Annotated in this window: 50 protein-coding genes, 1 other RNA gene and 1 riboswitch (2 of these 52 cut by a window edge); of the genes, 12 read left to right on the top strand and 39 right to left on the bottom strand. The window is 27.1% G+C overall.

Features of this window, described 5'->3' with window-relative positions:
* The 3 genes in view from H8923_RS03900 to H8923_RS03890 are tightly spaced (at most 42 nt apart) and all read right to left on the bottom strand, a layout consistent with a single transcriptional unit that may run on beyond the window.
* On the bottom strand, positions 1–637 hold the 5' end (the start) of the coding sequence (locus tag H8923_RS03900; protein WP_243139866.1) for an ABC transporter ATP-binding protein. The gene continues 1184 nt to the left of window position 1, outside the view; the window shows 637 of its 1821 coding nt (coding positions 1–637); the start codon lies at positions 635–637; its stop codon lies beyond the left edge, outside the window.
* Positions 630–2360, bottom strand: a complete 1731-nt coding sequence (locus H8923_RS03895) for an ABC transporter ATP-binding protein (protein ID WP_153923828.1) — start codon at positions 2358–2360, stop codon at positions 630–632. Before H8923_RS03895 ends, H8923_RS03900 begins: the two co-directional genes overlap by 8 nt.
* 42 nt (positions 2361–2402) lie before the next feature.
* Positions 2403–2867, bottom strand: a complete 465-nt coding sequence (locus tag H8923_RS03890) for a MarR family winged helix-turn-helix transcriptional regulator (protein ID WP_172976673.1) — start codon at positions 2865–2867, stop codon at positions 2403–2405.
* A 268-nt stretch (positions 2868–3135) separates the two neighbouring features.
* Between H8923_RS03890 and H8923_RS03885 the strand changes: the two genes are divergently transcribed.
* The 4 genes from H8923_RS03885 (at position 3136) to H8923_RS03870 (ending at position 5403) form a co-directional block, all read left to right on the top strand.
* Entirely contained in the window at positions 3136–3798 is a 663-nt protein-coding gene (locus H8923_RS03885) for a hypothetical protein (RefSeq protein ID WP_153923826.1), read from the top strand.
* Positions 3782–4687, top strand: coding sequence for a DUF4097 family beta strand repeat-containing protein (locus H8923_RS03880; protein ID WP_153923824.1), 906 nt, complete (start codon positions 3782–3784; stop codon positions 4685–4687). Before H8923_RS03885 ends, H8923_RS03880 begins: the two co-directional genes overlap by 17 nt.
* A 254-nt stretch (positions 4688–4941) precedes the next feature.
* Complete coding sequence (locus H8923_RS17460; RefSeq protein WP_263457697.1) at positions 4942–5070, top strand: hypothetical protein; 129 nt, start codon at positions 4942–4944, stop codon at positions 5068–5070.
* A gap of 15 nt (positions 5071–5085) precedes the next feature.
* Complete coding sequence (locus tag H8923_RS03870; RefSeq protein WP_153923820.1) at positions 5086–5403, top strand: iron-sulfur cluster assembly accessory protein; 318 nt, start codon at positions 5086–5088, stop codon at positions 5401–5403.
* A 131-nt stretch (positions 5404–5534) separates the two neighbouring features.
* On the opposite strand, the gene H8923_RS03865 is transcribed toward H8923_RS03870, so the two are convergent.
* Positions 5535–6524, bottom strand: a complete 990-nt coding sequence (locus tag H8923_RS03865; protein ID WP_317982810.1) for a BMP family lipoprotein — start codon at positions 6522–6524, stop codon at positions 5535–5537.
* A 142-nt stretch (positions 6525–6666) separates the two neighbouring features.
* Here H8923_RS03865 and yeiL point away from each other — a divergent pair, with 142 nt between their 5' ends.
* Positions 6667–7350 (top strand): transcriptional regulator YeiL, encoded by a 684-nt coding sequence (gene yeiL / locus H8923_RS03860; RefSeq protein WP_153923818.1) that lies wholly within the window; start codon positions 6667–6669, stop codon positions 7348–7350.
* Between the two features lie 67 nt (positions 7351–7417).
* On the opposite strand, the gene ptsP is transcribed toward yeiL, so the two are convergent.
* The 7 genes from ptsP to H8923_RS03825 form a co-directional block, all read right to left on the bottom strand.
* Positions 7418–9133 carry a phosphoenolpyruvate--protein phosphotransferase gene (ptsP, locus tag H8923_RS03855; protein WP_456300154.1) on the bottom strand — a complete coding sequence of 572 codons (1716 nt, stop codon included), beginning with the start codon at positions 9131–9133 and terminating at the stop codon, positions 7418–7420.
* A 233-nt stretch (positions 9134–9366) separates the two neighbouring features.
* Positions 9367–9627, bottom strand: coding sequence for an HPr family phosphocarrier protein (locus H8923_RS03850; protein ID WP_153923814.1), 261 nt, complete (start codon positions 9625–9627; stop codon positions 9367–9369).
* 73 nt (positions 9628–9700) lie between these two features.
* The gene (locus H8923_RS03845) at positions 9701–10918 is read right to left on the bottom strand and encodes a patatin-like phospholipase family protein (RefSeq protein WP_153923812.1); all 1218 of its coding nucleotides are present in this window, start codon (positions 10916–10918) and stop codon (positions 9701–9703) included.
* Between the two features lie 158 nt (positions 10919–11076).
* Positions 11077–11421 carry a hypothetical protein gene (locus H8923_RS03840; protein ID WP_153923809.1) on the bottom strand — a complete coding sequence of 115 codons (345 nt, stop codon included), beginning with the start codon at positions 11419–11421 and terminating at the stop codon, positions 11077–11079.
* A gap of 70 nt (positions 11422–11491) precedes the next feature.
* Positions 11492–13264, bottom strand: coding sequence for an Eco57I restriction-modification methylase domain-containing protein (locus H8923_RS03835; protein WP_153923807.1), 1773 nt, complete (start codon positions 13262–13264; stop codon positions 11492–11494).
* Between the two features lie 57 nt (positions 13265–13321).
* Positions 13322–14233, bottom strand: a complete 912-nt coding sequence (locus tag H8923_RS03830; protein ID WP_153923805.1) for a patatin-like phospholipase family protein — start codon at positions 14231–14233, stop codon at positions 13322–13324.
* A gap of 153 nt (positions 14234–14386) precedes the next feature.
* Complete coding sequence (locus H8923_RS03825) at positions 14387–15241, bottom strand: N-acetylmuramoyl-L-alanine amidase (protein WP_153923803.1); 855 nt, start codon at positions 15239–15241, stop codon at positions 14387–14389.
* Positions 15242–15482: 241 nt separating this feature from the next.
* Between H8923_RS03825 and H8923_RS03820 the strand changes: the two genes are divergently transcribed.
* From H8923_RS03820 to H8923_RS03810, 3 genes are all read left to right on the top strand, one after another.
* Positions 15483–15965, top strand: a complete 483-nt coding sequence (locus tag H8923_RS03820) for a DUF4358 domain-containing protein (protein ID WP_153923801.1) — start codon at positions 15483–15485, stop codon at positions 15963–15965.
* Positions 15966–16132: 167 nt separating this feature from the next.
* Positions 16133–17359 carry an MBOAT family O-acyltransferase gene (locus H8923_RS03815; protein ID WP_317982809.1) on the top strand — a complete coding sequence of 409 codons (1227 nt, stop codon included), beginning with the start codon at positions 16133–16135 and terminating at the stop codon, positions 17357–17359.
* 15 nt (positions 17360–17374) lie between these two features.
* Entirely contained in the window at positions 17375–18496 is a 1122-nt protein-coding gene (locus H8923_RS03810) for a DHHW family protein (protein ID WP_153923797.1), read from the top strand.
* A 194-nt stretch (positions 18497–18690) separates the two neighbouring features.
* On the opposite strand, the gene H8923_RS03805 is transcribed toward H8923_RS03810, so the two are convergent.
* Positions 18691–19212 (bottom strand): amidase domain-containing protein, encoded by a 522-nt coding sequence (locus tag H8923_RS03805; RefSeq protein ID WP_187127838.1) that lies wholly within the window; start codon positions 19210–19212, stop codon positions 18691–18693.
* Between the two features lie 38 nt (positions 19213–19250).
* Positions 19251–19895, bottom strand: a complete 645-nt coding sequence (locus tag H8923_RS03800; protein WP_172976672.1) for a DUF3298 and DUF4163 domain-containing protein — start codon at positions 19893–19895, stop codon at positions 19251–19253.
* Between the two features lie 281 nt (positions 19896–20176).
* Here H8923_RS03800 and H8923_RS03795 point away from each other — a divergent pair, with 281 nt between their 5' ends.
* Entirely contained in the window at positions 20177–21181 is a 1005-nt protein-coding gene (locus H8923_RS03795) for an LCP family protein (RefSeq protein WP_153923791.1), read from the top strand.
* A gap of 102 nt (positions 21182–21283) precedes the next feature.
* On the opposite strand, the gene H8923_RS03790 is transcribed toward H8923_RS03795, so the two are convergent.
* The 11 genes from H8923_RS03790 to H8923_RS03740 all read right to left on the bottom strand — a co-directional run bounded on the left by H8923_RS03790 (position 21284) and on the right by H8923_RS03740 (position 38011).
* A complete protein-coding gene (locus H8923_RS03790; RefSeq protein ID WP_153923789.1) occupies positions 21284–22453 on the bottom strand; it encodes a C40 family peptidase in 1170 nt (389 codons plus the stop codon).
* Between the two features lie 178 nt (positions 22454–22631).
* The gene (locus H8923_RS03785; protein WP_243139865.1) at positions 22632–23270 is read right to left on the bottom strand and encodes a sugar transferase; all 639 of its coding nucleotides are present in this window, start codon (positions 23268–23270) and stop codon (positions 22632–22634) included.
* A gap of 301 nt (positions 23271–23571) precedes the next feature.
* Positions 23572–24711 (bottom strand): ABC transporter ATP-binding protein, encoded by a 1140-nt coding sequence (locus tag H8923_RS03780; protein ID WP_153923787.1) that lies wholly within the window; start codon positions 24709–24711, stop codon positions 23572–23574.
* A gap of 12 nt (positions 24712–24723) precedes the next feature.
* Positions 24724–25521: an ABC transporter permease gene (locus H8923_RS03775; protein WP_153923785.1), complete on the bottom strand. Its 798-nt coding sequence runs from the start codon at positions 25519–25521 to the stop codon at positions 24724–24726.
* 432 nt (positions 25522–25953) lie between these two features.
* On the bottom strand, positions 25954–26961 hold the full coding sequence (locus H8923_RS03770) for an NAD(P)H-dependent glycerol-3-phosphate dehydrogenase (RefSeq protein WP_153923783.1): 1008 nt from the start codon (positions 26959–26961) through the stop codon (positions 25954–25956).
* 165 nt (positions 26962–27126) lie between these two features.
* Complete coding sequence (gene tagD / locus H8923_RS03765) at positions 27127–27534, bottom strand: glycerol-3-phosphate cytidylyltransferase (protein WP_153923781.1); 408 nt, start codon at positions 27532–27534, stop codon at positions 27127–27129.
* A 32-nt stretch (positions 27535–27566) separates the two neighbouring features.
* Complete coding sequence (locus tag H8923_RS03760) at positions 27567–28793, bottom strand: CDP-glycerol glycerophosphotransferase family protein (RefSeq protein ID WP_153923779.1); 1227 nt, start codon at positions 28791–28793, stop codon at positions 27567–27569.
* A 247-nt stretch (positions 28794–29040) separates the two neighbouring features.
* Positions 29041–30153 (bottom strand): glycosyltransferase family 4 protein, encoded by a 1113-nt coding sequence (locus H8923_RS17600; RefSeq protein WP_207707747.1) that lies wholly within the window; start codon positions 30151–30153, stop codon positions 29041–29043.
* 62 nt (positions 30154–30215) lie between these two features.
* Positions 30216–33032, bottom strand: a complete 2817-nt coding sequence (locus tag H8923_RS17595; protein WP_172976671.1) for a CDP-glycerol glycerophosphotransferase family protein — start codon at positions 33030–33032, stop codon at positions 30216–30218.
* Between the two features lie 78 nt (positions 33033–33110).
* Complete coding sequence (locus tag H8923_RS03745) at positions 33111–34220, bottom strand: CDP-glycerol glycerophosphotransferase family protein (RefSeq protein ID WP_172976670.1); 1110 nt, start codon at positions 34218–34220, stop codon at positions 33111–33113.
* 275 nt (positions 34221–34495) lie between these two features.
* On the bottom strand, positions 34496–38011 hold the full coding sequence (locus H8923_RS03740) for a glucosaminidase domain-containing protein (RefSeq protein ID WP_153923771.1): 3516 nt from the start codon (positions 38009–38011) through the stop codon (positions 34496–34498).
* Between the two features lie 305 nt (positions 38012–38316).
* On the opposite strand from H8923_RS03740, the gene hdhA reads away from it, so the two are divergent.
* Entirely contained in the window at positions 38317–39102 is a 786-nt protein-coding gene (gene hdhA / locus H8923_RS03735) for a 7alpha-hydroxysteroid dehydrogenase (protein ID WP_153923769.1), read from the top strand.
* A gap of 114 nt (positions 39103–39216) precedes the next feature.
* Here hdhA and H8923_RS03730 read toward each other — a convergent pair whose 3' ends face one another.
* The 6 genes from H8923_RS03730 to H8923_RS03705 all read right to left on the bottom strand — a co-directional run bounded on the left by H8923_RS03730 (position 39217) and on the right by H8923_RS03705 (position 44521).
* Positions 39217–39654, bottom strand: coding sequence for a COG2426 family protein (locus H8923_RS03730; protein WP_153923767.1), 438 nt, complete (start codon positions 39652–39654; stop codon positions 39217–39219).
* A gap of 76 nt (positions 39655–39730) precedes the next feature.
* Positions 39731–40765 (bottom strand): UDP-glucose 4-epimerase GalE, encoded by a 1035-nt coding sequence (galE, locus tag H8923_RS03725; protein WP_153923765.1) that lies wholly within the window; start codon positions 40763–40765, stop codon positions 39731–39733.
* 103 nt (positions 40766–40868) lie between these two features.
* The gene (gene galU / locus H8923_RS03720) at positions 40869–41744 is read right to left on the bottom strand and encodes a UTP--glucose-1-phosphate uridylyltransferase GalU (RefSeq protein WP_153923763.1); all 876 of its coding nucleotides are present in this window, start codon (positions 41742–41744) and stop codon (positions 40869–40871) included.
* A gap of 215 nt (positions 41745–41959) precedes the next feature.
* An RNA gene (rnpB, locus tag H8923_RS03715) (RNase P RNA component class A) lies at positions 41960–42302 on the bottom strand.
* Positions 42303–42416: 114 nt separating this feature from the next.
* Positions 42417–43016: a response regulator transcription factor gene (locus tag H8923_RS03710; protein ID WP_153923761.1), complete on the bottom strand. Its 600-nt coding sequence runs from the start codon at positions 43014–43016 to the stop codon at positions 42417–42419.
* Positions 43017–43235: 219 nt separating this feature from the next.
* A riboswitch (cyclic di-GMP riboswitch) is annotated at positions 43236–43320 on the bottom strand.
* A gap of 292 nt (positions 43321–43612) precedes the next feature.
* The gene (locus H8923_RS03705; protein WP_153923759.1) at positions 43613–44521 is read right to left on the bottom strand and encodes an LCP family protein; all 909 of its coding nucleotides are present in this window, start codon (positions 44519–44521) and stop codon (positions 43613–43615) included.
* Between the two features lie 177 nt (positions 44522–44698).
* Between H8923_RS03705 and H8923_RS03700 the strand changes: the two genes are divergently transcribed.
* Positions 44699–45595: a metallophosphoesterase gene (locus H8923_RS03700; protein WP_153923757.1), complete on the top strand. Its 897-nt coding sequence runs from the start codon at positions 44699–44701 to the stop codon at positions 45593–45595.
* Between the two features lie 62 nt (positions 45596–45657).
* Here H8923_RS03700 and H8923_RS03695 read toward each other — a convergent pair whose 3' ends face one another.
* The 3 genes from H8923_RS03695 to H8923_RS03685 form a co-directional block, all read right to left on the bottom strand.
* The gene (locus tag H8923_RS03695; RefSeq protein WP_153923755.1) at positions 45658–46431 is read right to left on the bottom strand and encodes an N-acetylmuramoyl-L-alanine amidase; all 774 of its coding nucleotides are present in this window, start codon (positions 46429–46431) and stop codon (positions 45658–45660) included.
* 260 nt (positions 46432–46691) lie between these two features.
* Complete coding sequence (locus H8923_RS03690) at positions 46692–47240, bottom strand: LemA family protein (RefSeq protein ID WP_153923753.1); 549 nt, start codon at positions 47238–47240, stop codon at positions 46692–46694.
* 27 nt (positions 47241–47267) lie between these two features.
* Positions 47268–49682 carry a DUF2207 family protein gene (locus H8923_RS03685; protein ID WP_153923751.1) on the bottom strand — a complete coding sequence of 805 codons (2415 nt, stop codon included), beginning with the start codon at positions 49680–49682 and terminating at the stop codon, positions 47268–47270.
* A 209-nt stretch (positions 49683–49891) separates the two neighbouring features.
* On the opposite strand from H8923_RS03685, the gene H8923_RS03680 reads away from it, so the two are divergent.
* Positions 49892–50368, top strand: a complete 477-nt coding sequence (locus H8923_RS03680) for a serine O-acetyltransferase (RefSeq protein WP_153923749.1) — start codon at positions 49892–49894, stop codon at positions 50366–50368.
* 88 nt (positions 50369–50456) lie between these two features.
* Here H8923_RS03680 and H8923_RS03675 read toward each other — a convergent pair whose 3' ends face one another.
* The 6 genes from H8923_RS03675 to H8923_RS03650 form a co-directional block, all read right to left on the bottom strand.
* On the bottom strand, positions 50457–51542 hold the full coding sequence (locus tag H8923_RS03675; RefSeq protein WP_153923747.1) for a right-handed parallel beta-helix repeat-containing protein: 1086 nt from the start codon (positions 51540–51542) through the stop codon (positions 50457–50459).
* 227 nt (positions 51543–51769) lie between these two features.
* On the bottom strand, positions 51770–52834 hold the full coding sequence (locus H8923_RS03670; RefSeq protein WP_153923745.1) for a glycosyltransferase family 2 protein: 1065 nt from the start codon (positions 52832–52834) through the stop codon (positions 51770–51772).
* Between the two features lie 86 nt (positions 52835–52920).
* Entirely contained in the window at positions 52921–53904 is a 984-nt protein-coding gene (locus H8923_RS03665; RefSeq protein WP_153923743.1) for a glycosyltransferase, read from the bottom strand.
* Positions 53905–53943: 39 nt separating this feature from the next.
* Positions 53944–55929 carry an HAD-IA family hydrolase gene (locus H8923_RS03660; protein ID WP_153923741.1) on the bottom strand — a complete coding sequence of 662 codons (1986 nt, stop codon included), beginning with the start codon at positions 55927–55929 and terminating at the stop codon, positions 53944–53946.
* Positions 55922–57481: an oligosaccharide flippase family protein gene (locus H8923_RS03655; RefSeq protein ID WP_153923739.1), complete on the bottom strand. Its 1560-nt coding sequence runs from the start codon at positions 57479–57481 to the stop codon at positions 55922–55924. Before H8923_RS03655 ends, H8923_RS03660 begins: the two co-directional genes overlap by 8 nt.
* A gap of 46 nt (positions 57482–57527) precedes the next feature.
* On the bottom strand, positions 57528–57671 hold the final stretch of the coding sequence (locus H8923_RS03650) for a polysaccharide deacetylase family protein (RefSeq protein WP_153923737.1). The gene runs 870 nt beyond the window's last position; 144 of the gene's 1014 nt are visible here — the last part of the coding sequence; its start codon lies beyond the right edge, outside the window; its stop codon occupies positions 57528–57530.

Genomic DNA, 57671 nt, shown 5'->3' with positions numbered 1-57671 from the left:
ATAAAGGCTGAGTATATTTCATTATAGTTCTTGTTCCCATTATAGTTATTGGAATTGTTAATAATCCTATTATTGTTAATTGTGGACTTAACATAAGCATTGCTATAAGCATTCCTATTATATTAATCACACCTGAAATTAATTGGGTAATACTTTGTGATAATGTCATATTTATATTATCTATATCATTTGTAAGCCTACTCATTAAATCTCCACTTGAGTGAGTATCATAGTACTTTAATGGCAAGTGTTGCATTTTTTCATATAAGTCTTTTCTTATATCTGATGAAGTTTTTTGAGCTATACCAACCATTAATCTATTTTGTACAAAAGTAGATGCTGTAGCAGCTAGATACATAGCTATAAGTATTATACAAATTTTGTATAAACCACTCATATTACCAGTTGCTATATAATTATCTACTATATCCCCATTTAACTTCGTTCCAAATATGCTTACTAAAGTTGTTATTACGCAGAATACAAAAATTAAAATTAAAGATGCTTTTTTGCTGCCAATATACTTTAATAATCGATTTATTGTTTCTTTGGGATTATTTAATTTTTCATTGCTCTTTACCATGTGCATTCCAGGACCTCTGCCTGGTCTATCTAAAGAAATTGATTTACTAGACAACTTTAAGCACCTCCTCTCCTAATTGCGAAACTGCTATACTTCTATAAATTTCGTTTCTTTTTAGCAATTCATCATGCTTACCTATATCCGATATTTTTCCATCGTCCATTACTATGATCTTATCTGCATCCATTACTCCAGAAATTCTTTGAGCTATAACTAAAACAGTTGATTCCTTCATTCTATTTTTAATAGAATTTTGAAGCTTAGCTTCTGTTGCCATATCTAAAGCACTTGAAGAATCATCCATAATAAATATTTTTGGATTTCTTATTAAAGTTCTTGCAATTGAAAGACGTTGTTTTTGTCCTCCTGATAAATTCTTACCTCTTTGCTCTACTTCACTTTGATATTTACCATCTTTACTCATTATAAACTCATATGCCTGTGCATCTATAGCACTACTATTTATATCTTCTTCATTTGCGTTTGCATTTCCAAATTTCAAGTTACTTTCTATAGTTCCTCCAAATAATATATTCTCCTGAAGCACTATACCTATATTTTCTCTTAGCTGTCTTATACTTATATCCTTTATATTCACTCCACCAATTAAGATTTCACCTTCAGTTGCATCGTATAATCTTGGAATTAAGTTAACAAAAGAACTTTTACCACAACCTGTAGAACCTATTATTCCTATAGTTTCTCCTTGCTTAGCTTTAAAAGATATTCCCTCTAATACATTCTCACTATGCTCATTATATCTAAAATAAACCTCTTTAAATTCAATATCAAAATTATTTACTTCTACAGTTTCTTCTTTATCTTTTATACTAGTTTCTGTTTTAAAAACATCATTAATTCTATTGGCAGAAGCCTTTGCTCTTGAAAAAGTAAGCATTATATTTATTACCATAACTACTGATCCCATTATTTGAAGTAAATAATTTATAAATGCCATTATCTTACCAATTTCTAAGTCACCTACATTAACCATATTTCCACCAAACCATAGCACTGCAACTACAGTTAAATTCATTATAAGTGTAGCAATTGGCCATAATATTAAGTTCATATTTTGTGATGCTATACTTTCATTTGTTAAATTATCATTAGCTTCATTAAACCTTTCACCCTGTGTGCTTTCTATAGCAAAAGCTTTAATTACCTTCACACCTAAAATACTTTCACGCATTACAGTATTTATGTTATCTATTTTTTCTTGAACTGATGTAAATAAAGGCAATGACTTTTTAATTATAAACATAATAGAAACTAAGATTATAGGTAATGCTATTAAGAAAATACTCGCTAGCTTTGGACTTAATATTGTTGCCATTATAAGTCCACCTATTGCTGTAAGCGGTGCTCTTACCATCATTCTAAGAGCCATATTCATCATCATTTGTAATTGAGTTACATCATTTGTAAGTCTTGTTATTAAAGATGATGTTTTTAATTTATCTAACTCTAAAAATGATAGGGTTTGAATTTTTTCAAATAATCCTTCTCTTACTCCTTCTCCTAATTTCATTGATGCTACAGCTGCAAAAAAAGAACATGCAGATCCTGCAACTAATCCTATGATTGCTGCAATTACCATTTTTATTCCAGCGCTAAGTACATAATTTAAATCACCATTGGCTACACCAACATCTATTATACTTGATAAAAGAGTCGGCTGTAGTAGGTCCATAGCAACTTCTAAGCACATTGTAATAGGTGCTAAAATTGCACAAATAATTGCTGATCCTTTTAAATATTTTAATAATTTTATCAATCTCAATCTCTCCTTATATAATTTCTTTCATTAATATAAAAACTACTTTTCATTACACTTATATTTATCTCTTTTTTTAGCTAAATTATCGTACAATCTATTTAGTATATTAATAGCTTCAGATTTTTCTTCTTCTGTAAATCCTTCAAAACAAATCTCATCTAATTCTAAGAACACTCTTTCAACTTCTTTTTGTGCTTTTATTCCTTTTTCAGTTAAAAATACATTTAAAATACGTTTATCCTTTGGATTTCTTTCTCTATAAATAAGCTCTTCCTTTTCCATTCCAGCTAATATACTTGTAGCTGTCGCAGGCTCTATCTTACAAGATCTAGCTAATTCTCTTTGACTACATCCAGGGTTATTCACTAGAAAATCTAAAAGTCTTGGTTTTCCTTCCGTTAAATTAACTTGTTTAAACTTATGTCCAGCCATTTTCCTATGAGCTTTATTCAATCTCATTAAAGATCCATGTAATGTATTAATTCTTATATGTTTTTTTATCATTTATTTATCTCCATTTAATTATAATCATTAGGCATCTAATCATTAGACTTCTAATGATTATTATATTATCATACAATACATTTTCTGTAAACAAACTGCATATATTATTTTTTCTAAAATTTTTTTATATTTTAAATTATAAAAATGATAAAAATAAAATTTTTTTACATTTCTCACTGTAATAAATTGACATACACAATATATTAAAATATTATTCTATTATAGATAAGTGTTCGAGTACTAAAATTAAAATATTGGAGAGATTTATATGAATAATAAAATTGAAGAATATATTAATAACTTATTCCTAAGATCACCAATGTCAACTCACACAAAATATGCAAAACAAAAACTTTTAACCAATGCTTTTAAAATTTACAATGATTTACTTCAATCTAATCTTAATGAAAATGAAGCCTATGAAAAAACCATATCTCATATTAATGATACTTATGACATTATAAATCTTTACTCTCAAGCGAATGATGAAAATTCAGATGTTAGAAAAAAGTCAGCAGTAATAACAGCTTTTTCCGTTATGCTGTATATTTTATGCCCAGTGCCAATTATTATCCTTGAAAGTATGGGAAGTTCTATGGAAATTGTCGGCCTTGTAATGCTATTCTTTATGGTTGGGATTGCCACTGCACTTTTGATTTACAATAGTATGTCAAAACCAAAGAACCTATATTATGACTCTTATAATACTTTTTCTGATTCCCAAGGAGAATATAGTAAATATTGTGACCTAAGAAAATCTATCTCATCTATAGTGTGGGCACTAATAGTTGCCTTGTACTTTTTTATAAGTTTTACATGCATGAATTGGGCTTATTCATGGATTATATTCTTAATTGGAGCTGCAATAGAACAAATAATAAAAGCTTATTTTGATTATAAAGAGGAGAAAGAATATGAGAAAAAGATATAATATTTTTAGAATTGTATTTTGGTCTACAGTGAGTCTATGCTTAACCTTTGTCTTAACCTATTTATCTAAATCTGAGAAGGAAATTTTCAACTTTATCGGATTTAACTATGTTAGATCTGATGAGAGTCTTAATATAACTGCTGAGAAAACTATAGATTTAAATAATATAAATGACATAAACTTTAACCTTGATGTAGATGATATCACTTTTATGGATAGTTCCGATGAAAAAATTAAAATAGTTGAAAAATGCAATAAGGAACTATCTGAAAATGAAAGACTTCAAATTAAGCATCAAAATAATAAAATAGATATTTATAGAAATTCGAAACTTAATATAAATCGTCTTGACAAATCATTTAGAAGAGAACTAATCGTTTATTTACCAAAATCTTATAATAAAAATATAAATGTTAAATTATCAGTAGGAGACCTTGACTTTACATCAGACTTAAATTTAAACACTCTTAAAATTTATTTAACTACAGGTGATATTGATATAGATAATAATATAAAATGTAAATCTTTTATACTTGAAGGAAACACTGGTGATGCTAGTATTAACAGCTTATCATCAAATGAATATGGTATAAGCTTTAATACAGGTAATATAGAAATTTCTAGCTTATCTGGTAAAGGATATATAAATACTACTACTGGTGACTTAAGATGTAATATTTTTGACATTACTGGTAATTCAGATTTTTCTTCTAGCGTAGGAGATATCACTTTAAATCTAAAAAAAGAACCTAATTTTAAAATAAATGCTTCTTGCGATATAGGAGATATTAAAACAGATTTCAAAGAAAATAGTATAAGAGAAAGTTTTTCTAATGAGTTAAATATAGATTGTGGCTGCGGAGATATTAAAATAAATAAAAATTATTAAATAGATAAGCCCTATTCTAGGAATAATACTTATGAACATAAAATTTATAGAAAGGGTTTGATAAAATGAAAGTAACTTTAGATCAAAAAGCTATTCTTACTTTAAAAGATATTTTAAAAGATAAAGATCAAGAAAATACTAAAGTAAGAATTTATTTTGCAGGTATTGGTTGAGGCGGACCATCCTTTGGACTTGCTCTGGATGAGCAAAAAAATGATGATAAAACTTATACAGTTGAGGGTATAAACTTTGTTATGAGTGAACAAGACTATAATCAGTATGGAGATATAGCTATCAAAGATACTGGATTTGGATTTAAAGTTGCACCAGAGAATAGCGGTGATGATAGTTGTGGTGGGGGCTGCTCTGGTTGCGGACATTAAGAAAGGATTAAATAAATGATTGCAATAGACGAAAAATCTCTTTTAGCTTTTAAAGATAAAATTAATCAAGATAGTAATAAGCCAAGTAATATTAGAATTTACTTCTCTGGCGTAGGTTGTGACGGACCTAACTTTGACGTTACTCTAGATGAAATTAAAAGTGATGATTTAATTTATAAAATAGATGATTTAACATTATTGCTAAGTCAATATGAATATATGCAATATGGAGATATGAAAATAAACTCTATTGAAGACAACTTGAAGATAACCCCTGAAAGTTTAGAATTAAGTCTTTGTTGTAAAAGAGGTTGTCCTGATTGTCCCTATTAATATGTAAAAAGGATGGATTCAAAACTGAGCCCATCCTTTTTATCGTATAAAAGAGGGAACCTTTTATAACGATTAGAATTTAGGTATTTATGAAACTTAAAGTAAAATTTAACTTTCTAAGTTGAAAGTGTTTATTTACTAGGAACTTCTATTTCTTTATTTATTATTTGATTTATTTTTTTATTTACATAATCTATTATATCTTGAGAAACATTTTTATCAGTACTTGGTGCTAATCCTATACTATTATCTTCTAATCCATATCTTAGAGTTGTTCCTCCAGCATAATTTCCTTCTATCATTGCTTTTACAGTGTTATATACACCCTCATTAACTTTTTTCATAGCTGATGTTAATACATTTTCTGGAGCTAAAGCATTTTGATCTCTGTCTACCCCTATAGCATAAAGATTTTTCTCTTTTGCCATTTCAATGACACCTACACCTGAGTCACCTGCTGCTGCAAAAATTATATCAGCACCTTGACTATACATTTGTTGAGCTATTGACTTTCCTTTGGCTGCATCAACAAATGAGTTAACATATTGAACTTGAACTTTTGCATTTGGGTTAGCTTCTTCTACACCAGCCTTATAACCAGCTTCAAATCTTTTTATAACTTCATTATCCATACCACCAACAAATCCTACTTTATTAGTAGTTGTTTTTTTACCAGCTACTAACCCAACAACATATCCAGCTTGCTCTTCTGTAAATGTTATACAAACAACATTTTCAGGAGTTTCTTCACCATAATCAACATCTACTATAGCAAATTTTTGATCTGGATAATTTTTAGCAGCTTCTAAAATAGCACCCTGTAAAGGGAATCCTGTACCGATTATTAAATCAGCTCCTCCATCAACAGCAGTCTCTATATTAGTCGAGTACTCTGCTTCTTGGTTTGATTCTATATAATTTACATCTATATTAAAATCTTTTTTTATTTGTTCTAATCCTTCCCAAGAAGATTGATTAAAACTTTGATCGTTTATTCCGCCTACACTACTTATCATTGTTACTTTTAATGAATTGTTTTCGCTGTCATCTGAGCTAGAACAACCCACTAATACTAACATCGAAAGCATTAATATAGTTCCTAAGTATAATATTTTTTTCACTATTATTATTCCTCCATTTAAAAACAATTTACTTTTCTTATGCTTTGTTATAATATCAGATAGTATCTACGACATAATATGACATTTGTCATATTTTCTATTTTTTTTCAAAAATACTTTATTTTTATAGGAGATAAATAAAATGATTAAAATAAATGATAAGGATAAATTAAATTATTATATAAATAAATATAAAATAGATGAAATTTTTAACTCTGATATGAGTTCATATATGGAGTTACATTACTTTAAAAAGAATGAACATATCTGTTCATCTGAAGAAGAATTAAAATATTTATATTTTTTTCTAGATGGAAAAGCTAAAGTTTATATAGCAGCTCCAAATGGTAAATCTTTATTAATAAGATTCTACACACCAATACAAATAATCGGTGATACTGAAATATTAAATAATACAACTATTGATTGTAACATACAAGCTGTAGAGGACTGCACCTGCCTAGCTATACCTAGAAATATAATAGAAAAAATAGCCTTAAAAGATGTACATTTTTTATCATATGTATGTAAGCAATTAGCATTTAAACTTTCAAGTGCTTCACTATCTAGTTCGATGAATATGCTCTATCCTCTAGAAAATCGACTTGCACGCTACATATTAGAAACGTATAGTACAAACGATTCCCAAGGTGAAAATTCAGAAAGCTTGACTCATATTTCAGAATTATTAGGAACTAGCTATAGACATCTTCTAAGAGTATTAGATAAATTTTGTAGTGAAAATATAATAAAGAAATCAAATAAAACAATAGTTATTCTAGATACACAAAAACTAGAAGATCTAGCTGGAGATTTATATCAATAAATAGTATAAAAAATCTCAGACTACCACAAGATATCTTGCTACTAATCTGAGATTTTTTTATTATATCTTATAAATTAAAAGTTTTCTCTACATGAGCTTTTATTTCTTTTGCAGTTCCCATAGATAATACCTCATTAGCAAAGTTTTGCATATCTTCATAACTTACAGAAGTTATTAACTTTCTAGCTGGAAGTATTGATATAGGAGACATAGAGAATTCATCAAGTCCAAATCCAAGAAGTATTGGTATCATTCTTTGATCCCCTGCAGATTCTCCACACATTCCTACCCATTTTCCTTCTTTATGAGCATTATCTATAACTGTTTTTATTAATCTAAGTACTGCAGGATTGAATTGGTTATAAAGATGGCTTATCTTTTGATTCATTCTATCAACTGCGCAAGTATATTGTATTAAGTCATTTGTTCCTATTGAAAAGAAATCAACATGCTTAGCTAATATATCTGATATAACAGCAGCAGATGGTATTTCTATCATCATACCTACTTCTACATCATTAGCAAATGCTACTCCTTCAGCATTTAATTCATCTTTAACTTCAGCAACTACTTCTTTAGCTGCTAATAGTTCTTCTAAAGATGATATCATAGGGAACATTATTCTTAATTTACCATGAACACTAGCTCTATATAAAGCTCTTAGTTGAGTTTTAAATATGTCTTTTCTATCTAAACATATTCTTATAGCTCTATATCCTAAGAATGGGTTCATTTCAGATTCCATTTCAAAGTATGGTAATTCTTTATCTCCACCTATATCTAACGTTCTTATTACTATAGGCTTGTTATCCATGCCTTCTAATACTGCTTTGTATGCTTCATATTGCTCTTCTTCAGTTGGGAATGCATCTTCTTTATCCATGTATAAGAACTCTGTTCTATAAAGACCAACACCTTCAGCGTCATTTTTTATAAGTCCTTCTACATCTTTTGGACTACCTATATTTCCAGCTAACTCTACATGTCTTCCATCAAGAGTTACAGAAGGTTGTCCTTTTAATAAATCTAGTGATTTTCTATATTCTTCAAATTCATTTTTTAGCTTAGTATACTTATTCATAGTTTCTTCATCTGGATTTAATATTACTTCCCCTGTATCTCCATTGAATACTATGTAGTCCCCATCTTTAGCCTTAGTAGTTATGTCAGTAAGACCGACTACTGCAGCTATTTCTAATGTTCTTGCCATTATAGCTGTATGAGAAGTTCTTCCCCCTATATCAGTTAGGAAACCTAAAACTTTACTTTTATTCATAGTAGCTGTATCTGATGGAGTTAAGTCATGAGCAACTAAAACAACTTCTTCTTCCAATGCTGCTAAATCAACTATCTTAGCACCTAATAAATGTCTTATTATTCTATTAGTTACATCTTTTATATCTGCAGCTCTTTCTCTCATATACTCATTATCCATAGATTCAAACATACCTACAAACATATCTCTAATTTCTTTTAAAGCAAAATCAGCATTAACTTCTTCGTCTCTTATTTTAGCTTTAGCTGAATCAATTAATTCTGGATCTTCTAAAACTAATAAATGAGCTTCAAATATTTCTGCTTCATGTTCACCTAACTCAATTAAAGCCTTTTCCTTAACCTTAGTTAATTCTTCTTTTGATATTTCAACAGCTCTTTCAAGCTTTGTAACTTCTTCATCGATATTAGTAATACTTCTTTTTTCTATCTCCAATTCACTGTGTTCTACTACTAAAACTTTTCCTATAGCAACCCCTGGAGATGCCCCTATTCCTTTAAACATTATGATATTTCCTCCTAATTAAGTTAAGTTCTATACCAATCTTAAAAATATATTTATATTCTCTAACTCTAAAAAATTATTGAATTAGAATAACCAGATTTATATTATCCTAGGCGCGAAAGGGTGATAAATAAATTTTACTTACTTTTGCAGTATTTCTTCAGCTGCTAACAATAAAACTTATTTATCACCCCGAACACCCGGGAAACAAACTCCCTATTCTAATTTAATAATTATTATTCTCCAAATCCACTTTCTATTAATTCAACTAAAGTGTTTACTGCAGTTTCTTCATCTTCACCTTTAGCAGATATAGTTAATTCATCACCTTTAGCTAATCCTAAACTCATTATTCCCATTATAGATTTAGCATTTACAGTTTTTCCTTTAGCTATAACTTCTACTGTAGCTTTGAATTCAGCAGCCTTCTTAACAAACATTCCTGCTGGTCTAGCATGTAACCCACTTGCATTTTTTATACTTACTAATCTTTCCATCTTTTGAACCTCCAAAATAATTTATTATTAAAGTATGTTATTTACTTTATTAGCTTATTTATATTATATATAATTAACCTTGGTTTTTAAAATCACTTATAATTTGATTAGTTAAAACCTTAGGTAATTTGCTTTTTGCAACAGGTATAATCGACTTAACTTCGTTAATTTCTTCACTATCCTTACTAGTTTTATAATTTCTGTGTACTGTGTCAACTAACTTATTAAAGTCATAAAGACTTATACGATTGATACCATTTTCTTGAAGTTTTTGCTCATATACAGCATAAAATAGTTCTTTGTAAGAAAAATCCTTTTGTAGATTTAGGACTTCTCCTAGTCTTGGTATAACATTTTCCAATAATGTTCTACGTGATACAGCTCTTTTTATGCCTAAAGTACTGCATAATCCTTCTATAGTTTCATCTTTTAGGTTTATAAATTTTTCAAAACAATAATTTTCATCATACTTATAGTCTAAGTTAAAATAATATCTGACTCCTTCGTATCTTTCATATGCTTTCATAGTATCAAGATACCCTAAAGTAATATTTTTTTCAATATTATCTTTATCTTTATTTAATGATCCACCTAAATATTCTGATGGTACTATTGTTTTTATATTTATACCTTTATCATTAAATTTATTTAAATTCATTTTTCCGATAAAATCATCTAATAATCTTATAACAACTATGTCTGTATACCCTTTATCTACTAGTAATTTTACTGGTATATTATCAGAAAACATTCCATCTAAATAAAGCTTATCATCAAGTTTCTCCAACTTAAAAATTGGAAGACTTGCACTTGCAATTAGATAATCTACTAATCTACCTTCTGGGATATCTTCAATATACAATTGATGTGGATTAAATTTCTTGTCCCAATGTACGGTAACGATTCCAAAATCCTTGTTAGACTTTCTAATAGCATCCTCATTTATATTTTCCTCTAACAATTTTCTTAAAGGAGTTATATCAATTCCTTCATTTTTTCTTGCTTTATTTATAAGTTCTATAACGACATTAAAATTTTTTGCAGTAAAATCCAAGTCTTTATATTTTTCATATGTATCTTCATCTATATTCATAAAACTGGTATAATCATAATTTCTCCAGATATCTTCCATTACCTCAATATCATTCTGAATTATAAATGCTCCATTTAAGGCTCCTATAGATGTCCCTGTGACTCCTTGGAATTCTATTCCTAGTTCCCTCAAGGCTTTATATGCTCCTATTTGGTAGGCACCTTTAGTACCTCCACCTTCTAAAACTAAACCCTTCATATTACCACCTATTTATCGTAGAAAGATATATACTTTTTTATGTCAATAACCTATTTATATTTTCTAAAAATTTAATTATATTTTATCATAAAAATTAATTAAAAGTATATATCTTTCATAATTTTTATAAATTATTTGAAATTTTCATATTCTAAATATTATTTTATTAAAGTTTTGTCTGGAACAATTTTTACAGATTTTAGGAATAACTTTTTCTCCATTGGTTTAAGAGATAAAGTTTTCATCAAAGTATTTTGCTCATCTACTAAATATATATTTTTATATCCTGATTTTAAAAATGTCATACAAGTTGTTCTTATATCACCATTATCTTCGCATTGAAATACACCTGGTGTAACCACTAAATCATATTGTGAAAATTTAACTTTTTTACCTATATCTTTATATTTATTTAAAAATTCTTTAGCATCTTTCTTAGTTATATACCCACTTACATCTACATAAACCCTTTTTTCGCCTTCAGATATTCTTGATAAAATCATTATTTTGCCCCCTTAAAATTAAGATATTCATTTAATTATATGAATATAGGCATTTATTAGTGATTATACTTTATAGTTCTAATGATTCCTTAATTAAATTATCTATTCTTTTTTCTAATATATAAATTTTTTCTTTATATAATGTTTCTTCTTCTAGTCCATTTTTCCTTTTTAAGATACTTAAAATCTTCTTTGATAAAGACTCTATTTTTTTATAATTATTATCCTTAAATATTTTCATTTTCATAACTTTATTAGGATAGTAATCATAAATATCTTTTCCCATATTTTTTGCCGTTATCTTAAAGTATTTATCATAAATGCTTGAATTTAATATCCCAACTAAATATTCATAAGAAAAATCATCTTTATACTTATCTTTTATAAAAAAAGAATAAACATCTGCACTACAGTATGAATTGTTGTTATCTATAGCAAATCTATTATTTTTAGATTTATAAGGATACATTATTTTTTTTCTTTCAAACAAATCTTTTTCACGTCCCCATTGTAACTCATACCATTTTCTTATATTATTCTTACATTCCCTTCTATTTTCTAATTTAAACTTATATGGATATATAAATGTTTCTATTACGTTTTTATATCTTATTTCATCATTTATATCATTTGAATATATTAACCTATACTTAGTATCTTCTATTATATATTTTCTTATATTTTTGTTTTTTACCCATAATTTTAAAAGATTTTTAGGTACAGTATTTATATTATCGATTTCTTTTTCTAAAATAAATGCCTTATCGCAACCTGTAATTACACCTTGAAAGCTTGTTGCAATATCTTCTAAATAGTAATTACACCTTTCTTCAATTCTGCTATAAAACGCCTTATCTTCTTTGTTAGTTATTATCCAATTTTCATCAAAGGAACTTTGATTAACGCTAAATTGTTTAAATAATCTATTTATATAAAAATCATTTAAATCTTCGATATCATTAATTTTTATATTTTCATCCTTTATTTTGTATATCTTTATAAGATTTTCTTCTACTCTTTCTTTAGTATTTTTACGTTTTAAAGTCGATATACAACTGGCTACTCCTACATTTTTAAACACATTTGCACCTAAAAAATCTACTATTTCCCTTATATACGTATTTTTATTTATATATTCCCTTAAGTACTTTCCTGATGGACTTTCTAAAAAATATCTAGGAGTGATCATAGAAATAACTCCATCTTCTTTTATTAAATCTATAACTTTTTTATAAAAACAAAAATACAAATCAGATTTATTTCTATAGACCTGATTATATTCTTCTAAAAGATATTTCTTATATTCTTTATTTAATGATTTATGTCCAACATAAGGTGGATTTCCTACTATATAATCAAATTTAAAATCCCACTCTTTCGCTAAAGCATCTTCACAGTATATATTTGAATTACATAAATTTATATCGTTAAAATTAATAGTTTTATTTTTTAAACTTCTTTTTAAAATATTTATAGCATCATTGTCAGTATCAACTCCATAAATACATTTTTCAACTATATGTCTGTGAATATTCTCTATAGACCAATAATCATCTTTATATTTTTCTCTTAGATCATAAATTTTATCTTCTAATAAATCATATAAAATATCATACGCCTCTAGTAAAAAATTTCCACATCCACATGAAATATCTAGTATTTTCGGATATGGATTTTCTACTATATTATGTTTCTTTAAAGTTTTTTTCATAATGTAATCTACAATAACCTTCGGTGTATAATAAATTCCATTAGTTTTCTTTATATTTTCTTCTATCCCATCTTCATAAAGTTTTGATAAATAAAAATTATCTATTCCTAATACCCCTGAATTTTCTTTCATATTTTCCTCCAAAATATGATTTTTCTTAAGTTATCTTTGTTTTATTATATCACATTATTATTCCATCATATTCCATTTAGATTTTATCCATTTAGTAGTGTCATCTATACTATAATCTTCTCCTAATTTCTTTAAGTACTCTAATGAATCTATATCATCCATTCCTATGTCTCTATTCATTCTTGGATTTAGTCTATAATAGTTTTCATCTAAAAGTTTTTCAGAAAATAATTGACTCATTTGAGAGTTCCCCTCTAAAGTAACAGAAATTATGGGAAAAGATGGCTCTTTACTTATAACCCAATCTATTGCCCCCCAAGTTGTGGTATCTTGTTTTATACTATTGTAGAGATATCCGGTTCCAATGGACAGTAACCTAATATTTTTCAAGTCTTTTCCTAACTGATGATCTAAAGCATAAACTATCGTTGCCAAACTAGGATCACTTGCAATTACACCTCCATCTATATGGCAATTATAACTTGGAAAAAAAACAGGTGCTGCACTACTGCACATTGCAACATCTATGACCCTCTCATTCTCCGTAGGTGAGTTAGGTAAATTATTATAGAATATAGGCTTCCACTCACTAGTTTCATTACCAATATATAATGTTGGTATAACTACTAATTTTCCTAAGTCTTTTAGCCTTAAATATTTAGGAAATATGTTGCTAAGTACATCTTTTAGATGCTTATTATCATATTTAGGCCTTAATATCTCTGAATATGATTTACTAAAAATATAATTAGTATTTTCGACAGAGTAAAGTTCTTTTATTTCTCTAGGACTTAATCCATAAGCTAAACCCAAAGCAATCAAGCTTCCAGTTGACGTACCTCCTATCATATTAGTGCTTCTTAATATATCTGGAAATTCTTTTTGTATCCTTTCAAAAAGGCTTATACTCAAAAGCCCTCTTAAACCTCCTCCATCAAAATTAATTATATTAAAAGTAGAATTTCTCATAAGACTCACCTCTAATTAATATTACTAATCTATAATATCTTCTAACTCTAAGTTTTGTGCATTTAAAATAAGCAAAAAAGGTCACTGATATTAATAACATGAATTTAGCTATTTATCAGTGACCTTTTACTTTATATCTCTATATAATATATTTTATTTATGCGCATCAATATATGAAAGTATCCCCTGTGCAATTCCTTCTGTGAATTCATTTAAGAATTTCTCATCAGTCAACTTTTTTTCTTCTTCTGGATTTGTAATAAATCCACATTTTATTACTATTGCTGGCATAGTAGCTTCTCTTAAAACTCCAAAATCTCCAATTCCAATACCTCTATCTTTTAAATCAACATAAGATACAATAGAGTCTTGTACATATCTTGCTAATTCGTCTACTCTATATAACTCATCCTTTTTATAATATATCTCAACTCCATTTGCAGTATTTCCGCCATATTCAGAATTTAATTGTAGTGAAACTAAAAAATCCGCCTTCTGTTGCTTTGCTTGTTGTACTCTATCACTTGTACTAATATTTACATCTTCACTTCTAGAAACTATTACATTTATATCACTTTGACTTGAAAGCTTACTTGCCAACTTCTTCCCAATTTCTAATGTAATATCCTTTTCATAGTTTTTAGTTGTCTTACTCTGAACACCTTTATCATCTCCACCACGTCCAGGATCTATAAATACAGTATATATTTTATTATTTTGTTTTTGTTCTTCACTTAGATCAAATTGTTTTTCAGCTTCAACAATTTGATCATCATTATTGCTTCCCATTTTAACACTTACATTTTTAACTACTTCAGCTACACTTTGAGTAGCCTTTAGCGTTCCAAAACTTAAAACTAATATACCTAAAACTAATATACCTAATTTAGCTTTATTTATTTTTCTTTTCTTATTTAACTTTTTACTTTTACTAGATCTAGGATTATTTTTTTTGTTTTTATGTAAATATGTGACATTATTTCTACCTTTATTATTTCTATAAGACATGATTTACCATCCTTTTACTTATTAATATATCAAAATCTTTGTATCAACTGTTATTTTAACATTACCATATATATCCTTCAATATTTTTCTAAATTTATTTTTATATGAGTATTAAATAGATTTTTATATATAATAATACTAAAAATATTAATTGAATTTGTAACATATTTTTAAACTTTTTCATTTTAAAATGTAGTAAGATATATGTGTGACAAAAAAATACATATTTCGGAGGTAAGCAATGAAAAAAATCTTATTAGTACTATCATTAGTTCTGACTATGGGACTTGTAGGTTGCTCATCTAATAGTAGCAACGGTTATAAAAATGTTTCTGCATCTGATGTGCAAAAAGCAATTAAATCTTCTAATTTATTAGTTGAAATGTCAATGGACTATGACATTAAAGATTTTGAATACTTTAATGATGTCATGGATTCAATAGAAGAAGGATTCATAATAAGAGCTGCTATGAATGTTCGTCTTGAAGATGTTATATTCATAAAAGCTACAAATGAAGAAAGTGCAGAAAAAATCCAATCTACTTTAGAGGCATATAAAGAAGGTATGATTATGAGACCATTTGGTGATGGTTACGGAGCAGAAGAAAATGCAACTAGAGCTGCAAATACAATAGTTGAGCAAAAAGGAAACTACGTATACCTTATATCAGCAGATAATGTAAAAGATATAGAAAAAGTTATAATGGATACTATTCAAAAATAAGGAGATGACTTAAAATTAATGTTTTTAGCAGTATAGCATTTATTTTTTACTTTTTACCCTTAGTATTAATCTGTTATTTCATGTCTCCCTATAGGTTTAAAAATTTAGTTTTATTTATTTTTAGCTTAATTTTTTATGCCTGGGGAGAACCTATATATATTTTTATAATGATATTTTCTATTTTTTCAGATTACATACATGCAATAATTATAGATAAAAATAGAGGTAATATTAAATCTAAAATAGCTTTAATATCTTCTATTATAGTTAACTTGAGTTTGCTTACTTTTTTCAAGTACAGTGATTTTTTAATATCAATTTACAATAATGTTTCAAATAACAATATTGCTATGCTAAATTTAGCCCTACCTATTGGAATTAGCTTTTACACATTTCAAACTATGTCTTATTCTATAGATGTATATAGAAACGAAGCGCCTGTTCAAAAAAACATTCTTTCTCTTGCTACTTATATTACATTATTCCCACAATTAGTTGCTGGGCCAATTGTTAGATACTCAGACATTGCAAGAGATTTAAATCATCGTACACATAGCTTTGATAAAATCTATGATGGTGTTTGTAGATTTATTATAGGACTTTCTAAGAAAGTTATTTTAGCTAATAACTTAGGTATCATTTGGTTTAATATAAAAAATATATCTTATAATAGTTTATCTGTAGGAACTGCTTGGCTTGGTATAATTTGTTTTACACTTCAAATATACTTTGATTTCTCAGGTTACTCTGATATGGCTATAGGACTTGGAAAAATATTTGGATTTGAATTTTTAGAAAACTTTAATTATCCCTATATATCAAAATCAATTACAGAATTTTGGAGAAGATGGCATATTTCATTAGGTGTTTGGTTTAAAGATTACGTATATATTCCTCTTGGAGGAAATAGATGTAGCAAAAGAAAATGGTTATTTAATCTCCTTGTAGTTTGGTTTTTAACTGGACTTTGGCATGGGGCTAGCTTTAACTTTATAATTTGGGGACTTTACTTTGGATTTATTTTAATCTTAGAAAAAACCTTCTTATTAGAAAAGCTAAAACAACTACCTACATTTATTAGTCATATATATACAATCTTTTTAATTCTAATAAGTTTTGTCCTGTTTGATATAACAGAACTAAGTAACGTATTTGATTACTATAGGTCCATGTTTAATTTTAGTAATACTTTGTTTGATACAACTTTTTACTATTACCTGGTTCCAAATATTTTATTACTTCTAATAGGAATATTTGCTTCTACTCCAATATTTAAAAACATACTTACAAAGTATCCTTTATTAAAGTTTTTAACATTAATTTTTGGATTAATTTTATCTACTAGTTTCTTAGTTGATTCTACTTTTAATCCATTCTTATATTTTAGATTTTAAGGTATAGGTGATTTTATGAATAAAAAAAATATGCTTAAGTATTTTACTGTAATCATTTTCTTAGGTTTTATATTTATATTCCCAATTATAAATATACTTACACCAGACAAAACCGTCAGTACCTTAGAAAATAAGATACTAACCCAAATGCCAAGTATTTCATTACAAAAAATAAAAAATGGATCCTTTATGAGAACATTTGACGAGTATACCTCAGATCAGTTTCCATTTAGAAAAGAATTTATATCTATAAAAAATAGCTTTAGTTATACATTAGGTATAAGAGAATTTAGGAACATCTATGTAACCAAAAATAACAGACTTTTAGAAAAATTTATATTTAATAAGAAAAATTTAGACAAAAATATTTCCCAGGTAAATATACTAACTAAAAAACTATACAAGGATTTTAAAATAAAATCTAGAGTTATAGTAATACCTACATCAATTGCATTTTATAATAATGAGCTACCATCATATGCAATTAGTGATAATCAAGAAACAGTATTAAATTATATAGATAAAAATATATCATCCTTTTATACACCATATAACGTATTAAAGAAGAACAAGGACAAGTATATTTATTTTAATACAGATCATCACTGGACCCAATTAGGAGCAATGATGGCATATAACGATTTATATAAAGATGAAAACATTAAATATAATAACATAAGCGAAAGTTTAGATAATTATAAAGAAGTAGCGAATGACTTTTTAGGAAGTTACTATTCAAAAGCTATTCTTCCAACAATAAAAAGTGATATTATATATGCTTATGAAAATTATAATGATTTTAAAATGGAAGTGGATTTTACGCAAAGCTTTAATACCCTATATGGAGAAGACAAACTAAAAGGAAAAAACAAATACCAATACTTTCTTCATGGAGATCCAGCCTTTGCAATAGTAGAAGGAAATCCAAATATAAAAAAAGAAGTTCTAATATTCAAAGACTCCTTCGCCCACAACTTCATTCCATTTTTAACAACAAACTATAGTAAAATACACATAGTAGACCCACGCTACTACAACATAAACTTAGAAGAATACCTAAACAAGAATAAAAATATAACAGAATCATTATTTATTAACAATATTCAAACACTAAATAATGAGATATTCTATAAATAGTATTAAAGATTTAATATATATCAGATGCTTTTATCACTTTATGCATCAACAAATATACATTGGATATATTATGGATAACGGTTTAGAATTCGCTAGCGTGAATGAGTGAAAAACTAATTACTCTTATATTTGCAGCATCTTTTCAGCTGTATGTAAGGCAATTAGTATTCACACATTCACGCCGAGTTCAAAACCTACCATTCATAATACCCAAGTATCTTTAAATACCTTCTCTCGCCTTCTTTTAGGCTCAGTGGATAATTCAACAAGTCTGAAGTATGCTGACATATAAGATAATCTATTAAGTACTCTCCTTCTAAAATAACATCTGTAATAATCATATTATGATAAGCTCTACCCTCATATATTAACTGTACTATATCCCCTAATTCCAATTCATTATAATTTGCTAGTCGAGCATATACACCATAATTACTTGTGTTTTCATTATTATTACCAGTTATATATTTGTAAAAAGGTTCAGCAGCTGTCCACGTTGGAGTTCTGCTATTATCACTATACCAATACCATTGCTTAAGAACATCACTACCTGAATGATCAAATGGGATATCTCCAGCTTTTAAACACTGAGAAATAAAATTAGTACAATCTCCTCCCCAATTTTCATAATCTTTATATTCTCTATTTCTTCCAAGAGCCCACTTTTTTGCATAAGCTGCTGCTGCTTCTCTGTTATAAGGTTTTAGTTCCTTCACAAATAATTCCTCCAATCTTATATTTATCTTTTATAAATTTAGAATAATACCTCACTTATAAAATACTCACTAAAGTAGTCAATAGCATCCTCATACATTATTTTAAACTCTAAAATATTTGTGATTGAATTACCCATTTCATAACTTGAAAAACAAATTACCAATCCATCACTTTCAAGATAAAAAGGCTGATCCTCATATATTTCTATAGAGTGTATAATATTAATTAACTCATCTTCTATTTCTTTTTCACAATACTCAAGCCTTCCACTCAATTGCAATCTTATTGTATTTGTTAGAAATTTTTTATAATCTATCACCTTGTCAAAAATATCTTTTAGCTTAATTTCTTTTTCTAAATTAAAATCATAATTATATGAGTTTATATAACTTATGTTGTAAAGTCCTATAAATTGATTAAATTCTATAGGTATACTTATAATATTATTTTCATTAAAAGTAACTGTATATTCTGTAAGCAAATTCGTTAATATATTTGATTCGTCTTCACTTAATATTTGTTGAACTACCTCCTTAAAACATAATACATCTTCATATATTCTTTTATTTATAAAATTCATAAAATTATTTTCTTTATTTAATAGTTTTATAATTGGATAGTTCAAAACATATCTTACACTTTTTTCTTCCTTTTCTATTATCCCATTCTCAATTATTAACATATGCATTCTCCTCTTCACATTGGTATATAATAATTAATATGAAAAATAAAATACTTTTGTTAAGTATACATTCTAACAAATACTTTTTCTAATAAACTTCTATATATTAGAAGATATTAGATGTTACCTACTATTATTAATTTAAATGATTTAATTTTATTTTGAATTTTATATTATTTGTACATATGTTGAACTTTGTTTTATTTAGTCTATTGAATATATTGTCATACTTTAATATAATTAGAGGTATGTTAAATAAAAATTAGAAAGAAGGGATTATATTGTCAAACTTAAAAAAGCTAGTTATATTTCTAGCAGTTTTAGTTATTGCTCTTCCTGCAAGTGCCTTTGGATACGTTTATTTTAAATTGAATTCAATACATGATTCTAGTATAAATACCGATGCTCTAAATAAAATCAATTACGAAGGTAAAAATGGAGTAACAAATATTCTACTAGTTGGTACGGATGGAAGACCGGGAGAGGAAAATGTCAGATCAGATGCCATGATGATACTCACAGTAGATGATGTCAACAAAAGTCTTAAGCTTACATCATTAGCTCGTGATACTTATGTAGATATTCCTGGGCATGGTTATCAGAAGCTAACTCATGCTTATGCATATGGTCAAGCAAACTTATTAATAGAAACAGTAGAACAAAACTTTGAAATAGATATTAACAATTACGTAGTTGTTGACTTCTTCTCATTTATGGATATAATTGATGCCTTAGGCGGAGTTACTGTTGAAGTAAAAGAAGGGGAAATAAATGAAGTAAATAAATTTATCAAAAAAGAAACTTATAAATGGGATGATAATCCTAATAAAGGTCCTATGGAGTTAATAGAAAGCGCTGGAAAGCAAACACTTAATGGATATCAAGCATTATCATTTGCTCGTATTAGAAAAAATGATACTGCTATGGAAAGAGATAGAAGACAAAGAGAAGTTATTCAAGGATTACTTGATGGTGTAAAGAATTTACCATTAACTAAATATCCTAACTTAATAAATACAGTACTTCCTTATATAAAAACTAATATGAATCCTACTCAAATTTTGGGATTAGGTGCAACTGTATTAGGTCTTGGAAATCTAGATATAAAACAAATAGAATTCCCTATAGATGATGATTTACACAGTAAGGGTGGAATATATGGTAGCTCTGGTTGGGTTCTTAGATATGATAAGAGTTCATTACCATTGTTACACGACTTTATATATAACAATATTTTCCCTGAAGATAACGAATTATTTAACCAAACATATATGCCAAGCTATTAAAAAATTTACTTTGCTTTAATAATACATCGGTAAAATATTTCAATTTTAGTAGTTGAATATATAAAAAAACGGTAAACTTTTTAGTTTACCGTTTTTTATATATTAATTAACAATTCTTCTAGCTGTTACAAATTTATTTTTATAATAAGATGAATTTATACTAGTAGTTTTTACTACATCTCCTGGCTTAGTAGAATGTATCATCTTACCATCACCTATGTATATTCCAACGTGACTTATACCTTTTCCATTTGTATTAAAGAATACTAAATCACCTGCTTTTAAGTTACTCTTACTTACAGATTTACCTGCTGAAGCTTGAGATTTTGATGCTCTTGGTAGAGTTATTCCATTTTGCTTATAAACATAATATGTAAGACCTGAACAGTCAAATGAATTTGGTCCTTCTGCTCCCCATCCATATGGCTTTCCTAATTGTTTTTTAGCAAGAGCTACGGCTTTTGTTGCGGCGTTAGATTTTTGAACAACACTATATGGATCTCCATTGCTTACTTTTATATATTTACTAGATACCCATCCTTTACTTCCACTTGGTAAAACAACATTATACCATCCGTTTGAAGTTGATAAAATACCTACTTTTTGTCCTGATTTTAATGAACCTACTGTAGAGTAATTAGTTCCTGCACCTTTTCTTACATTTAAACTAGATGTATTTACAGTTCCTATTTTATTACTTACATTTGATTGATTACTACTTGAAGTATTATTAGAAGTATTGCTACTAGTTGAAACCTTTATGTAATCACCAGATGCCCATCCTACAGTTCCATTAGATAACTTTACTTTATGCCATCCATTTTTAGTTTCTTGTATTGTAACTTTATTACCCTTCTTTAATGTTCCTACTTTAGCATGGCTTGTACCTGCCCCTTTTCTTACATTTAAAGTTGAAGTTGTTACTGTTCCTGTTTTTTTGCTAGATGAACTATTGTTAGATGTTGAGTTGTTACTTGAAGTTACTTTTATATAATCATCTGATACCCAACCAGTTTTTCCATTTGATAATTTTACCTTGTACCACCCTTTACTACTTTCAGTTATGGTAACTTTATCATTTTTATATATTTTTGTAAGTATAGCATTATTAGTTCCTGGACCTTTTCTTACATTTAAAGTTGAAGTATTTACTACACCAGTTTTGTTAACACTATCTGCATTAGCTACAGTTATATTTCCAACTAAAGACGTAGAAGCTGCAATGATAACTGCAGTTGCTGCGCTTGTCCTTATATTCTTATCTATATTCATTTTATCTATATCTCCCTTATTAAAAAGTATATATACATCTATATTACCATAATTATTCCTATATTACCACATTATCACTTGTAATTTTTTGTAAAATTATCTGCATTTATAAATATGTATAAAAAAACATCCATTATTTTCTTACAAATAATAGATGTTCTTTATTTTATATTATCTTTTAGTCTCTTATTCCTTCTGATTTTAAAACCTTTAATCCAGTAATAAAAGCAATTTTCAAGTCAAATTTTAAACTTATATTTTGTAAATATTCATAATCATATTTAACTTTTTCATAAATGTCAATTTCATCTCTTCCATTTACTTGTGCCCATCCACTTATACCTGGATATAACGAATCAACACCTTTTTCTTTTCTTAAGTTTATTAATTTAGTTTCAGAAACTATAACAGGTCTTGGACCTATAAATGTCATATCTTTTTTTAAGATATTAATTAACTGTGGTATTTCGTCTAAACTACTTTTTCTAAGGAATTTCCCTACTTTTGTAATTTCACACCCACTTTTATTAATCTGATTTGTAGGAACATTAGGAGTTCCTTCTTTCATCGTTCTGAACTTATATATTTCAAATGGTTTACCGTCTTTTCCAGATCTTGTCTGCTTAAATATTATAGGCCCTTTAGACTCCAATTTTATAGCAATTGCAATAAATATCACTAGTGGACTTACTAATATAGAGAATATAATAGCTAGTATTATATCAATATATCTTTTTATTTTAGGATATATATCTTTATTATCACGTGTCTTTTTGCTTATATAAGTCTTTTCCATCTCTATATGTTGTGCATCCAACACATTCCCTCCTAGTATTAATAAATTTTTAATTATCAAACTTTAACATTATATTTAAAAATTTAATTTACATTATATTTTGTTATTAATTTGTTAATAATAAATATATTATACTAGAAATACATATAAATTTAAAGTGTGAAATTATATCTTCATATTAACTTCACACTATATTTAGTATTATTAGCAAATAAGATTATATATATTGCTTGTATATAATAGTGTCTTTGTAAGAATTTATTTTTAAATATATAATATATTAAAATTCACAATGAATGTTATAAATTCTTAATATTAGTTTTTATTCTTTATTAAGAGTAAGTCGATTTCCTTTTACATCTATACTTAAATTCGTAGATGCATCAATATATTTACCAGTTTTGCTTACATACCAAATTTGTCTTTTATATTCTTTATTTCTAACATCAATATAAATGTATATTTTATAGCTTCCTTTTTCTATCTCATTAGGATTAATTTCTATATGATAAGATTTTTTTCTTTTCTTAATATAATCTTGTTTTTGTGGGTAAATTTTCAATTCATTGCTATCACTTTTTAATTCAATATATTTAATATCTATATCATAATCTCTATCTATCTCTATGTCACCTTTAAAAATAAACTTACCATCATTTATTTCTATATTTCTAAGATTTTGCTGTAATTCTACTATATTATAATATTTTTCAGGATCTTTTAGTATATCTTCAACTTTTGCTCCTTTTAAATATTGTTCATATAATCTAGATACTGTTTCAATATTATCATAAAATAACATTTTTCCCTTATGAAGCCACAGTCCCTTTGTACAGAATGATTTTATTTGATTTATAGAATGTGAAACAAATAGAATAGTTTTACCAGACTTTTTAAATTCATTCATTTTATCCATACATTTTTTTCTAAATATTTCGTCACCTACTGCAAGTACCTCATCTACAACTAATATATCAGGATCTATATTTATAGATATCGCAAATCCTAACCTAGACTTCATACCACTAGAATACATTCTAACAGGTTGATCTATATACTCTCCAATTTCTGCAAAATCGATTATATCATCAATTTTAGAATCAATGTAATCTCTTGTAAAACCTAACCCATATCCTTTTAGATATATATTTTCTCTACCAGTCAAGTCACCATTAAATCCCGCTGTTAACTCTAAAAGAGCAGATACATTTCCATCTACTTCAATATTTCCTTCTGTAGGAAACGTAACTCCTGTTACCATTTTCAATAGGGTCGATTTACCCGATCCATTTTTCCCTAAAATTCCTATAACTTCTCCTTTTGGTAATGCTATATCCAGTTTATCTAATGCCTTATATGGTTTATATCTCTTACCAAAAAATAAGTCCTTAAATCTATCTTTGTCGTTTTTATATAACTTATACTCCTTAGTTACACTATTTATTTTTATTGAATATTCCATATCATCATCCTCTTATAAAACATCTGCAAATTCTTTGTGTAGTTTTTTGTAAACAATTGATCCTATTATAGCTAATACAATTATAAGTAACCATATATATATACTATATCTTCCTTCAAAGAACCATTTTTTATATAAAAATATATCTCTATACCCTTCTACAAAATAATTTATAGGATTTAGTTTTAATATAAACTTAAGAGTTGGAGAAGATACATTGTCTATGTTCCATAATATAGGGGTCATCCATAATAATGCCTGCATAGAAGACTTTACTAAATTTTCAAAATCTCTACTTATAACAGCAAGTGAACCAAATGTCCACGACAATATTATAAAGAATATAAGCATAGTCGGTACATAATATAATAATTGTAAATAATATATATCAGGGTAAAAACCATATGACACAAATATCAATGCTATGGCTACAATCATCCCAAGTTGAATATATAGTTTTGATAATAATACAAAACTGGGTATAGTCGATATAGGAAACTTCATTTTTGTTACAAACTGTCTATATGATCTTATAGACATCGTTCCCGCAACTATTGCATCACTTATAAAGAACCACGGAAGCATACCTGCTATTAACCATAGAGCAAATGGAAATCCATCCATTGGAGCGCCTTTTCTTATACCAACTTGAAAAGCAAATAAATAAACAGCTATAGTTACCATTGGCTTTACAAAAGCCCATAAGTATCCAAGTGCCGCACCTTTATAATATTTAATTAAATCTGCCTTTGCTAGTAATAATGTTTGTCTAATATTAGTCACATTTTCTCTTAATATATTCATTAACATATTTTATCACCTTTAATTCTGTATTGTTGAACAATTTTATTTAATTACTAAAAAATATTCATAATTTAAATATTACATTTTATTAGTATCTTATATTTTAATTTATAATGCTTTACATAAACTTAATTATATCAAGCTTTGATAACCTACAAATCCCCCCTGCCATCTATATCATTATTATTTATATAACTAATTTAGTATAACACGATTTTAATATATTTAAAATTAAATTTAAGTATTAGTGTCAAAATATAATATATACTTAGTATCTAAAATTACAGTATGGTTTAAAATTATTTTTTGTTATCTTAGTATTTCCAATTTTTAAGTTTATAACTATAATCTAATCATAAATACATAATCTCAATTCCTACAAAATCCAATTTCTTTTGTAATTAATAGTAGGAATTGAGAAATAAATTTTTTAATAATTTACCTACTGATATCTTCCATTTCATGTACTTTTTTTCTCATCATTAACTCTGCTACTACCTCATTAGGATTACTATTATCATATAATACAGAATAAATTGCAGATGTTATTGGCATATCTATATTTAATTTCTTAGATACTTCATAAGCAACCTTTGTAGCTGTTATACCTTCAACAACCATTTTTACCTCTTCCAATGTTTCTTCTAGGCTTTTTCCTTGTCCGATTAATATACCAGCTCTTCTATTTCTACTATGCATACTTGTACATGTCACAATTAAATCTCCTATACCTGTTAGCCCTGAAAAAGTACTTTCTTCTGCTCCCATAGCAACACCTAATCTAGATATTTCTCTAATACCTCTAGTCATTAATGCTGCCTTTGCATTATCTCCGTACCCTAGGCCATCACAGATACCAGCTCCAAACGCTATTATATTCTTAAGAGCTCCACCCAATTCAACACCTATAATATCTTGGTTAATATAAACTCTAAAGTTTGAATTCATAAATGCATCTTGAACCTTCTCTGCTGCATTCATATCATGTGATGATACAACTACTGTAGTTGGTATTTCTTTTGATACTTCTTCTGCATGAGATGGACCTGAAAGTGCAACATATTTATTATTATATAGCTCTTCTTTACATACATCAGATAATCTAAGTCCGGTATTACTCTCTAAACCTTTCGCAACATCAACTAATATCTGATCATCAGTTATAAAAGGTTTAATTTGCTGGCAAACCATTCTAATAGCTTGGGACGGAACTGCTAGTACTATTATTTCACTTCCAACTACAGCTTCTTCTAGGTTTACCGTTGTAGTAATATTTTCAGGTATATGAACCCCTGGAAGGTATTCTATATTTTCTCTATTTTTATTTATATAATTACATTGCTCTTCATTCAACGTCCACATAGAAACATCAAATCCATTTTTAGCTAATACTAATGCTAATGCCGATCCCCAGCTTCCTGCACCTAATACACTTACTTTATTCAAACTAATTCACTCCAATCAAAATTTACCTAAATATTATATATAAAACAAAATTTGTTAATTTGATATATCATTAAATATTATATCTTTAATATTTAATGACTATTCTCAATTAATTAAAAAGGATATCTTAATTAAGACACCCTTTTAATTAAACGTATTTATATATTATAGTTTTATTTTTTCTTCATCTTTATTTATTATTTGCTTTAATAAAGTTGTTGATATTGACTTAGTTCTAGGAAGATATATAACTTCACAGTAATCCTTTAAAAAGTCAAATTTACCCTTCCAATCATCTCCCATAACAAATATGTCAATGTCATGTTTCTTTACATCATCGATTTTTTGATCCCAATGATCTTCTCTTATAACCTCATCAACATATTTAATATTTTCTAAAATTTCTTTTCTTTCTTCAAAACTCATGACAGACTTTTTGCCTTTTATTTCATTAAATTCATCTGAAGATAATGCTACAACTAAGTAATCTCCTAATTGCTTACATTTTTTTAGAATATTTAAATGTCCGTAATGTAATAAATCAAATGTTCCGTATGTTAAAACTTTTTTCATGATCTTTACTCCTAAATCTATATAGTTTTATTTTATTCAAATACTAAATCTACAACCCGTTCTGATGCGTGTCCATCTTCTAAAGAGCATATTTGCCTTGTAAATCTTTCATATTTTATTTTGTAATCATTTACTACAGTATCTAAATCTTTAATATTGCTTAATAATACGTCCTCATCTTGAATTATTGGACCTGGTAAATCATTTATATCTATATAGAATCCTCTTATATTTTCATCATAGTCATCTAAGTCAAACATGTAAAATAACATTGGTCTTCTTAAAATAGAATAGTCAAAAAATACACTTGAGTAATCTGTTATAAGTAAATCACTTACTAAGTACAATTCATTTATACTATCTGTCGCCTTTGAGAAGTATACAAAGTCCTCTAATCCTTCTTGATCTATATTATTTACTATTAAATAGTGTGGTTTATATATAACGAAATAATCATCACCTAATACTTCTCTCCACTTCTTAAAGTCAACCTTAGGCGTAAATGAATATCCTTTAACATCATATATATTATCTCTCCATGTTGGAGCATATAATATAACTTTCTTAGATTTGTCTATTCCTAAGTTATCTTTTATACTTTCAACAAGCTCCTTATCATAGTTTGTAAGAATGTCATTTCTTGGATATCCTGTTTCAATTATCTTATCTCTTCCTACACCAAATGCTGAAATAAACTTATCTGTTGAATACTCATTTGGAGATATTAGATAGTTATATTTTTCAACATCTTGATCATAAGTTTTCACCATATCATCTTTAGACATCTGAGTTCTATAGAAGGTTGCATTTTCTCCTATTTCTATATCTCTGGCCAACTTTTTTAAAGGTGTACCATGCCATGTTTGAAGATATATCTGGTTACTTTTCTTATACATATATGATGGTGTTTTTGAGTTAAATATCCAGTATTTTGATTTAGCTAAATAGTAGAAATGTTTTAAACTATTGTATCTTACTACTTCTCCTCTATCTAGCTGTAACGATGATGGCTTTCTCATTACCCATATAAATTTCCAATCATTAAACTTTTCTTGACTCAACATTTCTTCATATATAGCTCTAGGGTTACAAGAGTATCCTTTACCTAAAAAAGAATCAAATATAACCATCTTATCGTCTACGGGTACTAGTTGCCTAAAGTGTTTAAATGCAAACCTTTTGACTTTTGTTATGCTACGTTTTACAAACTTAAAAACTTTAGGGTGCTTTTTTAGTAACTTTAGAATTGCACTTTTCATTAGGTTTATCTCCTTCCCCATACTAATTCTACGTTCATACATCAATATATTATATCAAAAAGATTACACTTATAAAAGTTTTATTTTCAAGAAATATCATATTCTGACTTTATTCGCAAACATCTTTTACTCAATCTTTATTTCATATATTATTATGATCTGGTATAATAGTTTTTAATTTTCGCTCACATATTATACAAAAAAGGTGAACTCTATTGTAGCTCACCTTTTTCCATATATAAAATTATTATTTATTAGATTTTATTTTTTCAAATAACTTAATCCACTCATTACCTATAACATCTATCTCGTATTTCTTTACACTATCAATAGCATTATTACCTAATTCTTTTCGTTTCTCATAATTGCCCATTAGATTCATTAGTTCTTTAGCAAACTCATTTATATTTCCATCCTCAACTAATATTCCATCTTCTCCATGAGTTATTATCTCGCCTGGTCCTCTAGGACAATCAAAACTTACCACTGGAACGCCACATTGCATTGCTTCTACGATTACCATTCCAAACCCTTCATATCTAGAACTTAGAGCAAATATAGATGCGTTTTCTAACTCTAGTTCAATATCATTTGTAGGCCCCATAAGTAGTACATGATTATATAAGCCTTTTTCAATAATTCTAAGCGTTAAGTCCCTCTTATCTCTACCTTTTCCAAATATCTTAACCTTCCAATCAGGATATCTTTCTTTAACTATTTCAAATGCGTCTATTAATAGATCAAAACCTTTTTGATTAACTAATCTCCCCGCTGCTATAATTACTTTATTTTCTAAATTAGATTTCACATGCTCTAGCCTTGGTACAGAATTTGTCAATTTAATTACGGATACTTTTTGATTATTCAATAAATCTTCATAGTCTTTTGTATCTGCATCTGTAAGCGTTGCCAAGTAATCTAACTTTCCATATGATTTTATTATTGAATTCTTCATTCTTGCTGGATATATAGTTATATTTAAGTGTTCCTGACCTATTAACGTAACATTTTTATTAATATACTTGGTCGCTAGTATATTAAAACTCGGTCTTGTAGTTATTAAAATCCCCTTTTTTATAGTCTTCAAATATCTAATCATCTTTATATCAGAAAATAGACTAAAGAAACTATATGCTTCATCATCCGGATGTATAACAAAACTCCTAATTTTCCTTAAATCTGATTTAATCTTTCCTGTTATACCACTACCATTGCTTTTCTTTCTATCTACTAAGACTTTTATCTTTATTCTCGGATCTATATAAAACGATGCTTCTTTATTAAATTTAAAAACACTTATTATTTCAATGTCATAGCCATTTTCAGCTAGGTAGTTTGCTACATTTAGTACTGTTCTCACTGTCCCACCTAACCCATATATGTCGAATATTAAAAAATAAATTTTCATTACTACACCTCAAATTATTTTCTTTTTAAATTAAATACTGAATTCACTACTCGTTTTGATGCCCCTCCATCTTCTAGCGAACAGAATGTTTCTCTAAACTCTTTATATTTTGTAGCGTAATCTAATCTAATATCTTCTATCTTTCTAATACTTTCAAATAATTGTTTTTCTTCTACTATAACTGGACCAGGTGCTTTATTTTCAAAGTCAAAATAAAGTCCTCTTAGATCATTTTTATATGAATCTAAATCGTAAGTATAGAATAATATTGGTTTATTTGAATTTGCAAAGTCAAACATAACCGATGAATAATCAGTTATTAATATATCTGATATTAAATATAAATCAGATATATCATCATAGAACGATACATTTCTAACTAAATCGCCGTAGTTTCCACTATCTACTCTACTCGCATCAAAATAATGTAGTCTTAAAAGTAGCACATATTCATTACCAAATTCAGATGCAAACGTATCTATATTAAATGGAGTATTATAAGTCGAGTTTCTACTTTCATTTTCTCTCCATGTAGGTGCGTATAGTATTACTTTTTTTCCTTTCGGTATATTCAACTTCCTTCTAAGCTCTTGCCTCTTTGTGTCTACATTGTCTTTATAAAAAACATCATTTCTAGGGTAACCTGTTTCCAAAACTGTATTTTCATACTTATAAGCTCTGGATAAAATTTCCCCCGTATATGCATTTGGTACAACTAACATATCCCATTTACGTATTCTCGCCATAAGTTCTTCCGATGTATTTTCTTTATATGCTAATGAATCTTCACTTACATCGAAACCTAATCTTTTTAAAGGGGTACCATGCCAAGTTTGTAAGTTTACAACACCAGGTCTCTTTTCAAAAAAGTCTGGGAAGTTAGCATTATTTACAAAATAATTAGATCTAGCCATATAGTAGTAATACGCTAAACTTCTTGGCCTTACCATTATAGGTTTACCTGGTAATTCTTTGTATATATCATTTTGAACCCATACATATTTGAAATCTGCATTAGATTCAAGTAATTCTTCATATATTGCTCTTGGGTTACAAGAATAGCTTTTTCCATAATAACTTTGGAATAATACCATCTTTTTATTTTTTGGAAATACTCTATTTATGAAATTATAAAGAGGAAGCTTTATCCTTTCTATTATCGTTTTAAACACTTTATATTTCTTAAACTTATCTTCCATTGTTGTTCTTATTGCTAATGGATTTATATTTATAGAGAACTTTATTCCGCTAAGGTAACTTGTAATTTCACATTCACTTAAAGCTCCTGATAAGTTTGATAAAATATTTCCAAGTGTTATATCTTTAAATTGAGATTTTTCAATAATAGCTTCGAAGTCATGCTGAACTAAAGCATTCTTTTTTAATTTAATACTCCATTTACTTTCAAGTTCATATATTCTACCATAATCCCCTTTTAGTATTATCTTTCCAATCATTTCATTTGGCACTGTCTTATCAACAGCATTTCTTACATACATCGAACCTTTTATTCTTATATTTCCATCTATAATATCAACACTATCTACTTTTTTTATTTCTAAGTATCTTCTTATTTCAAGTGCTAAATTATTAATTAATGTATAATAAGGCTCAATTACCGCAGCTTGATTTTTTACATCGTATTGCAAACATCTCGGAAAAATCATAATTTCCTTTTTATTTTCGATTTCATCTAATCTTGATGCAAATCGATACTCCATCCCATTATGAACTATATATATATCATAAATACCAAACTCAATTCCTTTAAGTTTTAAAAAGTTATTTAGTGGTATTACAATTTCTGTTCCTGTAAATGACGATACTACATTATATTGTTCTTTTAATGTACGATTTCTAAATAATACATCTATATCGCCTTTTGGAATTAAAGAACTATTATGAGTATCTTCTTCATTTAATTTTAATGTCATTGAATCTACATCTACATATACTTCACTGATTTCTATCTCATGACTTATATCACTAACATTTACTCTTAATTTCCCCTGATTATTTTCAGACTTAAAAACAGCAAGCCATTTTCTTCCTTCATCTTTAATGGTCATTGTTACACTTGTTTTACTTTTAGTATAGAGTGGTGTTTCCTTCTCTATATCTCCATCACAGTATCCTATAACTAAATTTATAACATCTAAATATTCATCTAAATTTAATTGTTTCAAATCAAGATTTATATTAAATTCATGAGTACATTCATCATTTTTATTAAAATGTAGAGTTAAGCAATTTATATTAGAAGTATACTCTTTATACTTAACCTTACAATAAATTTTAAAATCATCAGTATAATTTATCGATAATCTATCAAGATTTATATATCCATTTATATTCAATAATCCTGATTCACTAAGTTCAATAGTCTTTATATTCGTAATCTTTTCATTACGGTCTATAAAAATAGAAGCATTTCCTCTTTCTGTGGTATAGAATCTTATATATTGCTTTGAGTTTTTATCATAATAGACAGCATCTGAAAGATCTATATCCATACTAGAAACTCTATCTAAAGATTTGTGTGCATCGTTGGCTATATAAAGATCACATCTTGAACCTTCTATAAATTGAATAAAAGCTTGTATATCTATTTTAGCTAACAATGTAGCTTTTTTATAATTTTTAGTTTCTAAATCTAGTTGAAATTTATTAGCCACATTATCAGTTCTTCTTTTTACGATAAGGTATAACCCCTTAATAAAATCATCTACATTTTCATCTAATTCTATATCAAATTTAAGTTCTATAATATTCTCTGTCCTGTGTATATATATTAGGTTAGAATTTTTTAATGTATTTTTAAATTTTGACACTGTATACGTTCCTTTCATTTACTTTGATAAAGTTTGTTTATATTTATTTAAATCATCATGATAATTATTTTAATCCTATTATCTTTTTAATAACTCAACTACAAATTTTGCTATTCTACTTGTAGATTTTCCATCTTTGTAATCAAAGAAATTATTTTTTAATGCTTTAACTTTTTCTACATCTACATTATTATTAAGTATTGTATTAATAAGTTCTTCCTCACTATATGTTATTTTTCCAGGTGCAAACTCTTCATAGTCAACATACAATCCTCTATTTTGTTTATAATGTTCTAAATCTGGAGTATATAGTATGATAGGTTTTTCTAAAATTGAGAAATCATATATTATCGCTGAGAAATCTGATATTAAAATATCTGTCACAGCAAATAGCTTGTATAATGATTCATCTGATACATTATAAAGATTTTCTATTTCACTATAATCTTTAGTACTATTTATAATCGGATGATATTTACATAATAATATATACTCATCACCTAATGACTTTGATATATTTTCTACATCAACCTTAAGCATCTGTTTATCATATACAGCTTCTCCTCTAAATGTTGGAGCATATAGAACTACCTTTTTCCCCTTTAAAAACGGATATTTTTTATACATTTTACTTTTATATTTATTCATGATATGTTTATCAAATAATAAATCTGTCTTCGAATAACCAAGTGGTACAACTTGATCTTCTTTTACATCAAATGCACTTGATAATATTGCCTTAGAGCTTGAACTACAAGTTATTACGAAATCATAATTTTTTATTTCATACTTTCTTTCAAAATCTTTTCCAAACTTTTTAATTGCACCGCATGCATGCCATATTTGAACTACTCTAGTATCTTTTTTATTTATATTTGAGATTACAAAGTTATTACCATCTATTATAACTACCTTAGATGTTTTGACATGATAAACTTGTTTTATAATCTCTATTACATATCTAAATTTATCAAGCAAAGTATTTTTATACTTCAACATTAAAAATACTTCTTTTGTATTTGGCTCAATTTTATGAATTTCATCACTAATCAGCTTTATTTCTGTTGTAATGTTATTAGACCTATAAGAAATATAAGTAATTTTATTACGTCGAGGTTTTAGATAAAGTGTAATTACATTTAAAATCGTAACAAGCATTTTGGCTATAATTAATTCTAATTTTCCCATAATCATCCTTCTACTTTTCGTTTATTTTAGTTTGTCCTATTTTTATCTTTGAAAAACTAAATAATAATAAATTTTAAGAACCTTTTTACATTTTAATTCATTTTTCGTTTAATATAACTTAAAAAGTATATCATTTTTATAGTACTTTGTATATATTTGTCTATTATTTTATATATTTTAAATAAGTATAATTAACAAAACTTATTAGATCATATAAACTAAAAAGAAACCCAAATGAACTTTGTACATTTGGATTTCTCTTTAATATGCCATATTTATTGAAGCTGCTTTATACGATCACTTAAAACTTTTTTTAGTGTAGAGTCTTTTATCTTATTAAGCTTTGATTTTGCATTAGTAAAATCTTTTTTCTGTAAATAAGCTACACCATCTAAAAAACTAACTGTATCTGCATACTTCTCATACATATATTTCATCCTTGTAGAGTTTTTACTATGCTCTCCGTATTCCTTAGCTTTAGTATAAGCCTTAGATGCACTTCCTCTAGCTCCAGATTTAGTGTTAGATGTACTATTCAAGCTTTTAGCTAAAGAATAATTTTTAACTAGACTTTTAGCATCTTTTTTTACATTTTCATAGAATTTCAGATTTTCTCTAGCTGATTCCGTTATACTTATAATCTTTTTATACTCATCGTTTATTTTAACCATATCTTTATGCTTCTTCTCATTTGATGACAGTTTATTCCATGCATCTAAGAATCTTTGTCTATCATAAATAGTTCCCGATACCTTTGTCCTTAATATATTTATAGCTTGAGATGATGTTTTTATCGCTTGATTCTTATTAGATAAATCTATTCCAGGAACTGATAAAGGGCCGTATATATAAAACTCTTCAAACTTATTGATTACTTGTCTTTGGTTATATGTATATTTGTTTGAATACGATTTTATATTTTCTAGTGCAGTTTTACTAAGATTACTATCTTTGATTTTTTTAGCTTCAGTATTGGCATTATCAACCTTATTTCCGATTAAAAGTTCTACACTTTCTAAGAAATTAAGACTATCATGATATTTCTGATTTATATAATTCATCCTTTTAGAGTTTTTGGAATTTTCACCATATTTAGTAGCTTCATTGTATTCCTTTACACATATTCCCCTTCTACCAGAACTCATATTATCTCTATTATATAATTCTATTGCTTTTACTCTGTTTTGTTTTATACTATTTTCATTAGATTTTATGTATTCATAATATGTAAGCATCTCCTTAGCTGCTTCAGTAACATTTATTATCTTGTTGTACTCTTTGTATATTTTTTGCATATCAGAATTAGACTTTTCACTACTACTCAGCTTGTTCCAAGCATCTAAGAACTTCTGCCTATCTCTCTTTTTTCCATCTATGGTCTTGGCTAATATATTTTTAGCTTGTGAAGATGTTTTAATATACTGATTTGAATCTAATAAATTTATAGATGGGGCCTCTAGCGGTCCGTACATATAAAACTCCTCGAATCTATTTATAACTTCCCTTTGATTGTAGTTATATTTTTTAGTGAATTTATTTATATTATCTATAGCAAGGTTTTTAAGAGTAGAGTCTACAATTTTCTTAGCTTCTGTCATTGATTCATTTGTCTTATTAGCAAATAATAATTCAACACTTTCTAAGAAATTAAGACTATCATGATATTTCTGATTTATATAATTCATCCTTTCAGAATTCTTAGAATTTTCACCATACTTAGTAGCTTCATTGTATTCCTTTACACATATCCCTCTTCTACCAGAGCTCATATTATCTCTATTATATAATTCTATTGCTTTTACTCTGTTTTGTTTTATACTATTTGCATTAGATTTTATGTATTCATAATATGTAAGCATTTCCTTAGCTGCTTCAGTAACATTTATTATCTGATTATACTCTTTGTATATTTTTTGCATTTGAGAATTAGACTTTTCACTACTACTCAGCTTGTTCCATTCATCTAAAAATATTTGTCTATCTCTCTTTTTACCATCAGTAGTCTTAGCTAATATATCATTAGCTTGTGATTTCGTTGTTATCTTACTACTACTTTTTGATAAATCTATAGTAGGATTAGTATAAGACCCATATATGTAAAACTGTTCAAATTTATTTATAGCACTGATTTGTTTTTGGTTCAATGCCCCACTATAAGAACTATTTATTTTTTTAACTGAACTAGTTGAAACTTGCATTTCATTTGTCCAACTATAATTTCCTGTTGTAGGTTTTGCAGATACCTGTCTGTCTCCATTTATTTTATAGTTTGAACCAGATGTTGATAATATAGGTACTACGGTATCTATACTAGACTTATACATTTCATTTCCTTTGCCATCTTTTACTGAAGAAGATGTTGTGTATATACCTAAACTATATTTATTATGTTCAGATAATGAAGATCCACTTATATATTTATCCATCGCATACATATATGAAGATGCCTTTTCCCCCCAATATGGGTCTGATGCATACCTTACATTCACACCAAATCCTTTGTTACCTAATGAAGAACCTTCATATCTCCAGTCAGATGGATTAAAGTATCCTTTAGACATCCAATGTGATCCGAATTCATTTATACAATCCGCCACTGTTTTAAAGTAGTTTGCGCTTTGTCCTGGTGAAGCATCTACTGCATTTAATCCAAATATATTGTTTTTTGATAGTGCAATAGATGAAGTACCTTTACCAGACTCATTCATAGCTATACCTATCATAAAACTAGCATTTACACCATATTTTTCTTGAGCTTGTATAAATTCAGCTCCCTTATTTCTAAGTATACTGTTTGATGATGTGTTATTATTTAAATACTTATTTATATCATTTGCTGTGTAAGACGTTTTAGTTCTACCAGGTAAATATAAATAGTAGTTATAATAAATATCGTTAGGATTTACTGAATTATTGTGATTTCCTTTTTCTGCATCACTTAAAAGTTTTTCTATACTGCTATAAAAATAGTTTCCATCATAACTATAGTACTTAGCTCCATCTTTCATAAATGATGGTGCTTTTCCAATTACTGAAGAATAACCTCCAGTGCCTACTATATTACTACTCATATAATGTATTAAATCATTTCCGCTTCTTTTATAGTAGCTTAAATTTTTTGCTTGATTTAATGGAACTTGTACTACATTTGTTACTGTTCTTTCTTTTTTATCTATAACTTGTTTTTCTTGCTTATCAATCCATCCTATAACTCCATTGATTTCAACCTTAACCCTATTACTTGTTTGATCAATTATAGGCATATCATCCATATATCCATGATTTACATATGTTATTTCATTTTTTGAAGTAGATGTTGGATAAACATTTACATTATAACTTCTACTTGAAGATGCAACTCCATCTACTAGCCTTGTTAACCTACCTATAGATTCGGTTGCATATACAACAATACCATTTTCATCTATTATTACAGGTATTTCTTCATTTGTAGACTTACTATTTTTTATACTATTTACTTCATCAATAGCTTTATCTAAACTATTAAATCCTTTTACATAAGTATATTCTCCATTAGAATTTGCCATAGCAACTTCATACTTTAAAATTGTCTTTTTCTTTAAATAATCAATATTTGATTCTTCAGTTATGTCAAGCTTAACTTCTGGTGGTATGTACTCATCATCAGAAATATTTATTTGCTTTGCATTCTTTGACTTATATGTTTCATATTTTTCATCTTTAAATGTAAAAGCTGATGCCTTTATTGTATTAGTTTGAAATATAATTAAAGACATTACAGCCAAACTAATAATACTACGTATCTTCATATAGTCCCCCTCAATTACTATACATTTTGCTAACTTTTTTAAATAAATTAACAAAACTCTAAATTTGTTATAATTTTCAATATACTGTATATTATAGCATATTTTGGTTGTTTTTTTAGAATAAATATCTTTTTAATACATCCACAGATATTATATTGTTTTATTTCTTATTAATCCATCAAATCATAAAAAGATTGTCTAATTTTCTACAATTATAGAAAAAATTGTTGTTATGATTTACAATATGAATAATATACAAAAAGTAGTAAATAGGGAAAAAATATATTAATTAAAAGGAGAACAATATGAGAGTAAAAGATAAAATAGCTTTAATTACATCATCAACAAAGGGAATAGGATTAGCTTCTGCTAAGGCTCTTGCAAAAAATGGAGCATTAGTTTATATAGCTGCAAGAAATGAAGAATTAGCTAATGAAGTTATAGCTGAAATAGAAAGTGAAGGCGGAAAAGCTAAGTTTGTATATTTCAACGCAAGAGAAGTTGAAACTTACAATTCTATGATAGATACAGTTATTGAAAATGAGGGAAGATTAGATATTTTAGTAAATAACTATGGTGGAACTAATGTGCAACTAGATAAGAACTTAGTTGATGGAGATACAGATGCTTTCTTCAATATAGTACAAGATAATTTACAAAGTGTTTACTTACCTTGTAAAAGAGTTGTTCCTCACATGATAAAAAATGGTGGTGGAAGTATAGTAAATATATCTTCTATAGGTTCTGTTATACCTGATTTATCAAGAATGGGTTACTGTGTTACAAAGGCTGCAATAAACTCTTTAACACAAAATATAGCTCTTCAATATGCACATGATAATGTAAGATGTAATGCTGTATTACCAGGACTTACAGCTACTAAGGCTGCTCTTACTAATATGCCTGATGAGTTTAGAAAATCATTCTTAAGACATGTTCCTTTAAATAGAATGGGAACTCCTGAAGATATAGCTAATGCTGTGTTATTCTATGCTTCTGACGAATCGTCTTATATAACTGGAGATATATTAGAGGTTTCTGGTGGATTTGCTCTTGGAACACCTCAATACGGAGATCTTGTTCAAAGATAATTTGGGGTAGTTGTTATTTTGGCAAAGGGGGTGATATTGCATTTTCCACCCCCTTTTTGCCTTTGGATACAACTATCTAAAATTGTGAACTGCGATTTTATATAAATAAAAATATTATATTATATGAAGTGATAGTAGTGACATTATTATTCCTGCCATCATGTTTCCTATTAGTACTCCTATAAAGGCATCTTTTATTCTCATTTTTAGGATTGATGCTATTGCTGATGCTGTCCATGTTCCTGTTGTTGGTAGTGGTATTCCTACAAATAGTATTATTCCGAATATAGATACTTGTTTCATTCTTTTCATTCCAGAATGTATTTTTCTGTCTATTTTATTTAATAGTTTCAAAAACAAACCTTTTTCTTTTAAAAATTGCATTATATGTCTAAATGTTAATACTAGTGGAATTGATACTAGTGTTGATCCCACTACACTTGCTATATATACACCTATTGGGTTTAAATCCATTGCTATTCCTATTGGTATCGCTCCTCTTAGTTCTGTAACTGGAATCATTGATAAAAGCATTATGTGTAAGTATTCCAATGTTCTCCTCCTCTAAAAAATAAAGATATAACATTTTAACTTTGCTATATCTTTATTTTAAAATATTTATTTTATTTTATCCGTTATATTCACATATATATTCACTATATCCATTAGGATTTTGACTTTGCCATCTCCAAGAATCTTGACACATTTCATCTATTCCATATTTGGCTTTCCATCCTAATTCTTTTTCAGCCTTACTTGAGTCTGCGTAACATTTTGCTACATCCCCCGGCCTTCTATCAGATATTATATATGGTATTTTTCTTTTACTTGCATTTGAAAATGCATTTATTAATTGAAGTACACTGTATCCATTTCCAGTTCCTAGATTATATGTAACTAGTCCTGGATGTTCATTTAATTTTTCTAATGCTTTAACATGTCCCTCAGCTAAGTCTAGTACATGTATATAATCTCTTATACCTGTACCATCTAATGTATCATAATCATCTCCAAATACATTAATATATGGAAGTTGACCAACAGCTACCTTTGTTATATAAGGCATTATGTTATTTGGTATCCCATTTGGTTCTTCTCCTATTAACCCGCTTTTATGAGCACCAATTGGATTAAAGTATCTTAATATTGCTACATCTATAGTTTTATCTGCAAAACAAATATCTCTTAAAACGTCTTCTATCATAAGTTTCGTTCTTCCATATGGGTTAGTTGCTGATAAAGCTGAGTCTTCTAGTATTGGACATTTTTCAGGATTTCCATATACTGTTGCAGAAGAACTAAATACAAATTTCCTTACATTGTACTTCTTCATTAAGTCAAATAATACTAACGTACTTACTATATTATTATTATAATACTCTAATGGTTTCTTTACTGATTCACCCACAGCTTTTAATGCTGCAAAGTGTATTACAGCATCAATTTTATTTTCTTTAAATACAAGTTCTAAGCTTTCTTTATCAGTTAAGTCAATTTCATAAAATTTTACTTCTTTTCCTGATATCTCCTTAATCCTATCTATTACTATAGGCCTACTATTGCTAAAATTATCTACTATTATTACTTCATAATTTGCGTCTAAAAGTTCTATTGTCGTATGGCTTCCTATATATCCTGCTCCCCCAGTTACTAAGATTTTCATACTCTATCCCCTTTTTCCCAGTATTAATTTTTAGTTCATTTATGATTATAACTTTATTTGATATCTATAATATTTCCCCCAGTATTATTATAGATAAATAAATTTACTTTCCTTCTTTTTCTACTATTTCTTTCATGTAATTTAATAGATCATCTTTTAATCCATCTCTTTTTAAAGCAAAATCTATTGTTGCTTCTAAGAATCCAAATTTATCTCCTACATCATATCTTCTTCCTTCGAAGTTATATGCATATATTGCTTCTTGAGTAGATAAAGTTTTTAAAGCATCAGTTAATTGTATTTCTCCACCCTTACCTGGTTCTTGATTTTCTAATATTTCAAATATAGATGGATTTATTATATATCTTCCTAGTATTGCTATATTTGATGGTGCACTTTCTACAGAAGGCTTTTCAACCATATCTTTTACTTTGTATACTCTATCTTCTATATGTTTTACATCTAGTATCCCATATTTATCTGTGTCTTCTTTTGCTACTTCTTGAACTCCTAATATTGTTGTTTTATATTCATCATAAGCGTTTATTAATTGCTTTAAACAAGGAGTATCTGCATCAACTATATCGTCTCCTAATAATACAGCAAATGGTTCATTTCCTATAAAACTTTTTGCACAATGTATAGCATGTCCAAGTCCTTTTGGTTCTTTTTGTCTTATATAATGTATATTAACCATGTTAGATATATCCCTTACCATTTCTAACATTTCTTTTTTACCTTTTTGCTCTAGTTCTAGCTCTAGTTCTACCGACTTATCAAAGTGATCTTCTATAGATTTTTTATTTCTACCAGTTATTATTAATATTTCTTCAATACCTGACTCTATAGCTTCCTCTATTATATATTGTAATGTTGGTTTATCAACTATTGGAAGCATCTCCTTTGGTTGAGATTTTGTAGCTGGTAAAAATCTTGTTCCTAATCCAGCTGCCGGTATTATAGCTTTTTTTACTGTCATTTTATACTCCTCCGTATTTTTAAATTCTGCTAATTCAAAATATTTTCACTGTGAATTTTCATATAAACAAAATAAAATTTAGATATTATTTCTAATTTCTAAATTTCTAAAACTGATTATTTCAATATTATAATTATAAATATAATATAGCATATATTCTATTTTAATTCAATTTTGTATAAAAAAAACACCAGCAAAAGCTAGTGTACATCATTAAATTGAGCAAATCTATAAGCGGAGTTCTGTATTAGATGATCATCTTTCTAGGCCTATTGTCACCAATAGGCTCAAGCGTCCTACCTACCGGAGGGTACGAGCAATACCCTTTAATCCTATCTTGGACTTGCTCCGGGTGGGGTTTACACGGCTTGGCTAGTCACCTAGCCAACGGTGAGCTCTTACCTCACCTTTTCATCCTTACCAAACAAGTTGGCGGTTATTTTCTGTTGCACTGTCCTTAGGATCACTCCCACTAGGCGTTACCTAGCACCCTTGCTCTATGGAGCTCCGACTTTCCTCACGTAGCAAAATGCTACCCGCGATCATCTGACTTACTTAATTCAATTGATGAACTTATATTATCATAATTTTTTTATACTGTCAAAAGTTAATTTTCTTATTATATGTAAAAAATTAGTACATATAAATACCTATAGTAACTATTCTGTATTTTTATATTATTCCTTTTTCATGTACATATAATGCTGCGTGAGTTCTATCTCTTAATTTTAATTTTTCAAATATATTGCTTGTATGTTTTTTAACTGTATGTTCTGTTATGCACAAATCACTAGCTATTTCATGATTAGTTTTTCCTTTAGATATACATATTAATATTTCTTTTTCTCTTCTTGTAAGTTCTTTTATTTCTTCAAGACTATCTTTTCTCATATAATTTTCTACTAGGTCTGAATCGAAGTATTTTTTTCCTTTAGATAATAGTCTTGCTGCATATTTTATTCCTTCACCTTCTATATTTGCTAATATATAGCTATCTATTCCTAATTTCATACATTTTGAAAATAATCTTGTATCTTCATAAAAATCTAATACCATAACTTTTGCATTGCTATTTTCTTTTACTTCTTTTATACAATCCATGTATTGTCTTGTATTTTTATTTAAATCAAATATTACTAAATCATAATCCCCGTTATGTATATCTCTACACATATATCCTTCATCTAAAAAATCTATACACTCTTCATTAGATAAAATTTCAGCAACTCCCTTCCTTATTACAAGCGATTCTGAAATTATAATTCCTCTCATAAATACTCCTCCATCTCCCAAGATCCCCCTATCCTTCTCTATAAATAAATTATAAGTTTTATTTTTATTATATTAAATCACTCTAATTTCCTATATATAATAGTTATTTAGTTTAAGTATAGACTATACTTAATGATAATTTTTATACATATTACGTATAGGTTAGCTATACTTTAGTAGTAGAAATAAAAAAGGCTATATTTGTAAAAGTTTATTTTACACAAATATAGCCGGTTGCATCACTAACTTAATATATCCGAGATGCCCAAATTACAGGATATATATCACAGTTTCTTATATTATATTATATTAATAGATCAATAATACTATAGTCTAATTACTTATCATTCGATTATTAGTAATTATTTTAATTAATTTCTATACTTAAATTTTATACATATTTAGTATAATGTGCAATAATTACTTAGTATAATATTACAACTTTCACACTCCAAAAAAATACTTTTTTTTAAATTTTGCTTTATTTTTTTAAGTTTTTTTATGTTTTTACTAATTTTTCTACAAATTTCACAACAGTTATAATTCATTTATATATAAAAATAACAGCCTCTAATTTATGAGGCTGCTGTATAAGTTTATTGGTATTCTTTTATATAGTTTGTATAATCAAATATGTATTTATAAATCGCATTTTTATTATATTCTTTTTCCCACTCAATAACCCATCCTTTTTCACTATTTATTGTGTGGCCTGTTCTGTGACCTTCTAATGGAAACTCTAATTCATCAAATTTTTTATCACTAGTTTTTAATGCTTGATTTGAAATACTTATAATCTCCATAGGTGTCATATTAGTTTTCATATATCTTAATAAAGTATTAGCTATATCTAAAAATTCTGATTTAGGTATAGTTGATAATTTATTGTAAACTGCTTGTAAAACTGTTCTTTGTCTACTATCTCTTTGATAAGCACTATCTATATATCTTATTCTACTATATGACAATGCTTGTTCTCCAGTAAGGACTTGACTTCCTGATTTATTTACTCCTGGTATTTCACTAACTTCTTTATCTGTTACATCTATTTGAACTCCACCTATTTCATTAATAATACTAATAAATGAGCTAAAGCTAACTGATACATATTTATCAATATTTATTCCAAAATTATTTTTTATAGTCTCTAATAATAAGCTTGGTCCATTATATGCATATGCATGTGTTAATTTTTCTGTACTATATCCTGGAATATCTACGTAAGTATCTCTCGCAAGTGAAGTAAGTCTTATATCATTGTTGTTGCTATCTATAGTAAGTACTATCATAGAATCAGATCTATTTCCTCTATCTACATTTTCTCCATCAACACCTACTAAAAGTATATTAGTTATACCATCTGCCTCTTCAACTTTTTCAATTTGATTTGCTTCTTCTTTATCATACATAGAATTTAGCTTATAATATAAAGCTCCAAATCCTATAAGAGGAATTGATACTAATAGTATTAGTAAGCCTATTACAATTTTTTTTAAGTGTTTCATTTTACCCTGTCCCCCATATTTTCACATAAATATATTAAAATTTATTTTCTTCAAACTTATTGTACCATACTTAGATATCTTTTAACTATTTTTATATCTCTAGTATTATTGATATTAAACATTAACTCTGCTAATATATATCCAAAATATAAATTTAAATAGGGGTGGTCATTAATTTTGAAGAATAAAAAAATAACTTATATTATAATTATTTTTCTAATTATTATATTAATAATAATTTCTAATAAATATGCCAATAAAAATATCTCATTATCAGAAGAAACAATCTACTCTAATAAAATCCCAAAATCCTTTGATAACTATAAAATTTTACAACTATCAGATTTACACAGTGAAGAATTTGGTAAAGATAATTTTAAACTAATAGAAAAAATAAATCATATTAATCCAGATGTAATCATGATTACAGGTGATATGTTCTCAAGTTCAGAAATGGAAGATAAAAATATGGATGAAACTATATTGCCATCCTTTTCCCTTATAAAAAATCTATCTAAATCATATAAAATTATTTACGTAACTGGAAATCATGAAGAAGGAGTTGATGTTACATTCAATAATGCTGACTATAAAAAACGAGATAGAAATAGTGATAATTCCTATAATAGATATATTAATAAACTTAAAAGTATGGGCGTTATATTTGTAGATAACACATACACTCAATTGACTAAAGGATCTGATTCAATTGATGTTTATGGTATATATTATTATACAGCAGAGCAAATTAATTCTAATTATTACTTAAAATATAACCCTATAAATAAAGATAATTTTAATATTATATTGTGCCATGACCCAAAATATTTTGAAACTCTAGCAGATAATGGATTTGATTTAGTTTTATCAGGTCATATACATGGAGGTATAATTAGAATTCCATTCTTAGGAGGATTACTATCTCCAGATATAGCATTTTTCCCAAAATATGATAAAGGATTATACTCGTATGGAACTTCTTATTTAAATGTAAGCTCTGGGTTAGGTAATAATAGATTATTTAGAATAAATAATCCACCTCAAATAAATTTAATTACATTAAAAGTAGGTTAGATATAACTAGCCTACTTTCTTTATCAAATATTAAATTAACTATGATTTAAATTAATAAAAAGTTACTCTTTATAATTAACTATAAATGCACTATAACCTTTACTTTTTAATTCCTTTACCATTTTGTTTGCATTATCTTTATTTTTGTAACTTCCAGCTATAACTCTATAGTATAAATTACTATCTTCTGATGTGTTATTATTTGATTCATTTTTATTAGTATCATTATTACTTGTTGGTGATTTATAAGTTATATTAAAATATTTGCATATAGCAATTACAGTTGCTTCAACTAAGTTATCTTTATTATTTTTAAGTATATTTAAATCATCTTTATTTGTATAAAAAGCATATTCAATTAATATAGAAGGCATATTAGCTTTATATATTACAGTAAAATTTTCAGTTTTTACGCCTCTATCTTTTCCATTACTATCAATTTTCTTAATAGCTTTTACTATCTCATCATTAACATATTTAGCTGCTTTTTTTGAATTGCTACTTGCATTTTTAGCCACATATGTTTCAGTTCCTCTTGCTGTATTAAATGTAGATCCATATGCATTAGCATGTATTGATATAAATAAAGAATTTGGTTTGCTTCTATTTGACCAATAGGAGTTTGCTAGAGTTGCTCTTTTAGTTAGTCCCATTTCATTAGATTTTGCCGGAGATGGATTAGTCAAGTATACACTTATATTATGGTCCTCTAATCTTTTTTTCAACTTATACTGCATTTGATTATTAAAATCCCATTCTTTTAAAGATTTATCTGGAGCTTGTTTTCCTTCGACATATTCTGCGTGTCCACTGTCTAATATCACTAAATTACTCATGTTTTTCACCTCCTCTTAAATAATTATATAAAATTCGGCTTTCATGAGTTACTAATTTATAATATAAATTTATGATAAATTATTTTGACAAAAAAAAGAAGTTTAGCAATATTAACTACTGCTAAACTCACTCTAAAAGTAACGACTAAGTATTTTATACCTCTCAGTATTAAAATTATATCCTTACTTTTCAATATTTATACATACTTTTTACTATAAATTTACATTTAAGCTAATTTTCTTTTATCATAGCCTTCATCCTAAAATTGTACTTTTATATTTTCTCTTTCACTTTTGTTTTCAAGTTCAAAGAAAGGTTCTTCTTTAAACTTAAACATTGATGCAACTATGCAAGTTGGAAATTTTTGAATAAATGTATTTAGCTCTCTTACTAAACCATTATAGTATCTTCTTGATTTTTCTATTTCTGATTCAATTTGTTGTAGTTGATTTTGTAAATTTACAAATTGAGTATCTGCTTTTAAATCTGGGTAATTTTCAGAAATCATTAATAATCTACTTAATGCATTTGATAATTCACCTTCATATTTAGCTTTTTCTTCAGGACTACATGACACAGCTTTACTTCTTGCTTCTACAACTTGACTTAAAGTATCTTTTTCATGCTTTGCATATCCTTTTACTGTTTCTACTAAGTTTGGTATTAAATCGTATCTCTTCTTTAGAAATACATCGATTGTTGAAAATCCTTCTTTTACCTTCATTCTTAATGATACTAATTTGTTGTAAGCTGATATAAACCAAAGTACAACTACTGCTATCAAACCTATAATTATAATCCCTATCATTTTTAACTCTCCTTATAATTTTTTATATTACCAGCTTGAGCCTCCGCCGCCGCCAGCTCCACCACCAGAGAAGCCTCCTCCTGAGAAGCCACCGCCTCCACCAAAGCCTCCTCCTGATCCACCATTTGATGAGTCATTAGTGTGTGTCAGAGTCTCATTAACTTTATTTAAGTCATCCATCAAATATGTCATCATATATACATTATTCATAGGATAATAAGTCTCATAGAATGTAGGGTTTTGCATTGTAATTCCTTCGAACTTATCGGCCCATTTTTTAGTAACTCCTAGCACATGTGCATACGGTAATGTGTTGTAGAAATACTCTGGATCTTCTTCCAATAAAGCTTCTAGCCTATCCTTTTCAGCTACTTCTACAAAATTTCTAAATCCTATTATTTGCTCTAAAATTTCCCTTCCATAATCAGTTCTTCTTGGTATAAAAGAACTCATAGCCATACCACTAAAAGATACTATAATCGATAAAATAATAATACTCATCGGTAGGTCTGTAAATGAAAACAGAACTATGAAAATTAGTGCATATAATACTCCTAAAGTAACTAAGGTAACTGTAGCCTTTTTCTTACCTTTTTCTGTATATCTTTTTTTATTGAATAGGTGCAGTATACCATAAAATACAATCAATACAGCAATTCCAAACAACACAATTGCATATGATTCTCCTCTAGCCCAATGACTTATTTCGCCATCTAGAATACCTGATAATACGATTGGTAAACTAGATAATAAGGTTAATCCAAAGCCTAAGAAGAAAGATGAAGTAACTCTTAACTTTTTATCATCCTTAAATATTCCCCTTACACTACCAGTTGATTTTACTACTGCATCATAAATATTTCCTTCTAAATCAGTATTAGTTACAGTCTCTCCATCACCGCATTCAAATATTTTTCTGAATAATTCTTTTTCATATAGTTTATGACTATCGTCTAACTCACTTATTTTTGTTAATATAAATTTGTCATTTTTCTTCATAGTTATTTTTATATGATTTTGACTCGCCCAATAAAATAATAATGTTGTAATATCTTTGGTAGTTACATATTCTCTAAAAGCATATGCAACTTCTGCACTATTCATATTTTTAGGTGGATAAAATTCTACTGATGTTATAAAGTGATTTTTATCTTTATTCTTCATATATAATAGTACTAACGCTACTAACAATATTGGTGAACCAAAAGTTATAACCTTAGATATAACTGGAAGTTCTCTTGAGAATAGGGCTTTATCTATATTCAAATATATATTTATACTTTCGCCTACATTTATATTATTTAAAGTATAAAAATGTACACTCTTTTCTCCTTCTTCTATCTTATATCTGTCTGTACCTATGTTTACTCCTTTTTCATTGAATTTAATCCCATAGCTATCTATTTTAAATGGAGATTTAATATTTACATCTATTTTTTCTGTTTTTCCTTCTCTAAGATAATCTGCTATAGCAAAATTTATACGGGAATTCATTGTAGGTATTATTTTGTATGATATCTTAAATTTATAAGTTCCTGCATCACTTGGAAAGCTTACAGAATTATTCAAAGTGTTTATACTTATATTAGGGTTATCTACTTTTATATCTTCTATATAATCTTTGTCTTCATTTCTTACATCCCATAGATAAATATGATTAAAAAAATCATATTTATAATCTTTATTTACTTCTATCGTAAATTCTCTATCTATCAGATATTCTTTTTCTTTTGTGATTTCTGCATTTATAATATCGCTTTTTATTGTATAAGGATATTCTCTCATCGGTGCATTTTTAAATGTTCCTTCATTTAACATTGCATTTACTGTTACACCACAGTATTCTGATATTATTTCTTTAGATTCTATTTTTATAGTATTTCCTTTTGTTGTGTAGTCTACGTAGTCTCTATTGGTGCTACCGTATTCTCCATCAGTTATAGTTATGTTTTCTAAATTTGCTCCTTGTGGGTACGTTATTGTTGATGTGAAGTGTTCTATATATGTATCCCATTCTGTTCCTAATACATTCAGATATATGTAATCTCCTTCTGGTTGTTCATCGTTGTAGGTTTCTATTGTATATTTGACTTTGTATGTTTTTTCTCCGATGACTGTTTCGTCTTCATCTCCAATTCTTATTTGAAGGTTTTCATCGTCTTCTATTTCATAAGGTGCTCCTTCTACGCTTATGTTGGTTATTTTATAGTCTTCAAGGTCTGTGTAGGTTGGAATGCTTCTTATTATTCCATGTCTATCTTCGTTGAAGTTTACTTGTATTGTTTCTGTTATTTTGTATTCTCTTTTGTCGTTTACGTTTACTTGTACGTCCATATCTTTTATGTAATAACCAGTATCTTCTGCTTTTACTTTACATAGATTTAAGTTTATAGCAAGTATTGTTATTAGTAATACAGCTAATATAGATTTATTCTTTTTCATCCCATTCTCCCTCTATCAATTTATATACAAGTATATTTTATCATTAATTTAACTGTAAAAATTTACAATAAGGTTAAATGTATTATATATCTTAGAATATAATCAGTTAATTATTTATTATCTAACATTAAGTACAAATCCCAATTATCTACTGCATATAATAAAATATATAAATTATTATATTTTATTACTTCGGAGGGTATAATGATATGAACAAAAACACGGCTATAAGTAAAGCAATTCTATTTACATATAGATTTGGTAATAACATTTACTATAATATAAAGTTATTACCAATACGTAAAATACTACTGCTAATATATAAAATACTTGATTTTATAATAGTTAAAATAATAGGCGGTGCAGAATTACCTGCAAAAGCAAAAATTGGCTCAAATTTATATCTTCCTCATGGTGGAAGAGGTGTTGTCATTCATCCAAATTCAGTAATAGGTAATAATGTTATAATATACCATCAAGCTACTATTGGATCAGATAAAACTGGTAACGATGGAGCTCCAACTATTGGAAATAATGTGTTTATCGGTGTTGGAGCTAAAGTCCTAGGATCTATACAAATTAGTGATGACGTAAAAATTGGTGCTAATTCAGTAGTATTAAAAGATATTCCTAAAAATTCAACAGCAGTTGGCATTCCTGCTAAAATCATTAATCATATATTGTAGATTATTAATTTTTACTTATAACAAATAAATTCAATAGCTATAATTAACATAAAAATTAATTATAGCTATTGAATTTATTTATCTTTTGTTAATTATTATTAGTAATACCACTTCCAACATTATTTTCTATTATAAGTTGTTCTCCTCTCCAATCATACTTTTCTTCTATATATATGCCACCTTCAAATATATTAGATATTATAGATGTATTACCTACTGACTTTAGATACATATGATATTCAGGTGCATTTATTCCTAATTGATCATCTTCTGTATTAGCTGATACAAAATTATTCCCTGTTATAGAGTATGCATTTACACCGTTAAACACTATATTATAATCTAGATTTCTTCTTACTACATTTCCTGTAATTGTTCCATTATATACTTCATTTAAATTAATTCCTACTCCTCCATTTCTGTCTATTGTATTACTTGTTATCAGGTTATATACACCCTTATCTATCTTTATACCATCCTGCATATTCCATTCTATTTTATTATTACTTATTTGATTATCATTACTATCATACAAGTCTAGACCTATAATATTGTTATCAATTACATTATTTAATATTCTTGAGTCTGTCGCTCTATATACGCCTTTATTATTATTATCTATATTACACTTTTGAATTACAGAACCACATCTAGGGTTATATACTCCATAATTACAGTTAGTTATTCTACAATTGTATATATCAAAGTTACAATCACTATCTCCCCATTCATCCTCATAATAATCTCCTCTGACCCCATTACTAAGTCTATTATTTCCATCCAAATGTATATTTCTAATAGAACATCCTTTTGCGTCTTTTATAATATATTCTGCTTCTGGTCTAGCTTTCAAGATAGCCTTTTTATATTCTCTTCCCCAACTATATGTAAAAGATGATAAACCATCTAATATTTGTCCTTTTTTCATTATTAAATCGCCAACAATATAAGTTCCACTAGGTACAACTATATGCATTCCTGTATCTAGCGCTTTTTGAATTGCCTTTGTATCATCAGTCTTGCCATCCCCTTTAGCTCCATAGTCTTTTACATTTACATAGTTCTCTTCATTATTAATATTTGTTGATATAAAACTAATAGGATTTAATCTAAGTATACCTATAATAGATATAAAACACACAAGTAATACTAATACCATCTTTAAATTTTTCATTTGATTCCTCCATATTTATCATCATTAAAAATAGTTATGCCTATATACTTTATTCGGGTGATTTTTATTAATAGTTAGTTACATGTAGTTAAATTATTTCAATTTAAAATGCTGTATATAAGATTCTTTTCTATTATCCTATCTACAGCATTTTTTATAAGTTTTATTGTTTATGAATAAAAACTAAAATTAATTTAATATTATAAGTTATAATAATTTCATACCTATTATAAACTTTCCTCTGATGAGCTTGATTTTCTAATAAAAATCATCTTAATATTATTATTTTTTATTACTTGCTTCAATCTGATTAGTCTATTATAAATAGTTCTTAGTGTCTTATATACCCTCTTATTTAGATATAATGAGTTTATTAGTAAATTGCAATCAAAATCTATTCTATATTCTTTTTTTAATTCTTCAATCCTAGATTTAAAGTCAACTTCCATTTTATCTAATAATTGTTTATCACCTAAATGTTCCCTTACTAAATCATATTGTTCAAAAAAAGATTTTATAAAATGTCTTATTGCCTTATTCTTTAAATCTTCTAAACCCATTAATTTAAAAAAATTAATTCTTTCGTTTAATACTTTAAGAGTATCTAGTCTTTTATAGCCATACTCATTTCTCATAACACTATTTGATGTTTGTCTATAAAAATACATTTCATCTTTGATATAAACTAGTTTTCTAGTCCTATATAATAATTCATGTATTATTAGTTCATCCTCACATATTATACCTTCTTTATATCTTAAGTTTCTAAATAGCTCTCTTTTATATAGTTTATTTACTGGTATAATAAAATTTATACTATTTTCATGATTATACAGCTGATATATCGACTCTTCCCCACTATAAATGTCTACATTATAATCATTTTCTTTATTTTCTATAACATTACTACTTATAATATCTTCATCAACCTCTTTATATGAACACATTGATATATCAGAAGAGTAATAAATTTGAGAATTATATAAAACCTCGTACATATTACTCTTAATATAATCATCACTATCTACAAAAGCTATAAACCTTCCTTTTGCTTCTTCTAATCCTTTATTTCTAGCTGATGATGCTCCACCATTTTCTTTATGTATTACTTCTATTCTACTATCTAAATTACTATACTCTTCACATATCCTTCCAGAATTATCTGTAGATCCATCATTTACAAGTATTATCTGTAGATTTTTAAAACTCTGATTTATAATCGAGTCTAAACATTCTCTTAAATACTTTTCTGCATTATAGACTGGAACTATCACACTAATTTCATAACTCATTAATCAAAGTTCTCCTTTATATATTGTACTTAATACGATTTCTCTATAAATAACAAAAAAATTAATTTTTATTATTCCTTATTAATTTATTTAGATGTAATTTTAGAATTTAATTTAATCATATTCCAATATAATTGAGTACTTATTTTAAATAATATAAATTTAATTTTTTCTTTTTTCCCACATACATTTTCTTTTAAAATCTTGATTATATTTTCCTTATCTATCCTTAAGTGTAATGATTTTTTACTTGTGTATATTGACTTATCTATAAATCTGAATAAGTCATGCAAGTTATTTACTATAAGCTGATAAACACACATTTTTATCTGTTTATCATCATTTTTATTATAAATATCTATAAAATTACTTATTATTGATAATAGCGAATCTATATGCCTGTCGTTTACCTCGCAATGTGTAATACTATTTTCACGTTGTCTGTAAATGTAATCACATGCATCTACAAGTTTTACTCTTTTTGCTTTTAAAAGCACCAACAATGTAAAATCTTCATCTTCAAATAGTATATTTTCATTAAAACTAATATGTTCATTAATTAAAAAGTCCCTTCTATATATATCATCGCATACTTCCATTTTGTAGTCATTTAGTTTGATTTGATTTATTAAAAACTCCTTACCTGACATAGCATCTTCTGTTAGTAATTTGTGATTGCGATTTACAGGGATAATATTCCCATCTTCATATAATTTAGAATAACTTGAAAATACAATATCTAAGTCATATTTTTTCCCTTCATTATATAACATTTCTAAAAAATCATCTTTTATATAGTCATCACTATCAATAAATGCCACATACTCTCCTTTTGCATGCTTTAAACCTTCATTTCTAGCCGAAGATAATCCTCCATTTTTTTTATTAATTATTTTTATATTTTTATGTTTTTCAACTAAATCTTGTATGTTTTCTATACTTCTATCCGTTGATCCATCATTCACTACAATAATCTCAATATTTTTTAATGTTTGCTTTAATAAAGATAAAATACATTCTCTTATATATTTTTCTACATTATACACAGGTACTACTACTGATATGTCCATCTCGAATACTCCTTTTAACCAGACCTATCAATTATACAACTAACAGGTCATATATATATATGTCTTTCTAAACCTTCTAATAATAAGTGAGTTAATATATGGAGGAAGTTTAACATGAGGTTTAATATTGACTATAAACTTTATTCCCTTTTGTACTATATTTTTATATTTTTTAAATTTATTAGGTGTAGCTTCATTTTGTAATAACATTTCTACATTATCCATACCGAAACTTGAATAATGATTTTTACTTAGTAGTCTTTCTACTATTTTTTCTTGTTCATTTCTTGTATAATTTTCTTTATAGTTTAAATATGCTATATACGTAATAAATTCATTGACTTCCCAATGGCCTTTAAATACACAGTCCATCATCTGTATAACTTCTAATATATCCTTATGAATATACTTAACAACATCATTATACAATTTAACTACCTCTGGTTCATGTTCGCAAATAACCTCTACATATCCATTTTCCTTTAACTTATATGAACTTGCTCTTCCATGCGAAGGGTGCAATAAATCCTCATGAAACCAATATTCCATGGCTAATTCCTTGTAGCATATACTTTTACATGGCATTGCAGAGAATACTAATCCATACTTCATATTATCACTAGACATATTTGTGTCTTCTATTACTCCCAAATAAAATCCTTTTAATTTTACTTTTTCTTCAAAAAATTTATAAAGATTGCCTTGCATACTTCCTTTCCAGCCTACATCAACTATATTCATACCATCTTTATATACATCTACTCCAAAAGACTTTATATATTCTTGTAAGCCAAGCTTCTGTTCACGTCTTTTTAAATTATATAAATCAATAAAAACATTAGATTCTTTTAACTTAGAAAATTCTTTTGATTCTCTAAAATTTTCAATTAGCACTTCTCCATCTAAATTTATATCATTTAAGATAGTCTGTATTTCATCTTTATTAAATGTTAAGCTATATAAAAAATTAGATATGTTTAATGTGCTATATTGATCAAATAACCTACAAAAGGTTTCCTCTTCAATCGGTTCTAACTGAGACAGGAAAGTAGAAGCCCTAGAAACTAATAGATAGTGTGTATTAATTCTTTTAAAACTTTCTGGCTTCAACTCTTGATATTTATCAAATATTCTCTTTAACATTTCCCCTTCTCTTGATAAAAAGAATACATCATTTACTCCATTCTTCATTAATATTTTATATAGTCTCTCTGCGAATAAATAATAGTATATTCCATAACATGCAAATGGTTGTAAGTTTTTCTTACTTGATTTGTATATTTTATCTAATTGCTTTATTACATATTTGCTATCATTTCTTTGCTTCCATGCTTTATCATAAGATTTATGCATACTCGTTCTATCAACATAATGCGAATTTAATCCTTTTAATTTTGCCATTAAGTTATCAGAGTTATAATTATCTCCAATCATAATTGCATTCTCAGGATTAATATTTAAATCTTCTATTACTATCTCATAAAGTTTACCCGTACTTTTTTGAACCAAGTATTCTGATGATATATATACATTCTCAAAATATATATCTATCTCATGATATTTCAGAAAAGCTTGCATAGCTACTTTGGGCAAGTAAAAGTCAGATATACAATATATCTTATACCCAGAGTTACTATACTTCTTTATAATATTTACTATATCTAAATTAATAACTTGGTGCTCTTTCTCAATTTCAATTTCTGTATCTAAACATATATGATAGAAATCATCATAACTTACCATATCACTAGACAGTAAGTCATGAACTATCAGTCTATTATACATTTGCTTTATTAATTGTTCATATTTATACTCTCTATCAAAATCATTTTTACTATTATCATTACTAATCTTTTCAGCACATTCCTCCCTTAAATTGTAAATCCACTCAGAGTTTTTTTCTATTCCTAATCTTAGATTAATTTGCTTACTCCATATTTTTTTTATATATTCTGGAGGCACAGTTCTATGTACAATAGTATCAAAGTAATCTAAAAAAATGTATTCTATATTCTCATTAATCATTTACAATCCCCCTTTTACTAATACTACAAATCATAGGGTATAACATTTCATTTTTAATATGAATATACGTTACACTTTTTCTATAAAACAATATCGTTGTTATAATTAAAACAAGTATACATATAATAGCTCCTATGATAACATTCATCCAAGTAGCTTGCTTACATACAATATTAGTAGCATAAGAACATATTCCTAATTGAATTAAAGTTACACTTACATAAAATATAATGTCCTTTAAATATGAGTACTTAGCCTTTTTGAACACATCGCTATTTAATAATCTAAGTCTATATACTGTAAATACTATATTTCCTATAGTAGTTCCAAGCAGTACACCTATTAATCCAAACTTTAATGTAAGCATAACTGAAAGTGAAATATTAACTATAGAAGACACAATTGAAGCTTTCTTTTCAATATCAAATCGTCCTTTTACATATAATAACTGCCACAAAGGTATCTGTATTTTATCAATCAAAAAGTTTATACCTACAATTAGTACGATATACTGATTTAATTTATATATTTCTCCCGCCCATACTTCTATAAACATGTTTGATAGTGTCACAAATCCTACAAAACAAAAACTACTTATAGTATAGATTATAAAATTAAATTTCCTAAAAATATCTATAAGCTTATCTCTATCATTAGATGTATTTATAAAATTTCCTAAACCTGCTAACACTGGATTGCTCAGCTGATTTATAAATCCACTTACAGTAGTCAATAATAAGTTATAATTCGATAATATACCTATAGGTGTTATACCAATCAAATAAGAAATTATAATATTGTCTGTAGAGAAGTAAATAAATGATCCTATCTTGCTGACAAATATGTCTTTCATATCTTTGGTCACATTTTTTTTGAACTCTTTTAACTTTTCTACATCGTAACTATTTTTTAAGTACTTATACTTCTTATTACAAATGTAAGATATTATTAAATTTGATATTATATTTTGTAGTACTTGTATAATTAGATACAATATATAATTTTTAGTGTAGACTAAAATAAAAATTCTAATTAAGCTCATTACGACATTAATAGTAGTATCTACTAATACACTTACATAATTATTTTGGTCTGCATTTAACAATGACCTTTTATACGCAAAAAAATATGTAGTAGATGTACTAAGTATTTGTATTAAAAATGCAATTCTAATAATCTCTATTTTTATTGTATTATCTTTTATTAAATTTTCGATAAATAAGCTACATATTAACCCTACAACAATTATAAAAATGCCTATTCTTGTGTATATATATTTATATAAATACATTAATGTATTTATATCCTCTTCTTTTTTACCTGCTAATGCGCTATACAAATTGTATATGATAGCAGATCCTATTCCAAGCTCTGCAAGATTAAGCAGCTCCATAATATTAACAAATAATCCATTTATACCTAAATAATCTACGCCTATGTTTGTAATGAATATTTTTCTAACAACAAACCCAAGTATCATTAAAATACTTTGAGAAATAATTCCTGTAACTGAATTAATAATAGTTTTTTTAGTTCTTTTTATATTTTCCATATACCCCCCCAACTATATGACTGCAATGTATGAATATACGTTTATACTATATTGGTGGTAGTAATTTTTTATTTCTAATTAAATATCTTGCACCTGAAAGTATAAAGTCTATATGATATTTATCATCGATTGAAGATATGTCTATTCTTGGTATGAAGTCTTTTGAGTACTCTCTTTTATCATTAGGTGA

The sequence above is a fragment of the Romboutsia faecis genome (genome assembly GCF_014323405.1).
In the GTDB taxonomy this organism is placed as follows: Bacteria; Bacillota; Clostridia; order Peptostreptococcales; family Peptostreptococcaceae; genus Romboutsia_E; species Romboutsia_E faecis.
The sequence above is the reverse complement of the archived record's forward strand: the minus strand, read 5'-3'. Positions and strand labels throughout refer to the sequence as shown.

Bases quoted from the DNA above. Each gene is read 5' to 3' on its own strand.
- H8923_RS03890 (WP_172976673.1), bottom strand. From the start codon at position 2,867: ATGATAAAAAAACATATAAGAATTAATACATTACATGGATCTTTAATG.
- H8923_RS03885 (WP_153923826.1), top strand. From the start codon at position 3,136: ATGAATAATAAAATTGAAGAATATATTAATAACTTATTCCTAAGATCA.
- H8923_RS03880 (WP_153923824.1), top strand. From the start codon at position 3,782: ATGAGAAAAAGATATAATATTTTTAGAATTGTATTTTGGTCTACAGTG.
- H8923_RS17460 (WP_263457697.1), top strand. From the start codon at position 4,942: ATGAGTGAACAAGACTATAATCAGTATGGAGATATAGCTATCAAAGAT.
- H8923_RS03870 (WP_153923820.1), top strand. From the start codon at position 5,086: ATGATTGCAATAGACGAAAAATCTCTTTTAGCTTTTAAAGATAAAATT.
- yeiL (WP_153923818.1), top strand. From the start codon at position 6,667: ATGATTAAAATAAATGATAAGGATAAATTAAATTATTATATAAATAAA.
- H8923_RS03850 (WP_153923814.1), bottom strand. From the start codon at position 9,627: ATGGAAAGATTAGTAAGTATAAAAAATGCAAGTGGGTTACATGCTAGA.
- H8923_RS03845 (WP_153923812.1), bottom strand. From the start codon at position 10,918: ATGAAGGGTTTAGTTTTAGAAGGTGGAGGTACTAAAGGTGCCTACCAA.
- H8923_RS03840 (WP_153923809.1), bottom strand. From the start codon at position 11,421: ATGATTTTATCAAGAATATCTGAAGGCGAAAAAAGGGTTTATGTAGAT.
- H8923_RS03835 (WP_153923807.1), bottom strand. From the start codon at position 13,264: ATGAAAGAAAATTCAGGGGTATTAGGAATAGATAATTTTTATTTATCA.
- H8923_RS03830 (WP_153923805.1), bottom strand. From the start codon at position 14,233: ATGAGAAATTCTACTTTTAATATAATTAATTTTGATGGAGGAGGTTTA.
- H8923_RS03825 (WP_153923803.1), bottom strand. From the start codon at position 15,241: ATGTCTTATAGAAATAATAAAGGTAGAAATAATGTCACATATTTACAT.
- H8923_RS03820 (WP_153923801.1), top strand. From the start codon at position 15,483: ATGAAAAAAATCTTATTAGTACTATCATTAGTTCTGACTATGGGACTT.
- H8923_RS03815 (WP_317982809.1), top strand. From the start codon at position 16,133: ATGATATTTTCTATTTTTTCAGATTACATACATGCAATAATTATAGAT.
- H8923_RS03810 (WP_153923797.1), top strand. From the start codon at position 17,375: ATGAATAAAAAAAATATGCTTAAGTATTTTACTGTAATCATTTTCTTA.
- H8923_RS03800 (WP_172976672.1), bottom strand. From the start codon at position 19,895: ATGTTAATAATTGAGAATGGGATAATAGAAAAGGAAGAAAAAAGTGTA.
- H8923_RS03790 (WP_153923789.1), bottom strand. From the start codon at position 22,453: ATGAATATAGATAAGAATATAAGGACAAGCGCAGCAACTGCAGTTATC.
- H8923_RS03780 (WP_153923787.1), bottom strand. From the start codon at position 24,711: ATGGAATATTCAATAAAAATAAATAGTGTAACTAAGGAGTATAAGTTA.
- H8923_RS03775 (WP_153923785.1), bottom strand. From the start codon at position 25,521: ATGTTAATGAATATATTAAGAGAAAATGTGACTAATATTAGACAAACA.
- tagD (WP_153923781.1), bottom strand. From the start codon at position 27,534: ATGAAAAAAGTTTTAACATACGGAACATTTGATTTATTACATTACGGA.
- H8923_RS03760 (WP_153923779.1), bottom strand. From the start codon at position 28,793: ATGAAAAGTGCAATTCTAAAGTTACTAAAAAAGCACCCTAAAGTTTTT.
- H8923_RS03745 (WP_172976670.1), bottom strand. From the start codon at position 34,220: ATGGGAAAATTAGAATTAATTATAGCCAAAATGCTTGTTACGATTTTA.
- H8923_RS03740 (WP_153923771.1), bottom strand. From the start codon at position 38,011: ATGAAGATACGTAGTATTATTAGTTTGGCTGTAATGTCTTTAATTATA.
- hdhA (WP_153923769.1), top strand. From the start codon at position 38,317: ATGAGAGTAAAAGATAAAATAGCTTTAATTACATCATCAACAAAGGGA.
- galE (WP_153923765.1), bottom strand. From the start codon at position 40,765: ATGAAAATCTTAGTAACTGGGGGAGCAGGATATATAGGAAGCCATACG.
- galU (WP_153923763.1), bottom strand. From the start codon at position 41,744: ATGACAGTAAAAAAAGCTATAATACCGGCAGCTGGATTAGGAACAAGA.
- H8923_RS03710 (WP_153923761.1), bottom strand. From the start codon at position 43,016: ATGAGAGGAATTATAATTTCAGAATCGCTTGTAATAAGGAAGGGAGTT.
- H8923_RS03705 (WP_153923759.1), bottom strand. From the start codon at position 44,521: ATGAAACACTTAAAAAAAATTGTAATAGGCTTACTAATACTATTAGTA.
- H8923_RS03695 (WP_153923755.1), bottom strand. From the start codon at position 46,431: ATGAGTAATTTAGTGATATTAGACAGTGGACACGCAGAATATGTCGAA.
- H8923_RS03690 (WP_153923753.1), bottom strand. From the start codon at position 47,240: ATGATAGGGATTATAATTATAGGTTTGATAGCAGTAGTTGTACTTTGG.
- H8923_RS03685 (WP_153923751.1), bottom strand. From the start codon at position 49,682: ATGAAAAAGAATAAATCTATATTAGCTGTATTACTAATAACAATACTT.
- H8923_RS03680 (WP_153923749.1), top strand. From the start codon at position 49,892: ATGAACAAAAACACGGCTATAAGTAAAGCAATTCTATTTACATATAGA.
- H8923_RS03675 (WP_153923747.1), bottom strand. From the start codon at position 51,542: ATGAAAAATTTAAAGATGGTATTAGTATTACTTGTGTGTTTTATATCT.
- H8923_RS03670 (WP_153923745.1), bottom strand. From the start codon at position 52,834: ATGAGTTATGAAATTAGTGTGATAGTTCCAGTCTATAATGCAGAAAAG.
- H8923_RS03665 (WP_153923743.1), bottom strand. From the start codon at position 53,904: ATGGACATATCAGTAGTAGTACCTGTGTATAATGTAGAAAAATATATA.
- H8923_RS03660 (WP_153923741.1), bottom strand. From the start codon at position 55,929: ATGATTAATGAGAATATAGAATACATTTTTTTAGATTACTTTGATACT.
- H8923_RS03655 (WP_153923739.1), bottom strand. From the start codon at position 57,481: ATGGAAAATATAAAAAGAACTAAAAAAACTATTATTAATTCAGTTACA.